The sequence below is a fragment of the Lactiplantibacillus daowaiensis genome, from assembly GCF_005405085.1.
GTDB lineage: Bacteria > Bacillota > Bacilli > Lactobacillales > Lactobacillaceae > Lactiplantibacillus > Lactiplantibacillus daowaiensis.
The window spans coordinates 1-57,671 of sequence record NZ_BJDJ01000005.1; the positions used below are offsets into that span (position 1 = coordinate 1).

The following is a 57,671-nucleotide window of genomic DNA, read 5'->3' on the forward strand; positions in this document are numbered from 1 at the left end:
AAACAAATGGGACGAGAAACCAAAATTCGGTTTCTCGTCCCATTTACTTGTACAGAGGCTAGTTATGTCACAGCCTCTATTTATAATCAACTAGAAAGGAAATTGATATGACAAAACAAGCAGTATGGTTGTGGTATCCGGGTGACTTTGAAATTCATCAGGGCATGTTACAAAATTTCAAACGTGAAGAACGTGGGATGGGGTGGCCTGCCTATTGGTATATTGATGATTGTCACCGTAATGTGAAATTTAGTCGGCAATATACGTTAACTGCAACGACTAGTTTTACGGTTTATGCACAGGGAACGGGATATGTTGATGTCAATGGCACGAAACACCAACTTGGGCATCCCATTATTTGCGATGCTGGGACCACGACAATCACGATTTTTGTTGGTAATCCAACTGCGTTACCGGCGATTTATATCGAAGGCGCAGTCATTCAATCTGATCAAGGTTGGCAAGCTAGCAATTTCATTACCACATTACCTGCTGGACATGATGTCTTATTCACGGATAAATCGCAAAATCCGAATGTTATTGTCTATCATCGCCAACCGGTCATTGCTAAAAATGTAACTGCTGTTGATGATGGCGTGCTATTTGATTTTGGGCGCGCAGTTAATGGTTCAGTAATTGTGAACTTGAATCGAACGGCGCCGATTACGCTATGCTATGGTGAATCCGAAACAGAAGCCAGAGATGTTGCCATGTGTTATTACAAGCAGAACGATGTCACTGGCACAACTAAAGTTCGCAAACGGGCTTTTCGTTATATCTTTGTTCCAGCAGCCCAAGTTGGTGAAGTTGAATTAACGGCCATGCATGAATATATTCCGAAAAAGAATACTTCAATGTTTAAGTCTAATAACCAATTAATCAATCAAATCTGGAATGTGTCTACTGAAACGTTGAATTTATGTAGTGACTTGTTCTTTATTGATGGGATTAAACGGGACCGATGGATTTGGGCTGGCGATGCTTATCAAGCTAACTTTATGAATGAATATTCTTTCTTTGATGAAGATATTGATAAACGCACGCTCTTAGCACTGCGGGGTCAAGATGATATTAAGCAACATATTGACACGATTGTTGATTACTCGATGCTATGGGTTATCGGTGTGTTAAATCATTATCAAATGACTGGTGATAAAGAGTTCTTAAAAACTATCTATCCGAAACTGGAAAGTATGGTGCAATACTTTGTCGCCCAGACAAATGAAAAGGGATTCATTTATGGCCGCGAGAATGATTGGATCTTTGTTGATTGGTCAGAAATTGATAAAACCGGCACGGTTGCAGCAGAACAAATCTTACTATTAGAGGTCTACAAGACTATTTTAGCTTGTGGGCAAGTACTGGGAGAGTCAGTTACCGAATATCAGACTAAATATGACCAATTATTAGCTAATATCATGACATATTTCTGGGATGACGAAAAAGGGGCCTTCATTGATAGTTATGAATCTGGTAAACGCCATGTCACGCGCCATGCAAACATCTTTGCGATTTTGTTTGATGTGGTCGATGCGCAAAAACAACAGTCAATTTTAAAGCATGTTTTGCTCAACGACGAAATTACGCAATTAACAACACCTTATTTTAAGTTCTTTGAACAAGATGCGTTGTGTAAACTTGGTCAACAACAGCGGGTTTATCAAGTCTTATTGGATTACTGGGGTGGCATGCTTGATCGTGGTGCTGTGACATTCTGGGAAGAATTTGATCCTAAGCAACATGGCAAAGAGATGTATGCCATGTACGGTGATCCATATGGAAAGAGTTTATGCCATGCTTGGGGTGCGAGCCCGATTTACTTGTTAGGTCGTCATTTCTTGGGATTACGAGCAACACAACCTGGTTATGCGGCATTTGAGATTGAACCGCATTTGGCAGCCTTCGATCAGTTACATGCCGTATTGCCAGTGAAAAATGGTACAGTGACATTTGATAAAGCCGACGGTCAGTTGGAAATTACAGCGTCACGTGATGGTGGTACAGTTATTGTTGATGGCCAGCGACAAGTTTTAGGTGCTGGTAAGACAGTGACAGTTAAAGCTTAATAATCCAAAATAAACTAGTCCAACAGCTATAAAAGCGATTGGACTAGTTTTGTTTAATGGACATATAAGTTTGTTGACATAGATCCTACTCAGGTCGGTGCAATTTGTACTAGTTAAATTTAAAAGTCTAGTAAACTTTTTACTAACAAAGCTAAGGACTCTGCTATAATAAAAATGAAAACGGTTTACTAACCATGGAGGTGCATTTAATTTGGAAACTAAAAAATCAAGTTTTGGCCAATTAGATGGTCAAGCAATTACGAAATATACGCTGATTAATGACCAAAAGACGCGGATCTCGGTTCTCAGTTATGGTGGGACCTGGCAAGAATTTGTCGTCAATGAAGATGGTGTTGAACGCCCATTGATTTGGAGTTTAGATAGCATTGAAGCCTATCAACGCGTCGGTTTTTGTTTGTGTCAATCAATCGGTCGAGTCGCTGGCCGAATCGGCGGCGCTAAGTTCGCCATTGACGGTCAAACTTACAACGTGGATATGAATGAACAAACCCATTCATTACACGGTGGTAATCATGGGTTTAACACGTTGAATTTTGACGGTGAATTCGTCACGGGCAATGACCAAGCTAGCGTCGTGTTAACGAAGCATATTCAAGCAACTGATGATAACTATCCGGGTAATTTGGACGTTCAAATTAAGTTCACCTTGGACAATGCCAATCGTGTTTCGATTGCGTTCACTGGTGATACGGATGCGGCGACTTTATTTAATCCAACTAACCATGTTTACTGGAATGTGGCCGATGATCGGACGAACCTTGCCCATCAATGGCTACAAATCCACAGTGATCAACGTCTTGAATTCGACGGTGAAAAAGTCCCAACTGGCAAGCGTCTAGCAGTTAAAGATACAGCCTACGATTTCAATTACCCACAACCGGTTCAAGATGCCTTGAATCAGTTGAAGATGGAAAATGACGGGATCGAATTTGATGATGCCTATGAAGTGACACCTAGTGAAACGGCGCCGATTGCCGTGGTCGGTGACCTAGAAGGCAATCGTCACGTGAAGATTTATTCAGATCGGAATAGTCTGATTATTTACACTGCCAATCCTTTCGATGCTGACAAGCAAGCAGCTCATCACTATAATGCCTTAGCAACGGAAGCACAAATGTTGCCAGATGCCATCAACCACGACGGTTTTGGCGATATTGTCTTACGTCCTGGTCAACCAGTGACGCATACCATTAGCTACCAATATAATCGATTAACCAAATAAGTCTTAAAAAGAACGGGCCGCATCGAAAGATGCGGCCCGTTCTGTACCTAATAATTAATTCTATAATAACATAATATTAGTATGATTGTTACAGCAGTACCTGAGAAATTTACCCGGCGGCAGCGTTGCTAAAGCAAGAAAACAGGTCTATACCAGTTATAACTTTTACTAAAATTAATTTATTTAAATTTAGTGGTTACTAAAATCGCGCGACAAAATTTAAAATCACCTTTGGAAACGCCTACATTGCAAGGATTCACCCTGCATGTGTGTCAGCCTGAGTAACGGGAAAAAGTGGGGTAGACAGCACCTTGTTACTAAAACCGTTAAACAAATTTTACTAAAAATCGTTGACATCCGATTTGGAAACGATTACATTAAAGACTGTAATTTACAACAAGGAAGATGTGAGGCGATACTATGACTGATCCAGTACAAGAAAGTAAGTCGCGCAAGATCACATCACGCTTAGCTTATTCATTTGGGGCTTTTGGGCATGATGCGTTTTATGCGACACTGTCAACTTATTTTATTATGTTTGTAACTTCGCACTTATTCGATAAGAGTAGTGGGGCGCAAGGGTCTAAGATGATTGCGTACATTACTTTGATCATTGCGGCGTTACGTTTCGTTGAACTTGCAATTGACCCATTGATTGGGAATGCCATTGATAACACCAATTCACGGTGGGGCCATTTCAAACCATGGATCGTTGCTGGTGGGATTGTGGCATCAGTGGTTTTAGCACTATTATTCACGAGTATGGGTGGCTTGAATGCCTCAAACCCAGTCTTATATTTAGTTATTTTTGCTATTTTATACATTACCATGGATATCTTCTATTCCTTTAAAGATGTGGGCTTCTGGTCAATGATTCCGGCAATTTCATTTGATTCTGCCGAACGTGAAAAGACCGCGACTTACGCCCGAGTTGGTTCTAACATTGGGGCTAACTTGGTTGGGGTGGTCGTCATGCCGATCGTCTTATACTTCTCCGTTAATGCGAACAGTGGTCAAGGCGATAACCGCGGTTGGTTTGCCTTTGGGTTAATCATTGCGATTGTTTCCTTAATTTCAGCACTGGCCGTTGGGCTCGGGACCAAAGAAAATGATTCTGAATTACGTCAAAACACTGAAAAAACAACGTTCAAAGATGTCTTCAAAGTGTTGGGCCGTAACGACCAATTAATGTGGTTATCCTTAACTTACGGGATTTACACCGCTGGGATTGCGATTACCAACTCACTTGAACTTTACTACTTCACTTACATTTTAGGTAAAGCGTCTGAATATACATTCTTAGCAACTTTGAACGCGATTATCGGGATCTTTTCCGTCTTAGCATTCCCACCATTAGCCAAGAAGTTCAGTCGCCGCAAAGTCTTCTTCTTAGCTATTACGGTCATGATCATTGCGTTAGTGATGTTTACGTTCTCTGGTCAATCACTACCAATGGTCTTAACTTCAGCCGTCTTATTCTACATTCCACAACCATTGATTTTCTTGGTTGTGTTAATGGTCTTGAGTGATTCAGTTGAATATGGGCAATTGAAGTTTGGTCACCGGGATGAATCCTTGACCTTGTCCGTTCGGCCATTGCTCGATAAATTAGGTGGTGCGATTTCTAATGGGATCGTTGGTTTAACTGCCGTTTGGGCTGGGATGACTGCCGGTGCAACTGCTGGCGATGTCACGGCGCATGGTCAAATGATCTTCAAATTAATGATGTTCGGGGTGCCAGCCGCGATGATCTTAATTGGGACGTTTATCTTCTTTAAGAAGGTCACGTTGGATGAAAAGATGCATGCTGAAATCGTTGATGAACTTGAAAAGACTTGGCACGAACACTTGGATACTGACGAATCGATGGCTGAAGTTGAAGCAAATGTAAACGCCACCACGACGACTTATCAAATGCCAGTTAGTGGACAATTATTACCACTAAAAGATGTGGCTGATAAGAACTTCGCTGATGGCACGATGGGCCAAGGATTTGCCATTAAACCAAGCGATGGCGGGGTATATGCACCTTTTGATGGGGTCGTTGAAGCAACCTTCCCAACCCGACATGCGATTGGACTACGGTCGGATAACGGTATTTTAACGTTGATTCACGTTGGGATTGGTACCGTTAACTTACGTGGGACTGGGTTTGTGCAATACGTCGAAAAAGGTGACCATGTCACGCAAGGACAAGAATTGATCGAATTCTGGGCGCCAGCGATTGAAAAAGCTGGTTTAGATGATACCGTCATGGTTGTTGTTACCAACTATCAAGATTTACCAGAGTTTAACTACTTGAAGGCTGATGGCACCGTAGCACACGGTGATGATGTCTTACAATTGGGCAATGCCCCACAAAAAGCTTAAGTTCTTTGAAAAGGAGCGTCACTAATAGTTGAGACTATTAGGCGCTCTTTTTTTGTTAACGACAATTAAGGAGGATCTTAAATGACCACTAATGACTTAATCACAGTTGACGAGTCGAACCTGACTTTTCACCTGCATAACCAGACGACTTCTTACGTATTAGGTGTTGAAACGGGGGCCATCTTGACGCATTTGTACTTTGGGTCGCGGATTAAGCAATATCACGGCGAACGGCGTTATCCACGGATTGACCGGGGGTTTTCAGGTAATTTACCCGAATCGCTAGATCGCACGTATTCTAAAGATGATTTGCCACAGGAATATAGTGGTAATAACACGGGTGATTATCGGCAACCAGCCGCGATTATTCGTGCGGAAAATGGCGCTCGAACAACGGATTTTCGGTATCAAAGCTATCGCATCATGGCTGGCAAACCGGATTTAGTCGGCCTACCACAAACTTATGTTGAAATGGCTGATGAAGCGCAGACGTTACTCGTGACCTTAGTTGATGCCACCCTTGCGGTGCAACTGGAATTGGCGTATACGATCTATCGGGATCGGCCCGTGGTCACCCGTAGCGCTAAGTTTATCAATCAAGGGTCACAGCCAGTCACACTGGAAAAAGCGGCATCGATGTCACTAGACTTGCCGAGTCAGCCCTTAGATGCGATTTCGTTACCCGGGAGTTATGCGCGTGAACGCCAAGTCACGCGGCAAGCCTTACAGCGGGGCGTGACGCAGTTTGAAAGTCGGCGCGGGGCTAGTTCCCACCAGATGAATCCATTCGTGGCCTTAGCTGATCCAATGACGACCGAGATGCACGGGGCTGTCATGGGTGCGTTGCTACTCTATTCCGGTAACCATCAGATTAGTTTGGAGCGTGATCAGATCGAACAGACCCGCTTAACGATTGGCATTAACGCCTATAACTTTACTTGGCAATTAGCCCCCAAAGCGCAATTCCAAACGCCAGAAGTCGCCTTGGTTTATACGACGACGGGGTTAAATGGTATGTCACAAACCTATCACCAACTCTTACGGGAGCGGGTCGCTCGCAGTCGGTATAAACAGGCGGATCGCCCCATTTTGATCAACAACTGGGAAGCGACTTATTTCGACTTCGATGCAACTAAGATTCAAGCCATCTTGGATGCCGCCGCGCCGTTAGGCATTGAAATGTTTGTGTTAGATGATGGTTGGTTCGGACATCGTAACGATGATAATAGTTCACTTGGTGATTGGACGGTGAACACGCACAAACTCCCGGCTGGTTTAGCCGATATCGCCAAGCGGACTCATGCAAAGGGGCTGCGCTTTGGGTTGTGGTTTGAACCGGAAAATATTTCGGAAGATTCCGAGTTGTTTCAGCAACATCCAGAGTGGGTCTTAGGTGTGCCTAATCGCGGCCGGACGTTGTCTCGCAATGAATATGTCCTCGACTTCAGTCAGCCCGCCGTCGTGGATAACTTGTATCAACAGATGACCGCCGTTTTGGATACAGTTCCGATCGATTATATTAAGTGGGATATGAACCGGAATTTAACCGAAGTGTATTCAAATGCCACCCCAGCGGAACGTCAAGGTGAAGTTAGTCATCGCTATATCTTAGGGGTGTATGACTTAATAGAACGGTTAACGACGCGGTATCCGCAGATCTTATTTGAAGGGTGTTCTGGTGGGGGTGGCCGCTTTGATGCGGGGGTGATGTATTATATGCCCCAGAGTTGGCCATCTGACAACAACGATCCGATTGAACGGTTGAAGATCCAATATGGGACGTCATTGGTCTATCCGATTTCAGCCATTACCGCCCATGTGGGGACGAGTCCCGATGAATTGTTAGGTCGTCAGACGAGTATGGCGATGCGCGGGGCCGTTGCCATGAGCGGTACGCTTGGTTACGAACTTGATGCATCCAAACTAAGTGTGGCCGATCGCCAAGCGGTGTCTGAACAGATCGCGTTTTACAAGCAGCATCGACAACTGATTCAATATGGCACCTTTTACCGGTTGGAAAGCCCGTTTGCGGGCAATACGGTCGCGTGGGTATTTGTCAGTCCCGATCAAACCGAGGTATTGTTGTTCACGTTTGTTATTTTAGGGCAAGTGCAACCTGCGCCGCATATAACGAAATTAGCTGGTCTAAATCCAGCCAAGACGTATCGTGATGAAACGACGCAACAGGTGTATGGTGGCGATGAACTGATGCAAGTTGGGGTGTATGACACGCCGATTCAAACCCAAGACTTCACGGCAAAAATTCGATATTTTAAAGCTGAATGATTTCAAGCAAAAAACGCCGCCAACAGTTTGTTGGCGGCGTTTTTAAGTTCGAGTATTATTTTGGCAACTCAATCGTAAAGTTCAAATCGATATCGTCACTAGCTGGAATGTGGTAGCGGTTTTCGACATCTGTCCCCCAACTATCGATCCCACCAACGCCCCGAACGGCCCCGAAAATTCCAAGGACTGTCCGGCGTGGTAATGGTAATTCTTCAATGTGGGTGGCACTCTCTAATTCGTCAGCCGTATAGGGTAAGCAACTAAAGGCAAAGGGCTGTTTGGCTTGATTAAACGTCAAAGCCATGGGTTGCGCCACTTGGTCGGCATTGTTTTGCGTCGTATTCCGATTAATGGTGACTTGCTTGGTCTGCATATGCATCCCGCATTCTTGGGGGACCAAGTAAGGCGTGACCGGTAAGCCATCCACGTGATACGTACCGGTCACCCCGCCGGCCATCCGGTCAGGGTATGTTTCGCCCGATAAACCAGTATAGTCAAAGCCAGTTGCGGTCGTTGGCATGATGAAGCGCACCCCGAAAGCTGGTAAATCAGGCAAAGCCGCATTACCGGTATAGTGGGCGTTAATTGCGATACGACCGTCAGCGGTCACTGTGTAAGTCAGGGTGACTGGGGTGCTAGGGATCGTGTTAGTCGCAAGCGTAAAGGTTAGGGCAACTTCATCAGCGAATTCATGATTACTGTAGTGATTATTGACCGGTGCAATCGGTAATTCGGTGAGTGGTTGACCATCTACAGCTACACTGACTTGTTGACAGGTCGTAAAGTGATCCGCCGCATACCATTGGGCGGATTTGACAGAAAAGCCACTGCCGTGGTCGTTGTCAGTTGTTGCCCGCCAAAATGTTGGCATCGGGGCGCGGTAGAGCCATTCACGGTCGTTGACCACGAGTGATTCTAGGCCGCCACGTTCGTAGCTGAAAATATAATGAAAGTTTTGACCGCCGAGCCCTAATGTCCCGTCGCCAAAAATCACGTGTAATTGTTGTTTAGTGTAAGCCATAATAATATTTCACCTCTTGTATTGCGGGTTTGGGCGTCCGGTCGGCAAAGAGCAACCCATCACCAGAAAACTCATTATCAGAATGACGGTCGTCAAAGTCACCGCCATAGCGCAAAACGTCTTGGTCAGTAACGGCATCATGCACGAATAAAGCTTGGTCAATGAAGTCCCAAATAAAGCCACCTTGATACATTGGATAGGTATCAATCAAATCGTTATATGATTGCATGCCACCAAGGGAGTTCCCCATGTCATGCATGTATTCACAATCAATAAATGGTTTGGCTGGGTTGTCGTCGAGATGAGCGGCAATTTGGTCAGGCTTTTCATACATCCGACTTTCAACATCTGAGATCCGATCTTTCAGTGCGGGGGTATGCACCACGCCTTCGTAATGCACGAGACGCGAGTCGTCATGTGCCTTGTAAAAGGCTTGCATCTGCGCGATATCTTCACCGGCGTAAGATTCGTTACCGAGTGACCAGAAAATAATGGCTGGGTGATTTTTGAACCATTCATAGTTGGAACGGGCCCGGTCAATCACAGCGGCTAACCAATGGGGATTGTCGCCAGGGACGTTATAAGATGGTTCAACCGCGCCAAGCTTTTGCCAAGAACCGTGTGATTCCAAGTTGTTTTCAGCCATTAAGTAGATGCCGGCTTGATCACACAAGGTATACCAAGGTAATTGATCGGGGTAATGACAAGTCCGGTCAGCATTGATGTTGTTATCAAGCATCGTTTGGATATCGGCTTGCATATCAGCCATGGTAATGACCCGCCCAGTCTTGGCATTCCATTCATGGCGGTTGACACCATTGATGACTAAGCGTTTGTTATTGACGTAAATAACTTTGTCAGCGCGGAGTTCGACTTTCCGGAACCCGAATTGATAAGGGACGACTTCTAATAGGTGCTCGTCAGCATCATAAACCCCAAGCGTGAGTTGATATAACGTTGGTTGTTGAGGTGACCATAGCGCAACTTGGTCAAATGCGAAGGCATCAAACGTGACTTTAGCGGCGCCGGGTTGCGTTTGCGTTGCTAAGACTTGGCCGGTAGCGTCTTTGATCGTTAATTTTAAGGTCGCATTAGTTACAGCGGCGCCACTTAACTTAGTGGTGACGGCTAATTGGCCGCCTTTAAAGTCATCATTGACCGTTGGTTTTAAATCGAGGTCATCGAGATGAGCGGCGGGCAAAGCGAGTAAGTTGACATCGCGGAAGATCCCAGAAAAGCGGAACATATCTTGGTCTTCGATAAATGACGCAGTACACCGTTTATAGACCCGAACGGCCAAACGATTTTGACCAGCTTGTAAATAAGGTGTTAAGTCAAATTCAGATGGGGTAAAACTATCTTCAGCGTAGCCAACAAAGTGACCGTTTAGCCAAACATAGAGCGCTTCTTCAACGCCTTGGAATTGAATGATGGTCCGCTTGTTTTCAAAGGCTTTGGGTAAGGTGAAGTCTTTTAAGTAGGAGCCGACGGTATTATCAGGGGCCTCGCTAAAGTCATCAGCAATGAGTTGATCAGCATTTAAGGTATATGCTGGGCGTCGATAAAGTTTGCCTTCCCAAGGATATAACGTATTGATGTATTGAATCTGGCCATAACCAGCGAGTTCAATATGCCCAGGGACTTGAATCGTGTCAAAGTCACTGGCATCAAAAGTTGGTTGGTAAAAAGCTAAAGGACGATCTGCCGGGGTCTTGGCGAACTTAAATTGCCAAGTCCCATTTAAAGATTGCACGAGACTACTGTGTTGTGCTTGTAACTCAGTAGTCGTTTGATAGAAATGATGGTCACTATGAGCCGGAAGTTGGTTCACACGGAATACTTCTGGGTCATCTAACCAGTCTAAGGTTGCTTGCATTAAAAGACGGCTCCTTTCAAAATTAACTAAAAATAAAACGTTTTCATAATGATAATAAAACAAAATTGACACTTTGTATATGATATTTAGTTAAAGTTTAACTAAACTGGGTGATTGATAAATTTAATTTGACACTGCTAATTGGCCTAATCCTGGAATGGGTTGGCGACAAATCAACGTTCTTAGTTAACCGCTATCATTTCGATGATAAAACGATTTTGAAAGCGGTTGACAAACTGAATTAAAAGGCTTATATTCTAGTTAATAAAATTTTAGTAAAACAACCAATGGAGGGTCCAATTATGAAAACCAGCGACTTAAAACAAGAATTCAAAACCATCTTTGATAGTGAACCAGAACGGGTCTTCTTCTCACCTGGCCGAATCAATTTAATCGGTGAACATACTGACTATAATGGTGGTCACGTGTTCCCATGTGCCATTACGATTGGGACTTATGGCGTTTATAAAGCGCGGGAAGATAAAACCGTGCGGATGTATTCAGCGAACATTCCTGATCAAGGTGTGGTGACCTTCGATGTTGATGATTTAACTTACAGTAAAGCCGCTGGTTGGACTAACTACCCTAAAGGGATGATGGACGAACTGGTTAAAGCTGGTTATAGCTTTGATCATGGGTTTGATTTATATGTTCATGGCAATATGCCAGATGGCGCCGGGCTATCCTCATCAGCGTCAATCGAACTTTTAACGGGGATCGTTTTGAAGACGGGCTTTAACTTAGACATTAGCCAATTAGATTTAGTAAAAATTGGGCAAAAATGTGAAAACAACTATGTTGGTGTGAATTCCGGTATCATGGATCAATTCGCAGTTGGCATGGGTAAAAAAGACCAGGCGATTTTGCTCGATACCAATACGATGGACTATGCTTACGCGCCAGTTAAGTTAGGCGATTACGTCATCGTGATCATGAACACGAACAAGCGGCGTGAATTGGCGGATTCAAAATATAACGAACGCCGTTCAGAATGTGAAGAAGCGCTGCGTCGTTTACAAACGAAGCTTGATATTAAGTCATTGGGTGACTTAACTGAAAATCAATTCGACGAAGCGGCTTATCTCATCAATGACGAAACCTTGATCAAGCGGGCGCGTCATGCCGTCTTTGAAAACCAACGGGCAATTCGGGCCACTAAGGCGTTAGCTAAAGATGACTTAACGACCTTTGGGACGTTAGTAACGGCTTCACACGTGTCATTACACTTTGACTATGAAGTTACGGGTAAAGAATTAGATACGTTGGCTGAAACGGCTTGGCAACAACCTGGCGTTTTAGGTGCTCGGATGACTGGTGCCGGTTTTGGTGGCTGTGGGATTGCTTTAGTCAAAGCGGATCAAGTCGACGCTTTCAAGGAAAATGTCGGTAAAGTTTATCGCGATAAGATTGGTTATGACGCCGATTTCTATATCGCTGAAATCGCGGATGGTCCTAAAGAATTATAGGCCTGTGACAGCTGGAACGCGTTTCGACGCGGCACATAAAAAGTAAACAATTGGTATAAACAGGAGGAATTGACATGGCAGTTTTAGTTTTAGGTGGGGCGGGCTATATTGGCTCACACGCAGTTGATCGGTTAATTGCAAAAGGGTACGACGTTGCCGTCGTTGACAATTTGGTGACTGGTCATCGGGCTGCGGTAAATGATCAAGCACGGTTTTATGAAGGTGATGTCCGTGATAGCGACTTTTTGAATCAAGTCTTTGATCAAGAAGATATCGAAGGGGTTATTCATTTCGCGGCCTTTTCAATCGTGCCAGAATCGATGAAAAATCCATTGAAGTACTTTGATAACAACACGGCCGGCATGGTCAAGTTGCTCGAAGTCATGGCCAAACATGATGTGAAACGGATCGTCTTCTCATCAACCGCGGCGACTTACGGTGAACCTAAGCAAATCCCAATCAAAGAAACTGATCCACAAGTGCCAACGAATCCTTACGGTGAAAGTAAACTCGCCATGGAAAAAATCATGCACTGGTCAGATATTGCGTACGGTATCAAGTTTATTGCCTTACGCTACTTCAATGTCGCAGGTGCCAAACCTGATGGCAGTATCGGTGAAGATCATCATCCTGAAACTCACTTGGTCCCAATTATTCTCCAAGTTGCGGCGGGTGAACGTGAACAATTACAAATTTTTGGGGACGATTATCCAACCCCCGATGGCACCAACGTTCGGGACTATGTCCATGTTGTCGACTTAGCGGATGCTCATATCTTGGCTTTGGAATACTTGAAGCAAGGTCATGACAGTGAAGCCTTCAACTTAGGGTCTTCAACTGGATTCTCTAACAAGCAAATGTTGGATGCAGCCCGCGAAGTTACCGGGCAACCGATTCCAGCGGTCATGGCACCACGGCGTGCCGGTGACCCAAGTACCTTAGTTGCGGCTAGTGATAAAGCCCGCAACGTCTTAGGATGGGACCCGCAATATGACGATGTCAAAGAAATCATCAAGACGGCATGGAACTGGAAACAGAGTCATCCCGCTGGCTATGATGATCGAGGAGGCCAAGCCTAATGACAAGTGTTGATCAATTTGTAAAGGCCGTCATCGCTTCGGCGTCACCCTATACTGAACTTGACCAAATCTATATCCATAATCGGATTTTAGGTTTAATCGGCGATGATGCCCCCGTGGCGTCAGTTGATGATCAACTCACAAGTTTAAATGACGCTTTAGTTCAAACGGCGATTCAAAATGGCAAGATTGAAGATACGCCATCGGCCAAAGAAATCTTAGCCGATCAATTGATGGATTTAGTGACACCACTACCATCAACCTTGAATCAAACATTTTGGAACAAGTATCAAACGAGTCCGGAAACTGCAACGGATTACTTCTATCAATTAAGCAAAGCTAACGACTACATCAAGACGCGGGCGATTGCGAAAAATGTGGTTTTCCCTGCTAAGACTGATTTTGGCGATTTAGAAATCACCATTAATTTATCGAAGCCCGAAAAGGATCCTAAAGCGATCGCAGCGGCTCGTAATCAACCCCAAGATGGCTATCCATTATGCCAACTCTGTATGCAAAATGAAGGCTACTTAGGTCGCTTAGGTTATCCCGCCCGGAGTAATCATCGGATTATTCGCTTAACGCTAGGTGGCGACACTTGGGGCTTCCAATATTCGCCATATGCTTATTTTAATGAACACTCGATTTTCTTAGATCAAGTGCATCGGCCAATGGTCATTAACCGGCAAACTTTCAGTAACTTATTGGAAATCGTCAAGCAATTTCCACATTACTTTGTCGGCAGTAACGCGGATTTGCCGATCGTCGGTGGGTCAATGTTGTCACATGAACATTATCAAGGTGGCCGGCATGTCTTCCCAATGATGAAGGCACCGATTGCGCGTAAACTTGATTTGGGTATCGCTAATGTTGAGGCAGGAATCGTTAAATGGCCAATGTCAACGATTCGGTTGACTAGCGATGACCAAGTGGCATTGCTTGATGCAGCCACTAAGATTCACAATGTGTGGATGAATTACTCAGATGAACAAGTCGATGTTCGGGCTTATACCGATAATGTCCGGCATCATACGACGACGCCGATTGCACGCAAAGTGGGCGACCAATATGTGTTAGATTTGGTCTTGCGTGACAATCAAACGTCAACGACTTATCCCGATGGCATCTTCCATCCACATCAAGATGTCCAACATATTAAGAAAGAAAATATTGGTTTGATCGAAGTGATGGGCCGGGCCATCTTACCAGCACGACTCAAGACCGAACTGCAAGAGGTTGCAAATTATCTCTTAGGCCGTCATAATCAGATGGTGGCGATGCATCAACCTTGGGCTGATGCGCTAAAGGCACAGTATGACATCACGCCAGACAATGTGCATGACATTGTGGATCGTGAAGTCGGCAACGTCTTTGCACGGGTCTTAGCGGATGCCGGTGTCTTCAAGTGGGATGCCGAAGGTGAAGCGGCGTTTGACCGCTTTGTCACGGCCGTTAAAGCTGATTAAATCGCATTAGTAATCCCAGCTTTTGTCAAAGCTGGGATTAATGCGTACAATAAGAATAATAAAAGGAGTAGCAGGTTTTGGCGATTAGGCTGAAACGTGCGCTAGCCGGCAGCGGGCTGCGCTTGCTACGCTAAGTCAATTACGCGGAAAAAACACCGCGTTATCGCCTTAGCTAGGCATGCTCACCGGCTGACCGCCGGCTAGACCACTCTAAAATAGGGGGCCAAGCAATGGCGACAACATTAAAAGATATTGCAAAAGAGGTCGGTGTTTCGCTGGCGACGGTCTCACGGGTTTTAAACTACGACCAATCGTTATCAGTTGGCGATGAAACCCGCCAACGGATTTTTACCGTCGCTGATAATTTGCAATATTCTAAGAACAAACGCCATACTAACGCGCCGGTCGCAAAGAAAAAACTGGCGATCGTCCAATGGTATTCAGAATCAAAAGAACAAGATGACTTGTATTATATGTCGATTCGGATGGGAATTGAGCGTCAAGGACAAGCCCGTCAATTTGAAGTGACGCGCATCTTTCAAAATGATACCGGTCAACTCGATGCCGATGTCGACGCGGTGATTGCGGTCGGCAAATTCAGTCCGCAACAAGTTCAAGCGATGGCGGCCTTGACCGATAAGCTGGTATTCGTTGATGATGATCAGTTCGCAGCGGGTTTTGACAGTGTCTTGACCGACTTTAAGTTGGCGACTGAAAATGTCGTCGACTATTTCTGGCACCAAGGCATTCAAGAAATCGGCATGATTCATGGTCAAGAAACCACGACCGATCAAGCTGAAACGGTGCTCGACCAACGCTATCTGAGCTTTAAATTGGCGATGGAAAAGCGCCATGCCTATAATCCAAAGTTTGTCTTTCAAGGGGATTATACGAGTCAGTCTGGCTTTGTCATGATGAAGCAAGCCATCGATACGTTAGGTAAAGACTTACCACGGGCTTTCTTTGTCGCCAATGATCCAATGGCAGCGGGGGCCTTAAAAGCCTTGCAGTCGGCTAAGATTCAAGTGCCAGAACAAGTTAAGCTATTTAGTTTTAACAACACGTCGTTAGCGACCTTCGTGTATCCGGAACTTAGTTCGGTGAACGTCGAAACTGAATTAATGGGTGAGACGGCGGTCGATATGATCGTTAATCGGCTACAAACTGGACGTCAAGCGCCACAACGCGTGGAACTCGGCACCCGGCTAATTGCCCGTGATAGTACCAAATAACAGTGATGTCAAAACGGTTGTCATGATTAACCATAATCATGACAACCGTTTTTTTATGCAGTCAGAATAAAAGATATTTAAGTTGAATGAAAGATAGTTTTGGAATAGCAAAGGTGTTAAACTAAATAAAACTAACGGTTTAAAACTGGGGTACGTGACGGTAATAATTTCGGGGATTGATGATTAAAATCTGTAATTATGCACACTAGAAAGAATGGAAGACAGCTAATGAAAGTAGTGATTGTGGGCAGTACGCATGCCGGCACCGCCGCCGCCAAGCAAATCTTAACTCGGCATCCGGAAACGGCGGTAACGGTCTATGAACGACACGACAATATTTCGTTTGTGTCGAGTGGGATTTATTTATATTTAACGGGGAAAATTGATCGTCTTGAAGATATGTTTTATGCGTCACCCGAGGATTTAGTTAAATTAGGGGCCACGGTGCGTACGCAACATAATGTCTTACGAATCGATACCGCGCACAAGCAACTACAAGTCGCGGATATGCAAACAGGACGAGTCTTTGAAGATACGTATGATAAGTTGATCATGACGACCGGCTCATCGGTGGCGGTGCCCCCAATCATCGGCATCGATCAGGCTAATGTCTTGTTATGCAAAAATTATCAACAAGCGCAAGAAATCTATGCGACGGCTAAAGATCACCACCATATTGCCATTATTGGTGCGGGCTATATGGGGACTGAATTAGCCGAGAGTTACGCTGAAACAGACCATGAAGTGTCGTTGTTTCAATCGCATGGTCATATTTTAAACAACTATATCGGTGATGAGTTGTCTGATCGTGCCGTCCAATTATTACGCGATCAAGGCGTGCATGTGCATTTGAATCAACGGGTTACTGGATTTCGCAGTGATGATGATGGTCAGGTCGTGATTGAAGGGTCGCGCGGGGAGTACCGGGCGGACTTAGCGATCGTTTGTACCGGATTTGTGCCCAATACGGAATTATTGCGCGGCCAAGTCGAGATGGACAAGCATGGGGCCATTATCATTAATGACTATGTGCAAACGTCGAATCCGGATATTTACGCGGCTGGTGATTCCTGTGTCGTGAACTTTAATCCGACAGGCAAGCCGGCATATACGCCGCTTGCAACGAATGCATTGCGGCAAGGCGCCTTAGCTGGCATCAACGTCTTTGGCGATATTCAGCCCTATGTCGGGACCCAAGCGACGTCTGCGATGCAGTTATTTGATTATACGCTGGCAACGTCGGGGTTAACGTATGCCGCGGCCAAGCGTGATGATTTACCGATTCGACATGTGATCTATGATGGTCCTTGGCGGCCAAAATACATGCCAAACCCGACAGAACTGATTATTGACTTGGTCTATGATTATCAGACGCGGCAAGTCTTAGGGGCGCAATTTTGGAGTCAACATGATGTGTCGCAGTCAGCGAATACGATTTCAGTCATGATTCAAAATGGCAATACGATCGATGATTTAGCGTTTGTCGATATGTTATTTCAACCGAATTTTGATGAACCGTTCAACTATCTGAATTTAGTTGGGCAACAAGCCGTGGAACAAGAACGGCAGCTTGGTAACGATCAACCCCGAATTACGGCCATGGGTAATTGGCAATCAAAAAAATAAGTCACTTAACGATCAGCAAAATTTGTTGGTCGTTTTTTGATAAGTTTAAGCTGAATCAGCATAACTTATAAATTAAACAAAAATAGATTTAACTAGTGAAACTTAATTTAATTTGGGACTACTGATGATTGATAATAACGGGAGACTTTTCATCTTGATTAGTTTAAAAAGCATGCCGCGGTGGCGATGATTGCGGTTAAGGTACGATTAGCTTAAACTTAAACCAACCAAACTAACGGGTACTTAAGCCGGTTTGGGGTGGAGGGGTAAATGATGAAACGTAAACAGTGGTTATTAATGGTTGTCGCGCTAGTGGCCGTGGGCACTTTAGCTGGTTGTGGGTCTGGCAGTAGTGTTACCAGTGGCAGTGGTCATACGAAAGCTACCGCGCAAACTACCAGTAGCAGTACCAGCAGTGAGTCTAAGTTGACTAAGGATGAGGCCATTTTAAAGACAGCCCAACAGTTAAATGTGGATGGTAAATATAAACAGTCCAATAAAAAACTGAGTGCGATCGATTTGGCTGACTTGAGTAAAAAAGGGTTTGAAAGTTTAAAAACCGAATTTTTTGCGTTGCAAAAGAGTAATGACAAGTTTTTACTTAAGCAAAGTAAAAGTAATCGCCATCAAGCGGCCACGACCAAGAGTGGGGTGGCAACGACTAAGACGACAACGCCCGCAACTAACCATAGCTTTGACAGTTATAGTAAGTTTGTTGGGGACTACACCTTTTATAACTATGACAGTGACCGGCTGCAGTCAGATCTCACGATTGCATCTGACGGCACGGTGACGCAAAACAACAATGACGGGACGGCCTTTTATGGCACGGCGACGATCAAAGCCTCCAGTGCGACCGGTATTTTATCGTATGACGTCACCACTGACACGAATAAAACGAAATCAATTAGTGCTAATGTGGAAGTCGATGTCGTCTGGGACAGCGATAATGAACACGAAACTTATTATGGTTACACGTCGTATGACGGTGACAGTGTTTTGACTGATGGGAAAACGTATCAAGGCGACTTGGTCAATGAAGTTTGGATCAAATAATGACTGGCACGTGGCAAAAGGCCACGTGCTTTTTTGACTTGAGGAGGGGGACACATGCGACGAGACCAAAGGTTAGTGCTGCTGGGAAGTGGGTTACTAGTGGTGGGTTTATTAGCGAGTTGTCAGGCAGCTCAGTCGTCTGGGCCGAAACACCAAACGACCAAGACGGTCACGGTGAAAAAGGTGTCGTCATCAGTGACCACGCCAACTAGGCCCCAATTGCCATTTAAGCAGCTCGTTGCTAAAACGCTGGGACCAATCAAAGGGCAATCAGCAGTGGCGATTCAAACCACGACTGGGCAAACATATTACTGGCATAACCGTCAACAAAAAGCTGCGAGCGTAATCAAACTATTTATTTTAGCGACGGTGTATCAGCAAGTCGTTGATAAAACGTTGCGCTTAGATACCACGTATACGTTAAAAGCGCGTGATAAAGTTGGTGGGACGGGAAACTTACAAGCCCAAGCAGTTGGGACGCCAGTGACTTATCGAGCGTTAGTCAAAGCGATGATGACGGTGAGCGATAATACGGCCACTAACATTCTGATTCGCGCCGTTGGGGGCCGAACGGTAGTCAATCGAGAAATCGCGCGACTTGGCGCGACCAAGACGCGGTTGAATCGGTTGATGATGGATCAAACGGCACTAGCAGCTGGGCGCGACAATGTCACGTCAGTGGGTGACTTAAGTCGAGTTCTGATGCGGCTTTGGCATCATCGCTTGATTTCACCAGCGGCTGATACGGCAATGCTGAACTTAATGGCGGCTAATACGAATCATCAAAAATTACCGCGCTTAGTCAGTTCACAGCTGAAAGTTTATAATAAAACCGGTGAATTTGACACGTATGGCGTGGAAAATGATGCGGCGATTTTGGCCAAGGGGCGGCGGGCCATCGTTGTGGTGGCCTTATCACAAGGGGGGACCTTGGCCCAACAACTGCCGGCGATGAATCAACTTGGCCATCAAGTGACAACCACTTACTTCCATAAAGAATAAAAAATGCGACGCGACTAGCCCACAACTGAATTCAGAGTGGTGTTGCGTCGCATTTTGCATTAGACTGAGAACATCATCTAACACGGAGGTCGTCGTAATGGCTTATATCACGAAAAAGAAAATTGCCCAAGCTTTTCAACAAGTCGTCTTAGCCAAGGGCTTTGAGCGGACTTCAGTGACGGCGGTGATGGATACTGCTCACTTACGGCGGCAGACATTTTACGATTATTTTCAAGATAAATATGAATTATTAGCTTGGTTTATCGATGATACGATGACCGAAACTGTTGAGCATAACTTGAACTATCTCAAGTGGCCCGAAATCATTAAACTCGTTTGTTATGAATTAGATGCTAATCGGCAATTTTATGCGGAATGTATCAATACGCAACACGAAATCGATGTGACCGCGTTGATTGCTAATCACTTGGCCTACTTGGTCACACATTTAACGCCAGCCTGCGCTGATGTGCAAGCGGCGGATGCCTTGATCTGGTTATTATGTCTAGGAATTGCGCAGTCATTAGTCCACAATATTACGACCAATCATCCGGAAGACTATGAACAGTTAGCTGGTGCAGCTTTAACGGCGATTCAAATGACCTTGCAGATGCTAACTAATTAGGCCAAGCCGGTGTTTGAACTGGTAAATTCAGGGCGGTTAACCAATCCGGATCAGCTAGCTGCAGCATGGTTAGCGATAAGCCATGCATCCCGTTAGAGGTCAAAAAGGTCCCGGCTTTGTGAAAGTCTAACTGGAGTTGATTCAGCTGTAGGAGTTCATGGACATCATGGTTAAAGACCATTAGTTCTAAGGGTGGCGTGCCACCTAAGGAATTCACTAAGACCGCGTAATGATCGTTAGGTTGCCAATTGAAGTTGAGCTTTAACTTACTGATCAATTCTTGGGCCAAGCGTTCGGAAGATTGAAAGGGTTCTTTACGATAGCCGGGTTCACCGTGGATGCCGATGCCATAATAGATGTCACCGGGTTGCAGGGTAAATGACGCTTGGGCTTGACCAGGGAGTAAGGCCCCACTAGCCGCGACGCCAATTGTCTTGACCGCGGCCGTGACCTGCTTGGCCAAGGTCGTTAACATCGGGATCGTGGCGCCATTGAGGGCCGCAGCGCCTAAAATTTTGTGTACTAACACCGTCCCGGCGACCCCGCGACGGCGTTTTTTTAAGGACGCATTGTCAACTGAAATGTCGTCAGCGACTAACGCCATGCCTACTTCCCAACCAGCCGCCTGCAAAGTTGCTTGAGCTTGACCAAAGGCAGCCACGTCGGCAGGAAAGTTTTTGACAATAAAAAAGACCCGCTTTTTTTTGGTGACCGCTTGGGCGACTTTGACGATTTGGGCCGCTGTCGGGGGGGTGAAAATTGGGCCCATCACCGCGGCGGTCAGCATGCCGCGGCCAACATAGCCCCAATGAGCCGGCGCATGGCCGCTACCACCGCCAGCAATTAAAGGCACTTGGTCGTCTTTAAACCGTTGGTCGTAACAGCCATAGGTTTCAGGGACCCAAGTTAATTCGGGGTGGGCCCACTGAATCCCTTGGACCGCTTGGGCTAACGCTTGGTCGGGTTCATTGATAATTTGCATGTGGCTCACCAACTTTCAGTTATTTGCTCTCATTATACCGCACTTGGTTTATTGCCGGTGGTGGTCCAAACGGACAATTTTTGCATTTTGTCCGTCGATTTTGTAAGCGGATTCAGCTACAATTAACTTGTAAATTCAGAAAGGATTGTGATTAAGCATGAAAAAGATTATCAATGATCCAAAAGATGTCGTTCCTGAAATGGTCGATGGCCTTGTACGGGCCTATCCACAATATTTAAAGCAATTACCTGATACCGAAGCCATGGTGCGCAGCGATACGGCTTCGATGGCTGGCAAAGTCGGCATCGTCAGTGGTGGTGGTAGTGGTCATGAACCGACCCATGCCGGTTTTGTGGGCAAAGGCATGTTGAGTGCCGCCGTTGCTGGGCAAGTCTTCACGTCACCAACGCCTGATCAAATCTACGCCGCAATTAAGGCAGTCGATCAAGGTAAAGGGGTCTTTTTAGTCATCAAGAACTATTCTGGTGATGTGATGAACTTTGATATGGCGAAAGATATGGCTGAAATGGATGATATCGACGTTAAATCTGTCGTCGTCGATGATGACATCGCGGTCGAAGATAGTCTTTATACGCAAGGTCGTCGGGGCGTTGCTGGTACGTTATTCATGCATAAAGTGCTGGGCGCCGCTGCTGATCAAGGCGCTAGTCTGGACGAATTAGATCAATTGGCCCAAGCGGTGTTACCACATATCAACACGATTGCGGTCGCCTTGTCAGCCGCAACCGTTCCAGAAGTGGGTAAGCCTGGTTTTGAACTCGCCGATGACGAGATTGAATACGGGGTTGGGATTCATAGTGAACCCGGCTATCGGCGCGAAAAAATCAAGCCATCAAAGGACTTAGTCGCGGAATTATTAGGCAAGCTCGATGATAGTTTGCAACTTGATCAAAGTCATCAATATGCGGTCTTAGTCAACGGGATGGGTGCGACCCCCTTGATGGAACAATATGTCTTCAGCCATGATTTACTCGATGCTTTAGCTGAAAAGGGCATTAAACCAGCCTTTATGAAAGTCGGTAGTTATATGACGTCGATTGAAATGGCTGGAATCTCCTTAACGATTTTTGACTTAACTGATGCGAAATGGCTCGATTATTTGAACTATCCAGTTGAAACGATTGCTTGGTAGAAAGGACGATGCAAATGTTAACGGCACAAAATACCATTACTTGGCTCGACAAATTTGGCGATGCGATTGAAAAAAATAAAGCTTATTTAAGTGATTTAGACACCCCGATCGGTGATGGCGATCACGGTAATAATATGGCGCGGGGATTGACGGCAGTTAAAGCGGCCTTGGCCGATAAAGATGATGCTGATTTGACCACGGTTTTTAAAACCATTGCGATGGCTTTGATCAGTAAAGTCGGCGGTGCTTCTGGCCCCTTGTATGGGACCGCCTTTCTAGAAATGGCTAAAGCCAGCAAGGCCGGGACGACTGACTTGCCAACGTTATTAGCGGCTGCCTTAGCTGGGATTGAAAAGCGTGGTGGCGCCGAAGCTGGCGATAAGACGATGATTGATGTCTGGACTCCCGTTTTAGCCGCTGTTCAAGCGGGCAATTTAACGCAAGCGGTTATCGATGATGCGGTTGAAAGTACCAAACCAATGATCGCTAAAAAAGGCCGGGCATCTTACTTAGGTGAACGGTCCGTGGGTCATTTAGATCCAGGTGCGGTTTCAAGTGGCTATCTCTTTACCGCCTTACTAGAAGTGGAGGCTAACTAATGAGTTTAGGCATTGTGATTGTTTCCCATGTCCCTGAAATTGCGGCCGGCGTAACGACTTTGATCAAGCAAGTAGCCGCCGATGTATCGATTACCTTTGCGGGTGGAACCGATGATAACCAAGTTGGGACGAGTATGGCAAAAATCAGTACGGCGTTTGATGACAATGCGGCTGATGAATTACTGGCTTTTTACGATTTAGGTAGCGCCAAAATGAACTTGGAAATGGCGATTGAAATGAGTGACAAGTCGGTGCATTTATATGACACGGCCTTAGTTGAAAGTGCGTATACGGCCGCGTCATTATTACAAGCAGGGGTGGATTTGACCGCGGTCGAAGCCCAACTTGCACCGTTGAAAATTAAGTAAGGATAGGTGAGCGGGATGCATGGATTTTTAGGTGAATTTCTTGGCACGATGGTGCTGATTGTATTTGGGGTCGGCAGTGGTGCTGGCGTTAACTTGAAGAAAACGTATGCGCATGCGCAAAATTGGACGTTTATCTCCTTAGCCTGGGGCTTAGCGGTCACGTTTGGGGTCTATGTGGCCGGTCAATTTGGGTCACAAGGTCATTTGAATCCGGCGGTCACGATTGGGTTTGCGCTATTCGGCTTTTTCCCTTGGGCTCAAGTGATGCCTTATTTATTGGGCCAATTCTTAGGCGCTTTTGTTGGGGCAGTTGTGGTCATGATTCAATATTACCCACACTTTAAAGCGGCTAAGAGTCCCGCTGATGGCAACAGTGTTGGTATTTTTGCAACGGGCCCAGCGATTCCCAATCCGTTATTTAACTTCTTAAGCGAAACGATTGCGACGTTCTTCTTTATCTTCCCATTATTGAATCTTGGCAACTTTACGCAAGGTTTGAAACCATTGATCGTTGGGTTATTGATTGTCGTCGTTGGGCTGACGCTTGGTGGGACGACAGGCTTTGCCATCAATCCGGCCCGGGACTGGGCGCCACGATTTGCTTACACGATTTTACCAGTACCTAACAAGTCGAGTGCCAATTGGTCTTATGCTTGGGTCCCAATGTGTGGGCCACTCTTAGGTGGGATTTTAGCTGCTGGACTGCAAGCTTTGATTGCTTAGTTAAGTTTGGGAACTTGGCTGGGTTGTCGCTTCCAGTTAGTCATAGTTCCATCTGCCATGGGGGACAGTCCAAGCCTGTGGCCCGGTCTTGAACTTCGTTTTCAAGCCTAAAGTTCAAGTCTTGAAAGACGCCCGTGGTGTAAGCGCGAAAAACCATCGCACTAACACCACCTACATGGCAGATTCCATTATGACTAACCTCCAGCTAAGTTAACTGAAAATTTGATAGCATACTAAAAAAGACCATAGCTTGCTATGGCCTTTTTTAGTATAAGCATTAAGAGAATAGGACAACCATGCATGTGTTGCCGCACGCGCTTAATTGAGAACACTAGTCGATTGATTGGATGAGTTGTGCTTTGATACCGGCTACTAGTGGCGCATTAAGAAACTGCACATTTAAGCTGGAGGTTGGACGCCATGGAATTAGCTGTGTTAGTGGCGTTTGCACGATGTACTTTTCGTGCTTATGCCACGGACGTTTTTAAGACTTGGGCTTTAGGCTTAAAAACGAAGCTCAAGACGTTTCTCAGGCTTGGGCTGGTCCACACCGCTAATGGAATGACGGCCGACCGGAAGCGGCAATTTTAGTTACGTTGGCTGACCGGATTAACGGTGTGATTCTTGGCGCGTTGTTGTAATAAGTAATGCAAGGTCCCAAAGACAGCGCCGACTAGTGCGGGGACAAGCCAATCCATCCCGCTGGCAGCTAAAGGCATAAAGCTTTGAACGTGTGCCATGGCTCGCCCAAGGGCACTTTGACTAACGACCGTTGGAAAGGCTGCGACCATGTCAAAGACGGCTGGTACGACAGTAAAGACTACGACCCAACGATAAACCACGGCGGCTTGATGGAACAATGGTGATAAGATCGATAAGAAGATCAAAGCCATGGCTAAGGGATATAGGAACATCAAAACGGGTGTTGACCAGGCAATGATTTGGTTGAGGCCGATGTTGGCAGTTAGAAATGACGCCAAACAAGTGAGTCGTAACCAAGCCTTGTAACTTAAAAAGCTAAAATGTTTGTGGAAGTCTTGGGCAAAAGCTGCGACTAACCCGATGGCGGTCGTCAAACAAGTGGTGATGATCAACACTGCTAAGACGGCTTGGCCAAACGTCCCCATGTAGTGGTTAACGATTTGGTTAAAAGCAACGCCACCATTGTCAGATAGCTTGAAAGCACCTAGTGATTGCGCACCTAGTAAGATTAAAAGCACATAGATGAGGCCTTCAAAACTCATTGAAAATAACCCGGCGCGAGCGGTGACCCAAGCGGCCTTGTTAGGATCAGTTTGACCCATGAATTTGACGGCGGTAACGATCGTGACCCCTAACGCTAAGCCGGCTAAGGCATCCATCGTGTTGTAGCCTTGTAAAAAGCCATTGGTGAACCCAGCTGTTTGGTAAGCGGCGGTCGCGTTAGTACTGCCAGCGTGGGCCAAAGGACTACTGAAGGCGACAAAGAAAATCACGACTAGTAAGCCCAAAAACAAGGGGTTCAGTAATTTACCAACGCGACTCATGATTTTATGTTGTTCGAGTGACAAGTAATAAGCGAGACCAAAGAAAGCCGCTGAGAATAGGAGTAACCCGAGCGTTTGATATTTAGCTGAGAAGAAGGGGGCTAAGCCAACGGTAAATGAAACGGTTGCTGTCCGAGGCGTTCCGAAGAATGGGCCAATCGTAAAGTGGATCAAAACCATAAAGACGATCGCAAACGTCGTGCCCAAAGGTTTACCAATATCATAGACACCTTTAGATTTGGTGACACAAACGGCTAAGACCGATAATAGTGGCAGTACGACCGCGGTAACTAAAAAGCCCACGGCCGCCATGCCCCAGTGACTACCAGCCAATTGGCCAAGATGCAATGGGAAAATCAAATTGCCGGCCCCAAAGAAGAGCGCAAAGATCATTGAGCTTAAAGTGACATAATCACGTTTGGTTAAGTGTCGTTTTTGAACTTTATTTAGCATGAAATTAACCTCCAAATTTTGCGGTTAAACAAAAAAACGTCCTTGCACACTGAACTTAAATTCAGTAAACAAGGACGTTTAAAACGCGTTACCACCTTAGCTTCGTCACCCCATTGCTGTGATGACCTCACAGGTACGGCTAGTGACCGGTCACTAGCGATACCCTGGCTCGATAATGGGAGCACCCAACTGCCGCTAAGTCTTAGACTATCGCCGCAGCCGCTCGAAACTGATTTTCGGTTAAAGATTCGGGATGCCCTTTCACCACACTGGCACTCGCTTGACCCGGAATCGTTAACTTACTGTGTTTCTCGACGCGTTTGTTAACCGTTTTTTAATGTGTTTATAATTTAACGCCGAGCGTTGAATTTGTCAACGGCTTTTTTGAAAAAAAGAAAATCATTAGTGCGAAGTGGACCGGAAAGTTAGATAATGGACTTATTCAATCTTTGAGAAAAGCAGGTGACAAGATGACCACGCAGCCAACTGAACCGACAGCGCCGACTTGGCAGGCGAATCAAAACCGCCATACTCGTTTTCGGACGATCGTCGGGGTCTTACGTAAATACAATGTTTTAAGTAATCTCGCCCGGCAAAAGCACCCGCAACAAGTTCGGCTGGCCTTTGAAGAATTAGGGCCGACTTTTATTAAAATCGGGCAAATTTTATCATCGCGAACGGACATCGTTAAACCAAGCTTTGCGAATGAATTTAAAAAATTACAAGATAACGTTAAAAGTGATCCGTTTGATATCGTGCAGCAGACGATTGAAACCCAAACGGGTCAGCCGCTGACGGCAATGTTTGCCAGTTTTGATGAGCAGCCGTTTGCCTCGGCTTCAATGGGGCAGACCCATCATGCTGTTTTACTGAATGGTCAAAAAGTGGTCGTTAAAGTGCAGCATCCGGGTATCGATGCGGAAGTGGCGCTGGATATTTCGTTATTTGAACGTGCCTTACCGTTGTTACGTTATATTCCAGAGTCTTCGGTCATTGACTTGCGTGAGATGGTGGCTGAAATCAAACGGTCGTTATTCAATGAATTAGATACAAGTATTGAAGTCAAAAATGGCGCGCGTTTTTATCGGTTGAATAATCATGATGATATTATCCGTGTGCCACGGGTCTATGATAATTACAGTACCCAAAAAGTACTGGTCAATCAGTATATGGCTGGGACGAGTATCCAACATTTTATGGCGACTTTGAATGCGGCCGATGAAGTCGATGATCATCAATATGATGATGAGCGGCGCTACTTGGCGCAAACGTTGGTGGCGAACTTTTTGAAGCAAGTTTTTGAAGATGGGTTCTTTCATGCCGACCCTCATCCAGGGAATATCTTGTTACGTGAATTACGGCCACAAGACATGGGCTATCATGAAACTGGGCCGCGCAAAGCCGGCCATTTGACCAAACCAACGTTGCCGCCATATCGCTTGATCTATTTAGATTTTGGGATGATGGGGTCGATCAGTCCAGCACTAATGGATGGGATTGCTAACGTGGTCATTGCGGTGACGACTGAAAATACCCGTCAAGTTGGTAAAGCGATTTTGGCGATTTCAAATCGCACGGGTGAAGTGGATGAAGAAGCCTTTTTTAGCGCGTTAGCCCCGTTTTTAAGTCAGTATTACAACTCTGGTTTGGGGGATATCGACTTTCAGGGGTTGCTGTTTGAAATGGTTAAGGTTTGTCGGACGAATAATATTCAAGTGAATCCGGCTGTAACGATGCTGGGTAAGGCGTTTGGGACGATCGAAGGGATTGTTGAGACCTTGGATCCGAGCTTATCGATGATGGATGTCGCTCGGCCGTTTGCGCGTAAATACATGCGTGAACATTTTAATTTTCGCAGTGAATTAGAGGATGGGGCGTTGGCAACGTTGCAAAGTTTACGCGATGCGCCGAAGTTGCCCTCACGATTATTATCAGCCTTAGATACTTTTGAGAATGGTCAAACCCGGGTCAATATCGTGTTCTCACATCGTAAGTTGTTTATCGATCGCATTGATTCGATGGTCAATAAGATCGTGCTCGCCGTGATTTTGGCGGCCTTGATCGTCGGGTCGTCGCTACTGGTGCAAAGCCATCCCGATAATAACTGGATCACTAATATTGGTATCTTTGGTTACGTGACTGCCGTGGTCGTGATTATCGGTTTGGCGGTCGGAACGCTCCATGCGTGGTTTCGGCATTGGCGCCATAAATGAATAACAATTCTGACTGGCGCTTGGATACCTTTGTCCAAGCGCTTTTTGGTTGTTCAGGCCAATCAAAAAACGCCAGCAAATTGCTGACGTTTTGAGCTTAATATTCGCTGCCTAAGAAACGGGCACAATAAGCGGCAAGAATGGCACCGACTTCGGGGGCTAAGATATAGACCCAGAGGTGTGAAATGGCGGTCCCACCGGCAAAGATGGCTGGTCCGATTGACCGGGCGGGGTTTAATGATCCACCGGTTAAGTTCAAGGTAACGATGATCAAGAAGGCCAATGTGATCCCGATGACTAAACCGGCGAAGTCTGAATTGCCATGTTCGTCGCTAGTGACATTTAAGATGACCATCAAGAAGAGGAAGGTTGCCAATGCTTCAACGAAGAAGGCCATCCCACTATTGATTTTGGTAAAGTCAGTTTGGCCTAATGAGTTAGTTGCTAAACCTAAGGCACTCACAAAACTCCGAATGGCGGCAGAAGCCACGATGGCACCTAATATTTGACCAACAATGTAGCCCAAAGCATCTCGAGCTGGCATACGGCGGTTGATCAACATAGCCGTGGTAACGGCCGGGTTGAAGTGCCCACCTGAGATGCCACCAAACGCGTACGCTGAAACGGTAATGGCGAGCCCAAAGGCTAACCCAATTGTTAAGACGTCACCTTTACCGATGACGACTGCGCCAGTCCCGAGAAAGACTAGCATGAACGTGCCGAGAAACTCGGCAAAATATTTGCGCATGAAATCCACGCTCCCTTAAATAATTAGAATTGCTACTACAAACTTATTTTACGATAGTTTGCGGCTAGTGGGGTATGAAATGCTCACGATATTAATGATTTAGATAAGTTAAATACAATTGTTTAGATATTATTGAAAACGATTACGATGGTGATGAGTGAGAATTTAGCGTCGTAAAACGTTGGTCAATCATTTGTAGTGATAATTTTATTGTTAAGTTAAATAAGATCAACGCTTGGGTTTTAAAGTAAGTAACTTTACAAAAGCGGCGTGGAAAGGTTGTTGGTTAGCGGACTATTTTTAAAACGAACGATTAGGCCCTAAATGCGGGCGTCGTGCTTTATAATATAAACAAAGTGATTTAAGGGGGAGCGAGCATGCGTTTTTTACATACCGCCGATTGGCATTTAGGTAAAAAGCTACACGGCTTTGATTTACAAGCAGAACAACAGACGGCTTATGAGCAGATTTTACAATTAGCGTTGACTGAAAAAGTTGATGCGGTGGTAATTGCCGGTGACTTATATGATCGGGCGATTCCAAATGAAACAGCTGTTAAGCAATTGAATGCGATGCTGATCGATTTAAATTTGAAACATCAGTTACCATTGTTAGCGATTAGTGGTAACCATGATAGTGCGGCGCGGTTGCGGACCGGGAGTGACTGGTTTAAGGCCACGGATTTTTATTTGCACACAACGGTGAGTCAGGCGTTAACACCAGTGACACTAGGCGATACGCAATTCTTCTTATTACCGTACTTTGAACCATTTGAAGCACGGCAGTATTTTCAAGATGAGACGATCAAGACCGTTCAACAAGCGATGGTCAAGTTGGTCGCAGCGATGCAAGCCCAATTCGACCCAACTAAAAAGCACGTCTTAGTAGCGCACTTCTTTGCGGCTGGTAGTACTCATGTTGACTCGGAAACCCAAGTGACCGTGGGGGGCTTAAATGCCATTCCGGTTGACTTATTAGCGCCATTTGATTATGTCGCTTTGGGACATTTACATGGTAAAGATGCCTTGCATGCTGACCGCGTGCGTTATAGTGGGTCACCGGTTAAGTTCTCGATTTCAGAAGCACAACAAACCAAAGGTGTTTGGATCGTCGATACGGATCCGTTTGCAGCGACTTTTAAACCATTGACACCATTGCGGGATGTACGGGTCATTAAAGGGGCCTTTGCAGACTTGACGCAACCGGCCTTTTATCAACAGCAAGCGCAAGATGATTATTTATCCGTTCAGCTAACTGACCAACAAGTAATCCCCAACGTGATGGCCGCCTTACGGGAAATTTATCCACATATCATTGATTTAGAACGGGTCAATGGGCCGGTTGTGACCGATAATCTGGTTACGAAAGTCGATCCTAATTTAGATCCGATGTTGCTGATGCAGGCATTCTTTGAACAAACGACGGATCAAGCATTAACGAAGCAACAAACCCACTGGGCACAAGCCGCCTTGACTGCGGCCAATAAGGAGGCTTAGCATGCGACCATTAAGTTTAACGTTAGATTACTTTGGCCCATATCGGCATCAAACCATTGATTTTACCAAGTTCAATGATTTTCCAGTCTTCTTAATTAGTGGGAAGACTGGGGCTGGGAAGACCACGATTTTTGATGCGATGTGTTTTGCTCTATTCGGAGGGACTTCTGGTGGTGACCGGGATGTACGGCAGATGCGTTCCGACTTTGCTACCGATGATGAAACTACTCAAGTGACGTTTGAATTTGAACATCAAGGTAAGGTATATCAACTCGTTCGGGAACCTGAACAAGTTATTGCTAAGAAACGCGGCGAAGGGACCCATAAACAAATTGCCAAAGTGACGTTAACCGTTTTTGACGATGCCGGTACGGAAGTCGACCAAATGGTCAAGGTCAACGCCGTCCAAGCCTACATTCGTGACTTGTTACAGTTGACGCGCGAACAATTCTCACAAATCGTGTTATTACCCCAAGGCCAATTTCGCCAATTTTTAATGGCCAATAGTGATGATAAAGAAAAAGTCTTACGCGATATTTTTGGGACGAGTTTATACAGTCGGTGGGCCCAACAACTAAAGCAACAATTAAAGCAACAACAAGCTGCCAATCAGGTCGCTACGCAAACCTTAAAGACGTATCAACAGCAACTGACGTGGCCGGCAGATATAACCGCTGAAGTCGCTGATTTAGCGCCCCAAGCAGCAGTAGATCGCCAATTAACCATCCAAGCGACGCAAACAGCGCAACAGACCGAATTGGCGGCAACGTTAACCGCCGCTAAAGCGGCCTTGAAACAAGCCCAGGCCAATGAACAAGTGGGCCAAACATTACATGATAATCATCTGGCTTTACAACGGTTACAAGCTGACCAACAAACCTTAATTGACCAGCAAGCGACAATTACGGCCAAGCGCGCTCAAATCAAGGTCTTAGATTGGGGCCAAACCTTGGCGACACCAATGAGCCAGCTCAAAGCAGCCCAACAACAAGTGGCGGCTCAAACTGCCGTGCAAGCTGAATTAAGGCAGCAACAGACGGACTTAGCACTTGCTGAAACGGCCGCCCAAGCTGATGTTCAAGCAATTGCGGCCCAGGCGCCAGCGGCTAAAAAGCGGCAGGCACTGATCGTGTCCTTGACAGCTAAAAAAGACATCTACCAGCACGTCGATACGACTAAGGCGGCCTTAGCAACGGCCCAGCAGGCGTTGAAGCAAGCCGAAGATAACGCACAACAGTTGACGCAAAAAGTCACTCAGCTAACGACTAAACAGGCGACTTTAACGACTCAAGGGGCAGCACTACCAGAGCTATTAAAGCAACAAACGGCTTTAACGACCCAACGGCGTGACTTGGAAGATTTGGTCAGAAGTACCAGTGCGGTTGAAGATCAACAACGAGTGATTGACCAACAAAAACAAGCTTTAGTTGCTCAACAAGCAACGGTAGCGGCTAGAACTCAAGCAGCTAGTGCGGCCGAAGCCACGTATCAGCAGTTAGATAGTGACTGGGCTAGTGCCCAAATCGCGGTCTTGAGTCAGCGCCTCAAGCCAGGCACGCCTTGTCCGGTATGTGGGGCAACCACGCATCCAAAGCCTGCGGCGACCACGACGACGACTGTTACTGAGGCGGCTGTAAAAGCCGCGCGCTTGGCCAGCACTAAAGCGGCCACAACATTAGCTGAAGCGAAGAGTCAATTGACCAACTTGCAGGCGCAATTAACGGCTGCCCAAACGCAACTAGCTGATTTAGTGGTGGCCTTGAAGCAGGCTGCTGAAGCTAAATTACCAATGACTTATACGACTTTGGCGCAATTGCGTGCCGATATGGCCATTACGCAAACACAGCTATTATCCGCACAAATGACGAATCAACGGGCGCAGACGAAAGCCCAGACTGCCCAGGATGAGTTGAAACGGCTGATGCTCGAATTAACGGCGGCTACCAATCAACAAGCGACCCAAGCAACCGTCGTCACGACGACAAAGCAAACCGTCGTCAAATTACAGACGCAATTGGCGGACCAGCAACAGCAATTGTCTGCAGATTTTAAAACCTTAAGCGAGTTAGAAACTTATTTATCAACCTTGACCACAGCTCAAAATGAGTATGAACAAGCCCAAGCGGCGGCTCAAGCCAAATTACAACAAGTGCATGAACAACAATCAGCCGTGACTGCTAAACAGCATACGACTGCTGATTACTTAGCGGCGGCCCAAGCCACAGTTACTGAACAGACGGCGGTCTTAACGACAGCGATGACTGAGGCGTGGGGGGCACCAGACTTCGACCGGTTGACGCAGCTGTTAGCGACCTTGTCACAACTAGCCGATTTACGTACAGCGGTCCAAACGTATGATCAACAGTGGTCACAATTGACTGGTCAACTGGCCACACTTAAACAAGCGATTGCGGATCGGCCAGTGCCTGATTTAGCACAATTAACGGCTAAAACGCAGGCGGCGGTAGCACATGCTGACCAAGTTGAGGCACAATATTATGAGCTTAGTCAGACCTTGCAAGCAAATCAGCAACTTGTACGCCAAATGCAAGCGACCCTGACTAAGGTGCATGATCAACAAGCTGATTTAGCGGCGATGGCCCAACTATCAGCGGTAGCCAATGGGACGGGGCAACAAAAGTTGAGCTTAGAACGGTTTGTCTTGCAAACGTATTTGCAAAAAGTTTTAGTGGTCGGTAATACGCGATTGCAACAATTAACCGGTGGTCGCTATCAATTCCAATTAGATGCCGCGGTTGGGACATATCGGAATGGGACCGGTCTAGAAATCAATGTTTACGATGATAATGCTGGTAAGGTTCGCAGTGTGCATACGCTATCTGGTGGGGAAAGTTTCATTGCCGCCTTATCGTTGGCGTTGGCCTTGGCGGAAGTGATTCAGACGCAAGCTGGTGGGATTAAAATCGACGCGCTATTTATTGATGAAGGGTTTGGCTCGCTAGATGAAGATGCCTTAGCCATGGCAATGGAAGCTTTACAAACAGTTGAGGGCCAGTCACGAATGATTGGTATCATTAGTCATGTGAGTGAGCTGGAAGAACAATTGCCAGCCCAACTGCAAGTGATTCCTGATGGTAATGGTGAGAGTCATATTAAGTATCAACTGAGTTTTGACTAAGCTTAATGGCAGGTCAACCACCCCCTCATGGCTAAAATTGCGCTATACTGGTTAGCAAGTTAGTTAGACGGAGGTGTCAGCGTGAAACAATACGCGATTTTTGATTTGGACAACACGTTGCTTGATTTTACTCGTGGTGAAACCGAGGGCGTGACGCAATTACTACATCAATATGGTGCACAAGATGTGACGCAAGGCTTACACATCTATCAACAAATTAATCATCAGGTCTGGCAAGCCATTGAACAAGGGGCCGAACGTGAGCCCCTCTTGAATAGCCGTTTTGCCAAGACGTTCCAGCAATTAGGCATCCAAGTGGCCGGTCCGGTGGTTGAACAACAGTATCGCCATCATTTGGATACGAACTATTACACCTTGCCAGGCGCGACGCAATTGTTGGCGCAATTAAAACAAGCGCAGGTGACGTTGATTGCTGGCACGAATGGTATTAAGGCGACCCAGTTGCGTCGCTTAGCTGGATCAGGCTTAGCACCGTATTTTGATCAAGTCTTTATTTCAGAAGATGTTGGAGTGGCGAAACCGGATGCCCGCTTTTTTGCCCCCATATTTAAACGAAATCCAGCTTTAACGGCGACAAATGCGCTAATGATTGGCGATGGCCTACAATCTGATATTTTAGGTGCCCAGCAGGCGGCTTTACCTAGTGTGTGGTTTAATCCGCAGCACCTTAGTCATGCCGCTGCGATTCAACCAACCTACGAAGCTGATTCATATGCTGCCATCGCTAAACTGATTTTAGCGTAAATGATAAACGACTTAGTCCTGACTAGGTCGTTTATTTTATTTGGCGTTACAATAGAACAAAACTGTTTCACGTGAAACAAAATGAAAGGGGAAAACACAAAGTGGCCTTATCTTATCAAGCTTTATTAACCGCGGTACCGGTCGTCTTAAAGGCGGGTAATGTTCCCAATATTGTTGGCGAAGCGGGTATCGGTAAATCGGCACTAGTGGCTGAGGTGGCGCACCGCTTGCAAGCAAAGTTATTCACCACAGTCGTGAGTTTGTCAGAAAAAGGGGACTTAGCCATTCCAGTCCCACCGTTAACGAGCGACTCCTTTATTCAAACGAAAGCCTATGGACAGTTAGCTGATGTGCAATATGGCTATGCGCATACGTTAATTGCCATTATTAGCTACGCCGAAGCGCATCCGCAACAACCGATTATTTGGTTTTTAGATGAGTTCAATCGCGGCACCCAAGCGGTTCAAAGCGAATTGATGAACCTCGTTTTACAACGGACCATCAATACGTTAACTTTGCCAGATCAAGTCCAGCTGGTGTTAGCAGAAAACCCAGATGCCAGTATGACTGGGTTTGCCGCCAGTGACTATGGGGTTGTTGCTGGGGATGCGGCGATTAAAGATCGGACCGTTCGGCTAGTCATGCGTACCGATGCGGGCGATTGGCTCCACTGGGCCGCACAAGTCCCAGCCGGAAAAACTGAGCCCAATATTCACCCGCTCGTGCAACAGTTTATTGGTGCTGATGCAACGCGGCTTAATCAAGCCGATGCGCAGGGTGACTTGGTCGCAACACCGCGTGCTTGGCACCGGGTCTCGCAAAACTTAACTGTCTTGCTGACACTTTCAGCGGCCGAACAAGCTGCCGTCGCGTTAGACATCTTCCAAGGTGATGTTGGTGAGACGTTGGGGTTAGCGTTTTATCAATTCTTAGAACAACAAGCGATTCAACTAACGCCAGCGGATCTTTACACGAGTCAACCAGTTGGTGCAGTGGTACCGGCGCCAGTATTAAAACAATTTCAGGCGATGAGTGAAGCGCAAAAGAGTACGTTGTTGGCAAGTTGTCTGCAAATGACGAACCAGTATCCATTAACAGATGATCAACTGGCTGGCCGCTTTTTACAGTTATTGCAGTTACTTAGTCCCGATGGTCAATTTGCATTGGTACAACAGATCGGGCAACACCGTGATTTGCTAAAACAGCTGTATACCGCTAATATTGCGCAGACGAGTCCATATGTGACGGCCCTTTACCAATATCTACAACAAGTTGCGAGTTGGTCAAATCAATAGGAGGTCTTGACCATGATAAATAACGCAGCGGCCTACGCCACTTGGCGTCAGCAAGTATTGACCATGCCTGAAAACCCGCCGACCGCAGCGGCAGCTGTGATGATCCAACGGGCCATCATCGAACTACTAGCAACAGATCAATTTTATGGCGAAGTGTTGACCCGCTTACCACGACAAACTGAGCCACAATTGACCGCGCCGTTTGCTCTGATCTGGCAAGCCAATCGCTTATGCTTACAATTTGCCGCGCAGCCGTTAGCACAGACGTTTACCCGTTTTGACGAATTGCAAGCTGGCCTTAAACATGTGGCGTTACATGTCATTTGGCAACACCCGCTCCGTTATCGCCAACAGGTCCAATCGCAGCCACAGTTAGTGCAATTAGCAACTGATTTGGCAGTGAACCAGTATGTGAGTGGATTGCCTAAAGGTAGCCCCCAACTAGCCACGATTCAACCGACCGTCGCCGTGCCGTTACCAATCAAAGCTGACTCACAAGTGTATTTACGTCTGCTGCAGTCGGCAGCTGAAACTAGTCATACGACTGGTGACACAACAGCATCAGCGGATAAGACGCGCCAGCAAGCTAATCCCCAACCAGCAGCTGGAGCTGGCACTGCCCAGACGATGATCGATAGTCCACATAGTTGGCAAGCAACGACTGGTCAATTGACGAATCCAAACTTAGCGCAAGCCCGCTTGCAGCAGTTGACCCAAACGGCATGGCAACAAACGACACTAGCGAATCGCGGCCTCGTTGCTGGACAAATCGTCACGCAATTACAAGTGACGCGGCAACCAGCGGCGTTAGATTGGCGGCGGTTACTGGCAACTGGCATCGGTCAAATGCCAGTGGGAAAGCGACCATCACGTGCCCGGTTTAATCGGCGCCAACCGACGCGCATGGAGTTGCCTGGCCAAATTAGTGATCCGCAGCTGCAAGTGCGCGTTTATGTGGATCATTCGGGTTCGATTAGTGATACCACCTTACAATACTTATTGAGTCAAGTGGCGACGTTGACCCAAGCGATTGCCGCAACGATTACGGTCAGTACGTTTGATGCCGTGGTTCAACCCGGCCAAGTCTATCAGGCCAATTTACCGCAACAGATTCGGTTTACACGTGTTGGCGGTGGTGGGACGGTGTATCAAAGTATTTTTGATGACTTAAAACGGTGCCATGCGACTAATCGGACGACCTTAGCCTTGATTTTAACCGATGGTCAGGGAGAACGAACGGTAGTTTCGCACGGGTTCACGAACGTTATTTGGCTATTAGCGACCGCCCATGACCGGTTATCGGTACAACCGGTTATTGGCCGAGTCGTGACATTTAAACCGGGGGAGGATCATGATGACGATACCTTTAAAGCCAACTGATATGCAGTCGTTATTAACACACGACCACCGTTATCAACGCGCCGTTGCCGTGTTGCATGATGACTGGTTGACGATCATGGCGGATGAAACGCGAGCAGATCGGCAACGTATTCAACCTGATGATCTTTACTTTGCCCAAGCACTACTGGCGAGTGGGGCGGTGACCAGTCAAGCTGACTTTACGAGTTATGCCGGTGTCCAAGCGTTGCGACAGCGACTTGGTAATCAACTGAGTCCAGCGGCGCAACAAGCTTTAATCAAGCCGTATCTATAAAAAAGCAGTGCCTTGAAGTCGATTGATTTCAAGGCACTGCTTTTTTATTAGATTGCCAAAAACTTGGCCCAAGTTTGTTGGCATTGGGTGATATCGGGGTGACTCCCTTGTCGTAGCCGGGTTTGTAACCCAATCCGAGCTTCCAATAAGCTTTGTGCTAATCCCATACTAGATTGTGTGGCCACAATTGTTTGATTGGCCTGACCCTTTAAAATGACCGAGGCCATTAAAGTTAAATAGTCATCATAGAAACGGTCAGTGATTTGTTTAACGTCGGTATCGGTCGTCGCAAATTCGGCGACGGCGTTATCAATCAAATCGCCAGCAGGCTGATCAGTTGTGGTGAGCCCTTGCGTCAATAACATCATTAAAATGGTCAACGGGCTTTCACCAGCTTGTTCGAGTGCCTGCATGGCTTGGGTTGTCGCAGCTAACATAAGCTGATGATAGTGTTGTAACGATTTGATATAAATCGTATGTTTATCACCGAGAGCGTTGTAAAGGCTTTGCTTTTTGACGCCGCTCGTCGCGACAATCTCATCCATTGACGTGTGATAGTAGCCATTTTGCCAGAATAGTCGCATGATCTGGTCGATGACTTGGGTATTATCAAATGTTTTCTTGGCGGGCATGCTAGGTTCCTACTTTCGTGTGTAATCGTTAAAATCAGTATAGCATAAGCGCTTGTCACTGAAATTACAGGATTGTTGCCGAGTTATTAATTTCTTTATTTTAATAGGAAGTTTTAATCTAAACCAGTCGATTTAAAAGGCAGAAGATATTATTATTGCAATATTTATAAGACTAGAACCAATTTGAAAATAAATATAAATCTACCAATGGCGGCGGTGAATCCGTTATCATGGCGAAATGTGCTGTTTAAAATAGTTATAGCTATGAAAGATAATAGCTAATAATTAATCACATTGAAATCTCATTATAATATAATGTTAAGAGTTTTATTGATTAAATGGGTCAACAAAATACCATGAAATGATTTTTTTGATAACTAACAAACCTTGATATTAAACTGATTACAGCAGTTTTTATAAATTGTTTTATGATTTTATGAATATGAGGAATTGCCAATAAAGGTGTTAAAAAGGCATTTTGAACTGTTAGTTAAGCCACTTCATCAATTGACAATGTTTACGATTACATGCTATATTTTCGTTGCTGATAGGGACCATTTGGTCGTGCACTATCGGTCGTCAACAGTCAGTTTTATAAATCAATTAATTGTAGAGCGACGCGAAAGGGGTGGTTAGATGATGCGTTGGGTATTAGGACTAATCGGACTCAGTTGGGGTTGGTTACCATTAAAGAGCAGTGCCGATGTTCAACAAAGTACTTATCATGTCACTGTCGCCACCTCTAGTCGTGCCACGCAAGGCGATGCCATTAATCAAGGACCGCTTTCGGGGGTGCTTCCGCAGATGAATGAATCACAGCAGTGGGTGCTGTGCGGAATCACGTTACTAATCATTGGGTTATTAGGACTACTGATCAAACTCTGGTGGAATAACCATCAACAAATAAAGGAGCAATCGTGATGAAGAAATATGTAGGAACTGTTATTGCTAGTCTCTCACTATTAACTGCACTACCCTTAGCTGCCAATGCTGATGATACTAATACAGAAAAGCAAACGACCGCTAAGATTGAATTAACTCAGGATGAAACAAATAAGGATATTACATTAGATAATGCCCCAACGTTTGATTTTGATAGCAACGTTAATTTAAATACAAGTCATACTTACAAAGCACAAACGGTTACTGATAAGGTCCATGTCACTAACCCTGGTAACTCTGAAGGGTGGAGCGTTAGTGTAACGGGTTCTGACTTTAATGGGACTGGTGATACGAGTGGCGCTTTAAAAGGTGCTAAGTTGTCCTTAAACAGTGGGACCGTAACACCGGATGATGAAGCCAATGCGTCAACGTTGCCAAGCACAAACAATGTGGATGTTAATACTAGTGCCCAATTAGTCTTAACGGCCGGGACTGGTGAAGGGGTCGGGTTATACAGCTTGAATTATGATGCTGATAACGTTGAACTTTATATTCCAGCGGGTAACGTGGCCGGGACGTATACGTCGAATTTAACGTGGACGTTAGGTAATGCGCCAACTGGGACCACTGCTAAGAAGTAAATTCTAAGCATGAGCTTCGCCAGCAGAACTGAGGTGGAACCATGAGCAAACTAGGTCAACTGGTGCGGTGGTTATGTGGCTTCAGTTGCTTGTTGGTTAGTATCAAGATGGCGCCGTTAGTGGCACAAACTGCAACACAACAAACACAGGCACAAATTGAATTGTTGCCAAGTGATGGTGAAGTGGTTAACCCCGTTGATCCCAATGATCCGTCAAAACCCTATCCTGGGGATGATGTTGATCCTGGTAATACCGGGACCCAGTCGCGAGGTGACTTGACGATTGACTTCATTAGTAACTTGAAATTTGAAGCGACTAATATCGTCAATGGCCCAGTGACAGTTACGGCTAAGAATAAGTTAGCGATGGTACAGATCACTGATCGGCGTGCCAGTGCCCATGGGTGGACATTACAAGTGACACCAAGTGTCCCCCGTTCTGGCCAGGACACGCTTGATACGACCATTGAATTAGGGGCTGTTAAAATTAAGCCAGCGAGCACTAATATCAGTCAAGCGCCTCAGCTCGTTAGTAGCCGGTTACAAGCCGGTCAGGTCAATAATGTGTTAGAAGCGAAGTCAAAGGCAGGGATTGGCACTTGGTTACTCGTGTTAAATCAAGGCACGCCAGCGACACAGCTGATGATTCATGATACCAAGTTAACGGCGGGTGATTATCAAGGAACCTTAACTTGGCAGCTGACTGATGCGCCCAGTTAATTATGCTCGAGGTAGGTTTAGCCTACCTCGGCTACATAGGATAAGTTACTTACCATTGAAAAAAGGAAAGGTAAATCAAATGAAAAAATATTTCTGGCAATTAATGTTAATGCTGAGCGTTTTCTGGGGTAGTTTGACGTTGGTCGCACATGCGGAAAACTTAAACTATTCAGTGACGGCAGATCTGCCAAAAAATCAAATCACCAAAAAAGTGTCTTACTTTGATTTAAAGGTGAAGCCGGGACAGCAACAAGATTTAACGATTAGAATTAAGAACAGTGATAGTCAGAAACATGAATACGTCGTGTCAGCCAACCGGGCGATTACCAATGATAATGGGGTCATCGACTATAGTCATGTGAATGCTAAAGCAGATGATTCCTTAGCTTTCAATTTGAATACGGCGGTTTCAAAATCACAAACCGTGACGGTTCCAGCTAAGACAACCAAAAAAGTGACGATCAAATTAGATGTCCCTAAAACCGCTTTTAGGGGGATTGCCCTAGGTGGGATCAATGTGACCCAAGTAGGTAGTACCGCCAAAAAGTCGAGCGGGGTGTCGATTCAAAATCGATATGCTTATGTCATCGGGTTGCAATTACAAGAAGCCAAAACGGTCACGACTAAGCCAGTCATGAAATTAGGCACGGTTAAAGCGAAGCAAATCAACTATCAAAATTACGTGACTGCGCAGTTAAAAAACACTCAACCAGTGATTATGCATGCGTTGAAAGTTAAGAGTTACATTACGGCATCAGGGTCAGATAAAAAAATTGCGTCAACGACTAAAGAACACATGGCCATGGCACCGAATAGCAGTTTCAACTTTGCGATTGGTGATGGTAGCCAAGCTTTAAAAGCCGGTAATTATACGTTGCATTTAACGGCTACGGCCAGTGATGGCAAGTATAAGTGGAACTTCACGCGAAACTTTACGATTAGTGAACAAAAAGCCAATGACTTGAACAAGAGTGCGATCAATCAAGAAAAACAACCAAATTACTTCTGGTGGTTTGTTGGGTTCGGTGTGGTCATTATCTTGCTCTTAGGGCTAATTATCTGGTTACTCTTAAAGAATCGTCGTCAACATCAAGATTAGTTAACGAAGGGAGCAACAAACAATGCGCAAAGGATATCAACTATTATTAGCTGGAATGATACTAGTAGCTGGTTTATGGACCCTTATCCCGCGCGCACTGGCGGCGGATGCAGCGGCAGCGGCGACACCAGTTTCGACGGCGCCGAAAGGGCTGAATCAGCTAGACAAGTTATTTGAGTTACCAACGACATTTTCAAATGAAGTGGCTAACTCGGCTAACATCCAAACGGTCACCAATAGTGACGCGCCCCATACTGAGGCGATTGAAATCAATAATGCCAAGAAGCAACTGGGTGGTGCGTGGTCTAAAGATGCCAACCGCATCGATCTAAATGAAGATACGACCCTAAAAATGTGGTTATATCATGGGACTTCCAGTAATAAAGCCGGTGATGGGTTAGCGTTTGTGATGCAAAATGATCCGAATGGGACCAGTGCTGCGGCCAGTTATACGAAAAAGACGATTGTTGGTGAGACCATGGGGGTCTGGGGTGTCGATAATGATACCAAACAACAAGATACGTCAGTGATCGCTAGTACGGCGATTCAAAACAGTTGGGCCTTAGAGTTTGATACGTATGCGAACACGTCGACATCATTTAGTGATGCGGGGTCTGGGACTTCTTTTGATGCGGGGATTAAAGGGCAACATATTGCGACTGGATATCCTGGTGCGGCTAGTCAATATACGTCAGCTAGTGTGAGCTCGATACTGAGCTTAGGGTTAGTGACGCGATATTATTTCACGCAGTTACATCAAAATGCCACCCCTAATCTAAGCATGACAGATGGTCAATGGCATCATTTGACGATGAAATGGGATGCCAGTGCCAAGACGATGACTTATCTTTATAATGATATTAATCAAGATGGTTCTGAAAATGCGAGTCCGATTACGCATACGCAAGCGATTGATACGAGTAAGTTTAATACCGAAGATGGCAAAGTTCGTTGGGGAATTATGGGTACCAATGGGAGCAATGCCGGTAATAGTTTAGTGGTTTTTGAAAGTATCCCGAACTTATTGACGGCCGAAGCTGATGTCGCTGTTACCGATACGACTAAGAATAAGCCGGTTACTGACGGGGTTAAAGTTAAAGGTAATGACAGTCTGAAATATGACTATACGCTAACGTACAAAGAAGGCCAACAAGACTGGGCGAATGTTGAAGCAGCAATTAAATTGCCACAAAACGTCACGTTTAAGACTGCGGAAATCAGCTATGCTAATGGGACGTCGCAAACATTGACTATTCCAGATGGTAGCCCTACGACGTTGGACTTTGAATTAGAACAGGCACTATCTGCGGACAACCCCACGGCTACGATTACTTTGAAAGGGACCGCTGATGATGTTGAAGTCAATAGCCAAACCACGGCCACTAAAGCGACCTTTACGAGTAATAATTTTGAAACCGACACGACGGCGCCAGATTATACGATTACCGTTGATCAAGGCATTGAGGTGTATTTCTTAAAAGGAACCCAAACCGTTACTAACGGTGATGATGCGAAGATTACGGGGTTAGTGCTCGCAGAAGATTCTGTCCAATTATCCAATAGTAAAATAACGGTTTATCCAACTTTAAACGGCACTAAGCTTGATTCATTTAAAATGAGTGACGATGATGAGTCCGGGCTTTTCTCAATGACGCTTAAAGCGGATCAACTAAAGGTTGGCAAGAATACGTTGACCGTTTATGTGATGGATGAGGATGAAAATGAGTCTGAAGAAGCGACGGCCATCATTACAGTTAAGAGTGGTGAACTGGGCTTTAAATCGGTGGCAACGAATAGTAACTTTGCAACCGTGACCTTAGATGGCCAGGCGCAAACGGCAGATCGCGCTGACGATTGGGATTTAGTCGTTGCCGATGACCGTGGTAAAGGGTCGAGCTGGCAATTACAAGCGAGTGCCACGAAGTTTACCAACGAAGATGGCCGGGAAGTTCGCGGCCAACTTATCTACAAAAAAGATGGTAGTACAACCGCGATTGGGACTGATGGTGTCTTAATCGATAGCCATGAATCAACGAGTGATACCGATGATTATGATGTGACGAAGCAATGGAACACAAGTACTGGGATGTTCTTTGAAACCAATGCTGGTGCGGTCCCAGGTGATTACTCAGGGACGGTGACCTGGACGTTATCGAATGCCCCTAGTTAAAGGCGGCTTAGAAATAATGCCATGCCGATCGTGTCGTCAACTTGAATAGCTGTTTTGAGTGACGGTCTGCAAATAAGATCTCCGCATGATGGAGGTCTTATTTTTTTTGCCAAATAATGTCGTCAACGAGCTGATTATCTTTATTGATTGAAGCTAAAACAGAGTTCAATGGTCACTTTTTGACGTTGAAAAAACCAGCCTACCATTTCGGTAAGCTGGTTCAGAGATTAGTTGATCATGAAGTGGAGACTTATTTAGCTTCTTGCGCAATTGCGGCTTGACCTAGGAGATTTAAGTAATTAAATGGCCGGTCGAACTGTGGTTGGAAGAACATATCGACAAAGCCCAAGTCATCAATCGTATTTTCGTTTTGAATCATGACTGAAATCGTGTTGGCTGATTGTGAGACATCATATTTACTCATGAACTGTGCGCCTAAAATCGCCCGAGTCTCTGGATTATAAACGAGTTGCATTAAGACCGGCGTCGTCGTTGGCATGAATTCTGGCCGATAGTTATCTTCAACCGTCACGGCGGCAGCGGGAATGTTTTCTAATTGGGCGTGTTCCAAGGTCATCCCGGAAGCCACAATCGTCGTATCAAATAACATTAACCCGGATGTTGATTGGGTACCCATGTACTTGCGCGTTGGCTTGAAGATATTCAACCCAACTAATGTTCCTTGGCGAACCGCGTTAGTGGCTAATGGAATATAAGCATCTTTGTGGGTTGGGTTGTAATGGACGGCAACGGAATCGCCGGCACCGTAAATATCTGGGTCGGATGTTTGCATATAGTCATTGGTGATGATCGACCCATTTTTATTCATGTCGACTTTACCTTTGAGGAGACCCGTGTTTGGTCGGAACCCGACACATAAGATGGCCATATCAGCAGTGTAGTCACCTTGGTCAGTTGTAACCGTCACGCCACCATCGGGCGCATCGCTAAAGCCTTGGACCATTTGACTCAAAGCGAGTTTGATGCCGCGCTCAGTAAAGTCTTTTTGAATCCGGTCAGTAAATTCGGTATCTAAGTATTTATTTAAAATGCGTGGCAAGCCATCGATTAAGGTCACTTCTTTACCTTGACGTTGGTAAGCTTCAACGAGTTCAGTCCCGATGTAGCCCCCACCGATGACGATTACACGTTTGGCATCTTTGGCGTCATCCCATAACTTTTGGGCGTGATTCCAGTTTTTGCATAGGTAGACATTAGGATTGTCAATACCGTCGATTGGCGGAATGATTGGCCATGAACCGGTGGTGACGACTAATTTGTCGTAGTGATCGGTACTGGTCGTGCCGCTAACTAAGTCTTTAACGGTCACTAAGTGTTGATCAGTGTCAATATCGGTGACGTCATGCTGCATCTTAACGGTTGCACCGAGTTTTGCTAACGCATCTGGACTGGAATAAAAGAGTCCTTGTGGATCTTTGATTTCGCCGCCTAAATAGAGGGCGATCCCGCAAGAGAGGAACGAGACATTATCATTACGTTCGTAAATGGTAACCTCGGTACTAGGGTCAGTTGCTAGGATTTGATTAACTGCTGCGGTGCCGGCATGAGTACAGCCAATGACGATAACTTTCATATTGAACACTCCTTAGTTAATGTTTATTATTTCACAAATTAGTTTGTATCAAATGGTTTTGATGACAATTACATTGTACTAGATTGAAAAGAAAACGCAACCAAAAAGTAGTAAAAAGTTAACCCTGTTGATTAATCGGCCGATAATTAAGACTGCCATAACGGGATTAGTCGCTGACAACGGTGACAGATAGCTCGAAAATAGGGGGGAACAAACAAGGCCAGTGTATGTGCATTTTAGTGCAATAAAAAAGCCTCACAAGCAACTGCTAGTGAGACAAATAAAGTATTAGTTTAATGTGACGTTCAATGGCTGTGTGGCATCCGGTTGATAGCCCAGTTTGGTCAAGATGGGCGTACTAAGTTGGTCCGTTGGTGTTAACGGTACCGTTAATGTAGCGACACCTAATTCGTTGGTCGCAAAGGCCGTTAACCGGGTATAGATTTCAGTTAGTGCCGCGGTGGTCGCTTGCGCGGTGATTAAGTGCACCGTTAGTCTGGGGGTGGCAGTGGTTAAAGCCGTCAAACTGGCGCTACCGATGAATTGGTCCGTTTGACGATCAGTGATGCCCCAGACTAGTTTTTGGTCATGGAAAATATCGCGCATGGTTTGGTTGATCATATCAGCGGTCATTAACATGGTTTCGGCAGGGTTAGCTTGTTGCTGCAGTAACCAGACGTCTTTGACGCGACTTTTAGTGAGCCAATCAAAGGTGTAGTGGGGCGTTAAAATGGGATGGTACTTTTCAAATTTGGTCATACCAACATCCTTTCTTATCAATAAAAAACGCCGGGAGCGTATCCCGACGTTTTCAGTCAGCTTGATTTACCAGATTTTAACCCGTTGTTCAGGCGCAAGATACATCGGATCAGTTGGCTGGATATCAAAGGTCGTGTAGAAATCATCAAGGTTCTTAGGTTGGACGTTGGCCCGTAATTTGGCGGGAGCGTGAACGTCAATTGACAGCAATAGTTGCATGTATTGTTGCGTGGCTTTCATCCGCCAAATCATGGCCCAGTTCGTGAAGAAAGCATGTAGATCAACGTCCGGTTCACCTTTGGCAGCTTCTTCGGCACAACTTAGCCCACCGGCATCAGCAATGTTTTCTGAGACCGTTAAGGTACCGTTGACTTTGGCACCGGCGAAATCTAAGCCATCGAATTCAGTGATCATGGCCTTGGCTAAGTCTTTGAAATGCGCTGAATCGGCTTCGGTCCACCAGTTGTGTAAGTTCCCAAATTCGTCAAACAAGGCCCCGTTATTATCAAAGGCATGTGAGATTTCATGGGCAATCACGGCGCCAATGCCACCATAGTTAGCGCTAGAGGATTGATCTAGACTGTAAAATGGAGCCTGTAAGATGGCTGCTGGGAAGACGATGATGTTCATGAATGGGTGATAATAAGCATTGACTGTATCAGCGCTCATTTCCCAACGGGTCCGATCAGTTGGTTGGCCCCACTTGGCGAACATATCTTGGCGTGCGACCCGCCCGAAGTGTAAGACGTTGCTCAAGACACTGCCGCCTTCAGCGGCTGTATGGGTCTTGAATTTCGTGTAGACCGGTTCAAGTTTATCGGGATAACCGACTTGAATACCCAAGTTGTTTAATTTAGTGATGGCTTTAGCGCGTGTATCCGCACTCAGCCAAGTATTGCTTTGCAGGCGATTTTTATAAACACCGATCATCTTTTCGACCATATGATGGACGTCTGCTTTCGCCGCTTCACCAAAGTATTTGTGGCCGTAATAGAGACCAACGACTTGGTCAAACGTCCCGGCAGCTAAATAGTAGGCACTCTTAGCCTGATTGCGTGGTTCTTTTTGCCCAGATAGTGTCCGTGAATAAGTCGTCCCTAACGTCCGTAGATCGTCACTTAAGTAACCGCTAAGGCGTTGGACTAATTTGGCTTTCATCCAATTCTTCATTAAGTTGAAATTATCCGGATTGACCACATCGTTAAAATGATCGAAGTACGCTGGTTCCGGCAGAATCACGGTGTCAGGGTTACCATCGATCACGGCATACGTAATCGCCGCTAAGTCCAAGTAACGACTGTTATTGGTGAAATCCTTAAAGGCGCGTGGATTATACATCTTGCTATAATCAGCGGCTTCTTCAGCACTCTTGACCCATGGTACGATCAAGCGGTCAAAGGCTAAGGTGTCAGTCACGATTTGTTTGGCATCATCAGCGTCGTAGCCGACTTTTTGTAATAAAGCCGTCATCATTTGCGCATAGACAGCGAGTAGCTTAGGGCCTTGTTGGTTACCTTCGTCGTAATAAGTTTTGTCGGGTAAAATCGTGCCCGGTGCTTGGGCAAAGAGGGCGTTGACTTTTGTATTTTTCATATCTGCATCGACATCTAAGCTGAATGGTAATGGCAAGCCATCGTAAATCCAATCCGGCATACGGTGTTGTAAGTCGGCTAAGTCACTTAAACTGTCGATTTGTTTTAGACATGGTTGGAGTGGTTGGGCGCCATCCAAATTCCGTTTTGAGAAATCAGTTGTTAGTTGATAAAATTTAATGAATTCAGCTAACTGCGGATCATCCGGTGCCACATCACCCGCTGCCATGGCATCAAAATCATGCATTAATGTCTTTTCAATCGCATCAACGAGGTCCATAAATCCCCCGGTTGATGCATGATCGTCGGGGATTTCAGCGGTCTTGAGCCAGTCACCGTTGACGGCGTCGTAGAGATCTTGCTTTACTGCTGTTTGACTGATTGTTGCCATTAAATCCACTCCTCAATAAATTTTCTAATTCAATCCTAATTATACCTTAGATGGTCGTGAGTTGCGCTAATCTTGTCGGTCAAAAATCGCTTGTAACTTAGCTTTAACGGAATGTTAACCTATCTCGACCCAACGGTTTTGATGCGGGGCGTCACTAGCGGAAAAGGGGTGTTGTCACAATTGTCATGAAGCCCCCACGCTTTCCTGTAATATTTATTTACAATATGAATGATTGACTAACCAAAAGTTGACCGCACCAGCAAAAACTCGTAATGTAAACGCCAAGATATGTGTGACTGGGGACGTGGGGAATGTCAGATATGACCAGCCACTGCATTATCTTATATAACAAAATGGCCGCCCACTGATCGTTGCTAACGTGCAACGTTTGGTGGGCGGTCTTTTTAGGCATCCGTTAATAATAATTGATCGGCATCATTGATTTGAATCAGCTTGCCGGGCTTTTGGGTAATTAAACCTAGTTTTTCAAAGCGACTCAACTTGCGACTGATCGTTTCGGGGGTGGTGCCTAAAAACGTGGCGAGGTCTTTTTTCTTCAAGGGTAGTTTAAACGTTGCAGTGTTAAGTGAAGCAGCTGTTTCGGTCAAATAGTTGGCCAGGCGAGCCTCGACTGATTCGGTGGCAGTGCTGGTCGTTTGTTTTTCCAATTGCGCCAGGCGCTTACCGAAGACATTTAAAACATTGATGCTAATACTAGGGTAAGTTTGCATCAGCTGTTGAAAGTCTTGGCGGCGAATGCTGCAAATGTCGGTCGGCACTAAAGCTTCGCCGTACGAGGTCCGTTGGCGGTTTTCAAATAAGGCAGCTTCACCGTCGATATCGCCGGTTTGTAATAAGTAGAGTAATTGTTCACGACCATTGGCTGCCAGTTGATAGACTTTGACTTGACCGTTAGCCACGATCATCAGGCTATCTAGGTCATCTGACGCATTAAATAAAGTTTCACCAGCTTGGAAATGACGATGTTGTACGATTGACTCGATCGTATCAAGTTGATCATCCGCTAGTGCTTGAAAAATGGGAACGAGTTGAACACAATCGTGGGTTGCATGCATGGTAATAACCTCCCTTATATTTCACCATAACTATAACAGATATTCAGGTGTGCTTGCGCGTTTGCTTTCATGATTAAAGATACACCGAAAAATGCCAACGTTTCTTGACGACGGTCAAGTTTTAATCAATAAAATGCTTGTAAGCTATAGTCATCAACTTAATTGCAACTGGCAAGGCTAACTTGATAAAAATGGTCAGCTTGACCGGCATCAAGTTTTTTAAATGCGATTGCCAGTATGCTAGTACTAAGCAAACAAATCTGGAGGGATTCATTATGAGTAAAGCAATCTTACAACTAGGCACCTTAACTTGCCCATCTTGCATGACTAAAATCGAAAAAGCTGTCGCTAACCAAAATGGCGTTGAAACGGTCAAAGTCTTATTCAACGCTAGCAAGGTCAAAGCGGACTTTGATGCGGCTGTCACCAGTGCTGATCAGTTATCTGAAGTCGTGACTGGTCTCGGTTATGAAGTTGAAAGTGTTAAGGTCAAATAAGGAGGAAGTAACTATGAGCGAAGTAACGATTGACGCGCGATATGCGGCGGAATTAAAACAGCGTGATATCGATCATCATGTACCAACGGCTGGCGCGATGACGAACCATATTTTATCGAACTTGATGGTCGAATACGTCAAGCTGAACCAAACCAAGTGGTATGTGAAAGGCCCCCAATACTTTGATTTACAACGTGTCTATGAACGGTTATTAGCACAAAATACCAAGCATTTTAGTGAATTGGCGGCAGTCTTACTAGATGAAGATCAAAAGCCATCCTCAACGACCGCTGAATTAGTCAAATATGCGATGCTAGCTGAAGATGGCGCGTTTAAGTATCAAGATGCCACTACCATGATCACTGCGACAATCAAGGACTTTGATACCGAAAACTTATTCGTTGATCGGGCCATCAAACTCGCTGAAAAAGAAACCCGGCCAGCTTTAGCGGCCTGGTTAGTGGCTTATCGTGGTAGCAATAACCGCAATATGCGACAACTGCAAGCTTACTTAGGGCAAACCGCTCGCGTGGGCTTAGATGAAGACGATGAGGATGACGATTAAGTTAGCGTGCCAAGGACGCCTCGATGCCAGTCGTTACTGGTGTTGAGACGCTTTTTGTGGTGTGGCAAATTTGATAAAGCTGAATTTTAGACTGGTTTCAGTGATTTCCTTTGGATTGCTGCAACGTTTGGGACCGATGACCATGGTCACTAGGGCCCATTAGCAATTCCAGGTGAGTTGCGCTATACTAACGCTAACTTATGACGGGAGGCAGGTTGCATGTCAGTTGGTGATATCGTCGTTTGGACGTTTGTTTTTATTTTGTTTACAGCGTTTGTGACCATCGTTACCACAGCGGTCTTGATGCGACAAGCAAAGAAACGGCCCCAAGAGCCACAACAGCCGGCAGATGACGATTGGGATAAAGATGACTGGTCCAAAGACGACTGGAAAAAGGGTGGCTGGGATAAATAGCGACCACACAAAAAGCGCTGATGAACGCCATGTTCATCAGCGCTTTTTGACTATTTCGTTTTTAACAAGAGATCTAACGAATGTGACAAATTCTCGATATCGTCAGTCGCCATGTTATCGACACAATTGCTGATATTTCGCGCAATGACCAGTTTCATCGCTTTATCAACACTGGATTTGACTGCGGCGAGCTGGACTAAGACGTCTTCACAGGGCCGGTCTTCTGCCATCATGCGTAAGACACCGTCTAATTGTCCGGCAGAGCGTTTGAGTCGGGTCGTGATTTGTTTACTCGTGACATAGCTGTCAGCTGCTTCACTCATCGCTATCCCTCCAATTAGTCGAGCGCTTTTTTCAGTTCGGTTTCAAAGTTGCCTTTAGGCCGGGCACCAACCATATGACTGACCACTTGACCGTCACGTTTGATTAAAAAGGTCGGGATCCCTTGGACTTGGAATTGACTGGCAACTTCTTGGTCATTGTCGACATTCAGTGACACAAAGTTAACCTTATCTTTGTAAGCAGGGTCTTCAGATAGTGACTTCAAAATTGGGTCCATCATGCGACATGGTGGACACCAGTCAGCACGAAAGTCGATAACGGCCACGCCAGTGTCGGTTTCCACAGCAAAATCTTGATCATGAATTTCTTTAATCATGGGTAAAGCCTCCGTTTTGTTTTAACCAGTTGGTTTCTTTAATAGTTTAAATATACCCCCATAGGTATATAAAAGCAATTATTTTGTTTGCACAAAAATAACCTACCTAAAGGCAGGTTATATGTTGTTAAGCAGTTGTGGTCGTCGTGGTTGGCACTGAGGTCGGCTGCGTGTGGTCAAACTTGGTTTGGAAGTTGATTAAGCGCATGGCATTGAAGATCACGACTAGGATGCTGGCTTCATGGACAAACATCCCACTGGCCATATAAATATAGCCAAAGACCAACCCAATGAGTAAGAATGCGACCGTCGCAATCGCAATAAAGATATTTTCACGGGTATTTAAGACGGTCTTTTTAGCTAAGCCGTGCGCATGAACGAGGGCTGGAAAGCTGGATTGCATCAAGACGACATCGGAAGTATCAATGGCGACATCGGTCCCACTGCCCATTGCAATCCCAATATCAGCATTGGCAATCGATGGGCTATCATTGATACCATCACCGATGAACGCTACGGTATTGCCAGCCGCTTTGAGTTGATTAACATAAGTGACTTTTTCTTCTGGCAAGAGGTTGGCATGCACTTCATCGATGGCGAGTTCACGAGCAACGGCAGCGGCTGTCAATTCGTTATCACCAGTCAACATGACGAGATGTTTAATACCTTGCGTCTTTAAAGCGGCTAAGGAGGCTTTGACTTGCGGCCGAATCGTATCTGCAATCCCAAAGATTAGGTGAACTTGCTCATCGACGGCCATGATGACGGTGGATTGGCCAGCTTGTTGCATGGTATTTAAATCGTGAGTTTGTTTAGTGGTCAGGCTAATATGGTGTGCCGTTAACATCTTTTGGTTGCCAATCACAACTTGTTGGTCATTAACAGCGGCACAGATGCCTTGGCCTTTAACCGTTTCAGTATCGGTCAAAGTAGGTGTGACCACTGCCCCAGCTTGTTTGTTGGCATAAGCGATAATCGCTTTGCCGAGGGGATGGTCAGAAGTGCCTTCGATAGTGGCAGCTAGGTTAAGTGCAGTTTCAAGTTGAGTGGTGTAAGCTTTGAAACTCGTAACTGCGGTATTGCCTTGGGTTAATGTCCCAGTCTTATCAAGGACTAATGTATCAACTTTGGCAAAGGTGTCGATGACCTCGCCACCTTTGATTAAAATGCCACGTTTAGCCCCATTCCCAATGCCGGCCACGTTTGAGACGGGGGCGCCGATGACTAAGGCCCCTGGGCAACCCAGGACTAACACGGTAATCGCTAAACGGAAATCACGGGATACGACAAACACGAGGGCGGCTAAGATCAAGACGGCGGGGGTATAATACTGGGCAAAGCGATCGATGAACTTTTCAGCCTTGGATTTTGTATCTTGGGCTTCTTCAACGAGTTCGATAATTTTGGCAAAAGTCGTGTCATCACCGACTTGGGTCGCCTTAATTTTTAAATAACCATTTTCAACGATCGTGCCAGAGAAAACTTGGTCGGTTGTCGTTTTGCTGATTTGCCGTGATTCTCCCGTAATCGACGCTTCATTGAGATAACCACTGCCGGCAACGACGACGCCATCAACGGGCACTTGACCACCCGTTTTGACAAGGACGACATCACCTTCATCGACATCATCGACAGCAACTTTGCTTGTCCCATCAGTGGTGACTAGCGTTGCCGTAGTCGGTGATAGGTCTGTTAAGCCTTTGATCGCGTTGCGGGTCTTTTGTAAGGTCTTACTTTCAAGGTACGAGCCAAATAAGAAGAGAAAGGTCACGATCGCCGATTCGTTAAATTCACCAATAATGAAGGCGCCAATCACGGCGATACTGACCAATAATTCGATGCTAAAGACTTTGTTGATTAAGGCGCTCCAAGCGCGAATGGCAATCGGAATGACCGCGATCACGGATGCGACGGCTAAAATGACTTGGTAGCCTAAGGTATAATGAAACAAGTATTGACTGAGATAACCGAGCACGATTAAAATCCCAGTGGCCAACGTGATTTGGTTGGTATGTTTAGTTAAAAATTGTTGGATTTTCATTTTAACGACTCCTTAGTTGAATTGATGACTCTAGTATAAGGAGCTGGACTTGATGGGAACTTGATGGTCATCAAGTTTATCGGGTTTAAGTCGATTTTAATGAAGAATGATGGAGGATTTGCAGATGGATTATCAATTAACGCCGGCCAATAATCCGATTATGCCAGCGTATTTTCAAGGCCGTTGGACGGTCAAGACCATTCGAGAAACGCCGGTCATGTATACCACGAACCTAGGCGCTGAATTTTGGTTTCAAGTTAAAGGGGCTAGTTATGTGACGATTGCGTTGATGAACTTAACGCCAATTAGTAGTTGGATTGCGATCCAAATTGATGGGCTGCCTTACCAGCGGCTCGCCGTAGCGACATTACCATATCGCTTAACGTTAGATGGACAACCACATCTGATTCGCGTGGTGATGAGTGGCAATACCGACGAGGATCAAGTTTGGACGCAACCGGTCGGCTTTGCGGTCCAACCATTGCAGACTGACGGCCAGTTGACGGCGGTTAAACCAGGCCGGCATAGTTTGACGTTTATCGGCGATTCGATTACGGCCGGCTGTTGGGTCGCTGGTCATCAGCCAGCCGAAGATTATCGTGGTGAGGCAAATTATGCGGCTATCGCGAGTGATCTACTAAACGCCCGTAATGTCCGGATCGGCTATAGTGCGATTGGTTTAACCAAGCCCGGCACAGGTGGCGTGCCAACGTTACCGGAAGTATTGACGGCCATCGATAGTCAAACGGCCTGGCAACCAATACCGACCGATGTGGTGGTGATCAATGTTGGGACTAATGATGGTTTAGCCGGTGCAGATGGGTTTACCGCCGCATTTAAACTGTTTTTAAATCAAGTCCAGCGATTATATCCAAATAGTCGCATCGCCGTGTTGGTCCCATTTAACCAACGTTTTGACCGGGTCATTCGCACTGTCGTCCCTGAATTTGTGCAGTTAGATTTGATTGAAACCGCTGATTGGCAACCAACGACGACTGACCAAGTTCACCTAGATGTCGCGGGGTCGCAAAGTGCTGGTCAACAATTAGCCGTGGCGCTAAAAACGTTATATCCGGAAGTCTTTAAAGCGTAACTTAAAAATCGCCGCAGCTGATAGCTCAGTCTGCGACGATTTTTTAGCGCTCTCGATTTAAAGCTTGTTGTAGCAAGGTTTGATAGGCCGTTAGAACGGTAACTGGAATTTCGATATGGCGAATATAGCCAGCGCCAGCCGGACCATAGCCTTGGGGGGTATCCCAAAGGCGCTGTAGTTCACCTAACAGTAATTCGGTAAAGTAGGCAGGCTCCCAGGCTGCTTGATAGATCGTGTGGGGTCCAAATACGAGTGGGTCCAGTTGTGTCAGCTGAAAGTGTAGCGGTAAGACACGACTAAAGTGTGTTCGATCACCCCAGACCTGTTCAAACGTCAACTGCGTGCGGCGGGCCAATAGTGGGTCTTGCACGAGTAACACGTTTTGCCACTGTTCAGGCGCTAAGGCCAGGGCGTTTTTAGCGTTAGCACCAGTGTTCGTCGATGTTTTATCTTGACGAATCTCGCCTTGATAGCCAGCGGCACGCATTAATTGGGCCATTTGTTCAGCTTCACTTAAGTCATTTTGGACGTGTAAGTTTTGGCGCAGATATTTGGTCGCGTGCCCGATACCACCGGCGATGATGACTGTCGGCAATTGATGCGTGATGGCTAAACGCGCTGCAAGTTGGGCGGTTAAAGGCAAGCTATTACCGCATAAGACTAACCCGTCGATCTTAGTTAAAGGTGTCGCTGGTGCCGTCAGCCAGGCTAAACATTGATTCAGAGCCGCTAAATTAGTCATGGTCGGCCTCCGTCAGGGGTTTGGTCCCAAAGTGGGCCGCCGCGGCGCCAAAGTTAAATCGTTGATAGTGGACACCGGTAAAACCAGCAGTTTGAAATAAAGCAACCAGTTGCCGATAACTCACAAAGTGCCGGGTGGTTTCTTGTAAGTAAGAATATTCTTGATATTGGTGCGCAAATAACCGGCCAAACCACGGGACGACTTTAGTGAAATACCATTGCCAAACCGGCCGAATCAAAGGCTGATCCGGTTGTGAGGTTTCAAGGCAGACAAGTTGGCCGCCGGGTTTTAAGACGCGATAGATTTCGGCTAAGGCTTGTGGCTTATCAGGCAAGTTGCGTAGCCCAAACCCAATTGTCACCAAATCAAAGCTAGCCGTCTTAAACGGCAAGTGCATCGCATTACCACGGCGTAACCAAACTTGGTCGCTGACGTTGGCGTCGTTCACTTTTTGTTGCGCAAGTCGCAGCATCGGGGCGGAAAAGTCTAAACCGATGACCGCGTCAGGGGCGGTTAGTTTTTGGGCAATGGCAATCGTCCAATCGCCAGTCCCACAACAAAGGTCTAAGGCACGATCGGTTGGTTGTAAGTGAATTTGTGCCATCGTTTGGCGCCGCCAATGACGATGCGTGCCTAAACTAATAATAGTGTTCATCCGGTCATAGTTCGGCGCAATCGTGTCGAATAAGCCCTGGACGTTATGTAAGTATCGATTTGCCATCTTACGTCCTCCTCAAAAGCAGTTAAGTCTACTATAAGCAATAATGGTACCCTTTTCAATCGTCAGGACGAGCCGTTATTAAAGTGGCGCGTGATAATAAAAAAACAGCTAGTGCAATTGCACTAACTGTTGTGACTGATGGACCCTACCGGATTTGAACCGACGACCTCCTACATGCGAAGCAGGCGCTCTCCCAACTGAGCTAAGGGCCCAAGTACTATTTTAGTATACAACAAAATGATATTTTAGCAAGCGGTTGCGAAAGGCTCAGTGGCGACTGGACCGATGATTTTGATTACCCTTGATTTTGTGGACCCGGCGTTTAAAGGTCGTTTTATCATTGCTTACAAATTTAAAGTGTTGCATCTTACCGTTAAAGACTTGACCAGTCATTTTTAATTTCAACCAATCTTGCATGACCGTAATCATACTAGCGATTTGATCGACCCGTAGCTGGTTATGCTGTTGTTTCGCTAACGGCAATAGGTTTGTTTGCAACTGGGTCACCAGTTTTTGATGATAAGCCATTAGCTCAGGGGTTAATGGGGCATCTGTGTAAGAATTAAATAACTTTTGAATGGTTTGTAGGGCATCTTTGATGTCAGTTGGTTGATAATAGCGCTCGTCAGAATTTGTCAATTGAAGCATCCTCCTAAATCTAATTTAGTATAACAAATTAATTGGTAAAATAAAGCGTCTTGAATAGCCAAAGTGCCAGGCACCCGTTAAAATAATGGTAATCTCAAAGGGGGGCTTATGATGACAACCATATCAGCTAACACACAACAAGCGACACAGATTTTAGATCAAGCGTACGCTCAATTCAAAGCGGATCGGTTGGCACGATCTAAAGCAGCACTGTTTGACGATGCCAAAGAAATTTTTAGTGTGACCGAGATGGTCGCTGGTACGCGCCAATATTTATTTGATGATGCGATTGCACTACGGGTCATTGAGTTACAACAAACCGTCATTCCAGAAATGATGACGCACGCCAATCAGAGTGAATTCTTGAAATTGAACTTTACTGGCAATGATATTCGCTGGTTATTAGGACTACCACGCATTCATCGCCACCGGCATGCCCATCAAGCCGAATAAGACTGACAAATCTGGAACGTTGGTTTCAGATTTTTTTGTGGTCATAAGCTGGTTGCGTAACGGAATGAGTTATACTGTTAATTTTTTGTAACCTGTGCAACATAATGTTATTTAACTGGTACCCCGATGTAACACAAACTGAGTAGTATAGAAGGTGGCTTGAAGGACATATGCGTGACTCTCTTGTTTTGGAGTGAATCATCATTAAAGTAAAATCAGTTATGTTAGGGACAGCCGCTTTAGCCGGCTTATTAGTGGCCGGCCAAGGGGTGGCCAATGCCGATACGTTTACGATCCAAGCGGGGGATACCGTTTGGGGTTATTCACAAAAGTACCATGTCTCAATCAAAAAAATTGTTGCCGAAAATAAACTCAGTGATGCCAATTTAATTATTGCGGGTCATGAGATTACAATTCCAACTAGTGATACTAGTTCGACGACAACTACATCAAAGACAACGAAAACAACCACTAAAGCTGCGACGACTACTGGCACGACCAGTGCGGCCGCGACGAGCGCGACTAGTGCGAGCCAAAATAGCAGCAGTACTCAGGCTAGCAGCACTGCGGCCACTAGTTCAACCAGTGCGACGAGTCAAAGCACCACAAGCACAGCTAGTCAAAGCAGTGTTAGTGCGGCCAGTGCCAGCTCAACGGCGACATCAGCTAGTTCAACGAGTGCTGCTTCGAGCAGCGTGACCAGTGCCGCGAGCCAAAGCACAACTAGCGCGGCCAGCCAAAGTAGTAGTAGTGCGG

General features: G+C 45.8%; 51 protein-coding genes, 1 tRNA gene and 1 other annotated feature (1 of these 53 running past the window's edge). Of the genes, 35 read left to right on the forward strand and 17 right to left on the reverse strand.

Translation table 11 applies throughout. The features are described 5' to 3' along the window. The first annotated feature begins 107 nt into the window (after positions 1-107). The 4 genes from FFM75_RS04375 (at position 108) to FFM75_RS04390 (ending at position 7,965) form a co-directional block, all read left to right on the forward strand. Positions 108-2,066, forward strand: a complete 1,959-nt coding sequence (locus FFM75_RS04375; protein ID WP_223876606.1) for an alpha-L-rhamnosidase-related protein — start codon at positions 108-110, stop codon at positions 2,064-2,066. Positions 2,067-2,277: 211 nt separating this feature from the next. Then, the gene (locus FFM75_RS04380) at positions 2,278-3,309 is read left to right on the forward strand and encodes an aldose epimerase family protein (RefSeq protein ID WP_137627980.1); all 1,032 of its coding nucleotides are present in this window, start codon (positions 2,278-2,280) and stop codon (positions 3,307-3,309) included. Between the two features lie 420 nt (positions 3,310-3,729). Further along, positions 3,730-5,679, forward strand: coding sequence for a sugar MFS transporter (locus FFM75_RS04385; RefSeq protein ID WP_137627981.1), 1,950 nt, complete (start codon positions 3,730-3,732; stop codon positions 5,677-5,679). Between the two features lie 81 nt (positions 5,680-5,760). Next, entirely contained in the window at positions 5,761-7,965 is a 2,205-nt protein-coding gene (locus tag FFM75_RS04390; RefSeq protein WP_137627982.1) for an alpha-galactosidase, read from the forward strand. Positions 7,966-8,020: 55 nt separating this feature from the next. On the opposite strand, the gene FFM75_RS04395 is transcribed toward FFM75_RS04390, so the two are convergent. Then, positions 8,021-8,986, reverse strand: a complete 966-nt coding sequence (locus FFM75_RS04395) for a beta-galactosidase small subunit (protein WP_137627983.1) — start codon at positions 8,984-8,986, stop codon at positions 8,021-8,023. Beyond that, entirely contained in the window at positions 8,973-10,862 is a 1,890-nt protein-coding gene (locus tag FFM75_RS04400; protein ID WP_137627984.1) for a glycoside hydrolase family 2 TIM barrel-domain containing protein, read from the reverse strand. The genes FFM75_RS04395 and FFM75_RS04400 overlap by 14 nt, the downstream gene beginning before the upstream one ends. A 302-nt stretch (positions 10,863-11,164) precedes the next feature. Between FFM75_RS04400 and FFM75_RS04405 the strand changes: the two genes are divergently transcribed. From FFM75_RS04405 to dhaS, 8 genes are all read left to right on the forward strand, one after another. After that, complete coding sequence (locus FFM75_RS04405; protein ID WP_137627985.1) at positions 11,165-12,328, forward strand: galactokinase; 1,164 nt, start codon at positions 11,165-11,167, stop codon at positions 12,326-12,328. Between the two features lie 74 nt (positions 12,329-12,402). Then, positions 12,403-13,407 carry a UDP-glucose 4-epimerase GalE gene (gene galE, locus FFM75_RS04410; protein WP_137627986.1) on the forward strand — a complete coding sequence of 335 codons (1,005 nt, stop codon included), beginning with the start codon at positions 12,403-12,405 and terminating at the stop codon, positions 13,405-13,407. Continuing rightward, on the forward strand, positions 13,407-14,873 hold the full coding sequence (locus FFM75_RS04415; RefSeq protein WP_137627987.1) for a UDP-glucose--hexose-1-phosphate uridylyltransferase: 1,467 nt from the start codon (positions 13,407-13,409) through the stop codon (positions 14,871-14,873). The genes galE and FFM75_RS04415 overlap by 1 nt, the downstream gene beginning before the upstream one ends. Positions 14,874-15,103: 230 nt before the next feature. Continuing rightward, complete coding sequence (locus tag FFM75_RS04420) at positions 15,104-16,105, forward strand: LacI family DNA-binding transcriptional regulator (protein ID WP_137627988.1); 1,002 nt, start codon at positions 15,104-15,106, stop codon at positions 16,103-16,105. A 228-nt stretch (positions 16,106-16,333) separates the two neighbouring features. Next, positions 16,334-17,731 (forward strand): FAD-dependent oxidoreductase, encoded by a 1,398-nt coding sequence (locus tag FFM75_RS04425; protein ID WP_137627989.1) that lies wholly within the window; start codon positions 16,334-16,336, stop codon positions 17,729-17,731. Between the two features lie 273 nt (positions 17,732-18,004). Then, positions 18,005-18,787 carry a hypothetical protein gene (locus FFM75_RS04430; protein ID WP_137627990.1) on the forward strand — a complete coding sequence of 261 codons (783 nt, stop codon included), beginning with the start codon at positions 18,005-18,007 and terminating at the stop codon, positions 18,785-18,787. Positions 18,788-18,841: 54 nt separating this feature from the next. Then, the gene (locus FFM75_RS04435; RefSeq protein WP_137627991.1) at positions 18,842-19,789 is read left to right on the forward strand and encodes a serine hydrolase; all 948 of its coding nucleotides are present in this window, start codon (positions 18,842-18,844) and stop codon (positions 19,787-19,789) included. A gap of 97 nt (positions 19,790-19,886) precedes the next feature. Next, positions 19,887-20,414 carry a dihydroxyacetone kinase transcriptional activator DhaS gene (gene dhaS / locus FFM75_RS04440; protein WP_137627992.1) on the forward strand — a complete coding sequence of 176 codons (528 nt, stop codon included), beginning with the start codon at positions 19,887-19,889 and terminating at the stop codon, positions 20,412-20,414. Here the strand turns inward: dhaS and dhaQ are convergent. Beyond that, positions 20,407-21,396: a DhaKLM operon coactivator DhaQ gene (gene dhaQ, locus FFM75_RS04445; protein ID WP_137627993.1), complete on the reverse strand. Its 990-nt coding sequence runs from the start codon at positions 21,394-21,396 to the stop codon at positions 20,407-20,409. The two genes, dhaS and dhaQ, sit on opposite strands and share 8 nt — an antisense overlap. 157 nt (positions 21,397-21,553) lie before the next feature. Here dhaQ and dhaK point away from each other — a divergent pair, with 157 nt between their 5' ends. The 5 genes from dhaK to FFM75_RS13915 all read left to right on the forward strand — a co-directional run bounded on the left by dhaK (position 21,554) and on the right by FFM75_RS13915 (position 24,830). Next, the gene (dhaK, locus tag FFM75_RS04450; protein WP_137627994.1) at positions 21,554-22,549 is read left to right on the forward strand and encodes a dihydroxyacetone kinase subunit DhaK; all 996 of its coding nucleotides are present in this window, start codon (positions 21,554-21,556) and stop codon (positions 22,547-22,549) included. Positions 22,550-22,563: 14 nt separating this feature from the next. Continuing rightward, positions 22,564-23,148 (forward strand): dihydroxyacetone kinase subunit DhaL, encoded by a 585-nt coding sequence (gene dhaL / locus FFM75_RS04455; RefSeq protein ID WP_137627995.1) that lies wholly within the window; start codon positions 22,564-22,566, stop codon positions 23,146-23,148. Further along, positions 23,148-23,516, forward strand: coding sequence for a dihydroxyacetone kinase phosphoryl donor subunit DhaM (dhaM, locus tag FFM75_RS04460; protein ID WP_137627996.1), 369 nt, complete (start codon positions 23,148-23,150; stop codon positions 23,514-23,516). Before dhaL ends, dhaM begins: the two co-directional genes overlap by 1 nt. Positions 23,517-23,531: 15 nt before the next feature. Then, positions 23,532-24,239: an MIP/aquaporin family protein gene (locus FFM75_RS04465; protein WP_137627997.1), complete on the forward strand. Its 708-nt coding sequence runs from the start codon at positions 23,532-23,534 to the stop codon at positions 24,237-24,239. Positions 24,240-24,659: 420 nt separating this feature from the next. Further along, a complete protein-coding gene (locus FFM75_RS13915) occupies positions 24,660-24,830 on the forward strand; it encodes a hypothetical protein (RefSeq protein ID WP_171001417.1) in 171 nt (56 codons plus the stop codon). On the opposite strand, the gene brnQ is transcribed toward FFM75_RS13915, so the two are convergent. Further along, complete coding sequence (gene brnQ / locus FFM75_RS04470) at positions 24,827-26,218, reverse strand: branched-chain amino acid transport system II carrier protein (protein WP_137627998.1); 1,392 nt, start codon at positions 26,216-26,218, stop codon at positions 24,827-24,829. The two genes, FFM75_RS13915 and brnQ, sit on opposite strands and share 4 nt — an antisense overlap. A 67-nt stretch (positions 26,219-26,285) precedes the next feature. Further along, positions 26,286-26,542: a binding site (T-box leader), on the reverse strand. Between the two features lie 146 nt (positions 26,543-26,688). Here brnQ and FFM75_RS04475 point away from each other — a divergent pair. Further along, on the forward strand, positions 26,689-28,431 hold the full coding sequence (locus tag FFM75_RS04475; protein ID WP_137627999.1) for an ABC1 kinase family protein: 1,743 nt from the start codon (positions 26,689-26,691) through the stop codon (positions 28,429-28,431). A gap of 97 nt (positions 28,432-28,528) precedes the next feature. Here the strand turns inward: FFM75_RS04475 and FFM75_RS04480 are convergent, their stop codons facing one another. Next, positions 28,529-29,179: an MIP/aquaporin family protein gene (locus tag FFM75_RS04480; protein ID WP_137628000.1), complete on the reverse strand. Its 651-nt coding sequence runs from the start codon at positions 29,177-29,179 to the stop codon at positions 28,529-28,531. A gap of 377 nt (positions 29,180-29,556) precedes the next feature. Here FFM75_RS04480 and FFM75_RS04485 point away from each other — a divergent pair, with 377 nt between their 5' ends. The 6 genes from FFM75_RS04485 (at position 29,557) to FFM75_RS04510 (ending at position 37,528) form a co-directional block, all read left to right on the forward strand. After that, positions 29,557-30,675: an exonuclease SbcCD subunit D gene (locus tag FFM75_RS04485; RefSeq protein WP_137628001.1), complete on the forward strand. Its 1,119-nt coding sequence runs from the start codon at positions 29,557-29,559 to the stop codon at positions 30,673-30,675. Between the two features lies 1 nt (position 30,676). Continuing rightward, entirely contained in the window at positions 30,677-33,814 is a 3,138-nt protein-coding gene (locus FFM75_RS04490) for an AAA family ATPase (protein ID WP_137628002.1), read from the forward strand. 81 nt (positions 33,815-33,895) lie between these two features. After that, positions 33,896-34,579, forward strand: a complete 684-nt coding sequence (locus tag FFM75_RS04495) for a YjjG family noncanonical pyrimidine nucleotidase (protein WP_137628003.1) — start codon at positions 33,896-33,898, stop codon at positions 34,577-34,579. 101 nt (positions 34,580-34,680) lie between these two features. Beyond that, positions 34,681-35,874: an AAA family ATPase gene (locus FFM75_RS04500; protein ID WP_137628004.1), complete on the forward strand. Its 1,194-nt coding sequence runs from the start codon at positions 34,681-34,683 to the stop codon at positions 35,872-35,874. 12 nt (positions 35,875-35,886) lie between these two features. Beyond that, positions 35,887-37,254 (forward strand): vWA domain-containing protein, encoded by a 1,368-nt coding sequence (locus FFM75_RS04505; RefSeq protein WP_137628005.1) that lies wholly within the window; start codon positions 35,887-35,889, stop codon positions 37,252-37,254. Beyond that, on the forward strand, positions 37,229-37,528 hold the full coding sequence (locus FFM75_RS04510) for a hypothetical protein (RefSeq protein WP_137628006.1): 300 nt from the start codon (positions 37,229-37,231) through the stop codon (positions 37,526-37,528). The genes FFM75_RS04505 and FFM75_RS04510 overlap by 26 nt, the downstream gene beginning before the upstream one ends. Positions 37,529-37,575: 47 nt before the next feature. Here the strand turns inward: FFM75_RS04510 and FFM75_RS04515 are convergent, their stop codons facing one another. Further along, on the reverse strand, positions 37,576-38,160 hold the full coding sequence (locus FFM75_RS04515) for a TetR/AcrR family transcriptional regulator (RefSeq protein ID WP_137628007.1): 585 nt from the start codon (positions 38,158-38,160) through the stop codon (positions 37,576-37,578). Between the two features lie 636 nt (positions 38,161-38,796). On the opposite strand from FFM75_RS04515, the gene FFM75_RS04520 reads away from it, so the two are divergent. The 5 genes from FFM75_RS04520 (at position 38,797) to FFM75_RS04540 (ending at position 43,671) form a co-directional block, all read left to right on the forward strand. After that, entirely contained in the window at positions 38,797-39,081 is a 285-nt protein-coding gene (locus tag FFM75_RS04520; RefSeq protein ID WP_223876607.1) for a cell surface protein, read from the forward strand. Then, complete coding sequence (locus tag FFM75_RS04525) at positions 39,081-39,683, forward strand: WxL domain-containing protein (protein WP_137628008.1); 603 nt, start codon at positions 39,081-39,083, stop codon at positions 39,681-39,683. The genes FFM75_RS04520 and FFM75_RS04525 overlap by 1 nt, the downstream gene beginning before the upstream one ends. A gap of 41 nt (positions 39,684-39,724) precedes the next feature. After that, complete coding sequence (locus FFM75_RS04530) at positions 39,725-40,402, forward strand: WxL domain-containing protein (protein WP_137628009.1); 678 nt, start codon at positions 39,725-39,727, stop codon at positions 40,400-40,402. Between the two features lie 79 nt (positions 40,403-40,481). Next, entirely contained in the window at positions 40,482-41,501 is a 1,020-nt protein-coding gene (locus FFM75_RS04535; protein ID WP_137628010.1) for a WxLIP family cell surface protein, read from the forward strand. A gap of 22 nt (positions 41,502-41,523) precedes the next feature. Then, the gene (locus tag FFM75_RS04540; protein WP_137628011.1) at positions 41,524-43,671 is read left to right on the forward strand and encodes a lectin-like domain-containing protein; all 2,148 of its coding nucleotides are present in this window, start codon (positions 41,524-41,526) and stop codon (positions 43,669-43,671) included. A 250-nt stretch (positions 43,672-43,921) separates the two neighbouring features. On the opposite strand, the gene FFM75_RS04545 is transcribed toward FFM75_RS04540, so the two are convergent. The 4 genes from FFM75_RS04545 to FFM75_RS04560 form a co-directional block, all read right to left on the reverse strand. Next, entirely contained in the window at positions 43,922-45,265 is a 1,344-nt protein-coding gene (locus FFM75_RS04545; protein WP_137628012.1) for an FAD-dependent oxidoreductase, read from the reverse strand. Positions 45,266-45,553: 288 nt separating this feature from the next. Then, complete coding sequence (locus FFM75_RS04550; RefSeq protein WP_137628013.1) at positions 45,554-46,024, reverse strand: GNAT family N-acetyltransferase; 471 nt, start codon at positions 46,022-46,024, stop codon at positions 45,554-45,556. A gap of 66 nt (positions 46,025-46,090) precedes the next feature. Further along, the gene (locus FFM75_RS04555; protein WP_137628014.1) at positions 46,091-48,007 is read right to left on the reverse strand and encodes a M13 family metallopeptidase; all 1,917 of its coding nucleotides are present in this window, start codon (positions 48,005-48,007) and stop codon (positions 46,091-46,093) included. A gap of 404 nt (positions 48,008-48,411) precedes the next feature. After that, the gene (locus FFM75_RS04560; protein ID WP_137628015.1) at positions 48,412-49,083 is read right to left on the reverse strand and encodes a Crp/Fnr family transcriptional regulator; all 672 of its coding nucleotides are present in this window, start codon (positions 49,081-49,083) and stop codon (positions 48,412-48,414) included. A gap of 275 nt (positions 49,084-49,358) precedes the next feature. Here FFM75_RS04560 and FFM75_RS04565 point away from each other — a divergent pair, with 275 nt between their 5' ends. From FFM75_RS04565 to FFM75_RS04575, 3 genes are all read left to right on the forward strand, one after another. Next, positions 49,359-49,580 (forward strand): heavy-metal-associated domain-containing protein, encoded by a 222-nt coding sequence (locus tag FFM75_RS04565; protein ID WP_171001418.1) that lies wholly within the window; start codon positions 49,359-49,361, stop codon positions 49,578-49,580. A gap of 13 nt (positions 49,581-49,593) precedes the next feature. Beyond that, positions 49,594-50,145 carry a ferritin-like domain-containing protein gene (locus tag FFM75_RS04570; protein ID WP_137628016.1) on the forward strand — a complete coding sequence of 184 codons (552 nt, stop codon included), beginning with the start codon at positions 49,594-49,596 and terminating at the stop codon, positions 50,143-50,145. Positions 50,146-50,364: 219 nt separating this feature from the next. Then, complete coding sequence (locus tag FFM75_RS04575) at positions 50,365-50,559, forward strand: hypothetical protein (RefSeq protein ID WP_137628017.1); 195 nt, start codon at positions 50,365-50,367, stop codon at positions 50,557-50,559. Between the two features lie 50 nt (positions 50,560-50,609). Here the strand turns inward: FFM75_RS04575 and FFM75_RS04580 are convergent, their stop codons facing one another. The 3 genes from FFM75_RS04580 to FFM75_RS04590 all read right to left on the reverse strand — a co-directional run bounded on the left by FFM75_RS04580 (position 50,610) and on the right by FFM75_RS04590 (position 53,258). Further along, the gene (locus FFM75_RS04580) at positions 50,610-50,882 is read right to left on the reverse strand and encodes a metal-sensitive transcriptional regulator (protein ID WP_137628018.1); all 273 of its coding nucleotides are present in this window, start codon (positions 50,880-50,882) and stop codon (positions 50,610-50,612) included. Positions 50,883-50,896: 14 nt separating this feature from the next. Beyond that, positions 50,897-51,217 carry a thioredoxin family protein gene (locus tag FFM75_RS04585; RefSeq protein WP_137628019.1) on the reverse strand — a complete coding sequence of 107 codons (321 nt, stop codon included), beginning with the start codon at positions 51,215-51,217 and terminating at the stop codon, positions 50,897-50,899. Positions 51,218-51,344: 127 nt separating this feature from the next. After that, positions 51,345-53,258, reverse strand: coding sequence for a heavy metal translocating P-type ATPase (locus tag FFM75_RS04590; RefSeq protein WP_137628020.1), 1,914 nt, complete (start codon positions 53,256-53,258; stop codon positions 51,345-51,347). A gap of 124 nt (positions 53,259-53,382) precedes the next feature. Here FFM75_RS04590 and FFM75_RS04595 point away from each other — a divergent pair, with 124 nt between their 5' ends. After that, positions 53,383-54,351 (forward strand): SGNH/GDSL hydrolase family protein, encoded by a 969-nt coding sequence (locus FFM75_RS04595; RefSeq protein ID WP_137628021.1) that lies wholly within the window; start codon positions 53,383-53,385, stop codon positions 54,349-54,351. A 43-nt stretch (positions 54,352-54,394) separates the two neighbouring features. Here the strand turns inward: FFM75_RS04595 and FFM75_RS04600 are convergent, their stop codons facing one another. The 4 genes from FFM75_RS04600 to FFM75_RS04615 form a co-directional block, all read right to left on the reverse strand. Beyond that, positions 54,395-55,093 (reverse strand): ElyC/SanA/YdcF family protein, encoded by a 699-nt coding sequence (locus tag FFM75_RS04600; protein WP_137628022.1) that lies wholly within the window; start codon positions 55,091-55,093, stop codon positions 54,395-54,397. Then, the gene (gene ubiE, locus FFM75_RS04605; RefSeq protein WP_137628023.1) at positions 55,086-55,814 is read right to left on the reverse strand and encodes a bifunctional demethylmenaquinone methyltransferase/2-methoxy-6-polyprenyl-1,4-benzoquinol methylase UbiE; all 729 of its coding nucleotides are present in this window, start codon (positions 55,812-55,814) and stop codon (positions 55,086-55,088) included. The genes FFM75_RS04600 and ubiE overlap by 8 nt, the downstream gene beginning before the upstream one ends. 139 nt (positions 55,815-55,953) lie before the next feature. Next, a tRNA-Ala gene (locus FFM75_RS04610) sits at positions 55,954-56,026 on the reverse strand. Positions 56,027-56,081: 55 nt separating this feature from the next. Continuing rightward, on the reverse strand, positions 56,082-56,453 hold the full coding sequence (locus tag FFM75_RS04615) for a hypothetical protein (protein WP_137628024.1): 372 nt from the start codon (positions 56,451-56,453) through the stop codon (positions 56,082-56,084). Positions 56,454-56,573: 120 nt separating this feature from the next. Between FFM75_RS04615 and FFM75_RS04620 the strand changes: the two genes are divergently transcribed. Together FFM75_RS04620 and FFM75_RS04625 are read left to right on the forward strand one after the other, a co-directional pair. Continuing rightward, positions 56,574-56,915 carry a hypothetical protein gene (locus FFM75_RS04620; RefSeq protein WP_137628025.1) on the forward strand — a complete coding sequence of 114 codons (342 nt, stop codon included), beginning with the start codon at positions 56,574-56,576 and terminating at the stop codon, positions 56,913-56,915. A gap of 221 nt (positions 56,916-57,136) precedes the next feature. Further along, a protein-coding gene (locus tag FFM75_RS04625) for a C40 family peptidase (RefSeq protein WP_137628026.1) crosses the window boundary here: on the forward strand, positions 57,137-57,671 show its beginning. It continues 623 nt past the right edge of the window; the window shows 535 of its 1,158 coding nt (coding positions 1-535); its start codon is at positions 57,137-57,139; the stop codon falls past the right edge of the window.

Bases quoted from the DNA above. Each gene is read 5' to 3' on its own strand.
- FFM75_RS04435 (WP_137627991.1), top strand. From the start codon at position 18,842: ATGCGACGAGACCAAAGGTTAGTGCTGCTGGGAAGTGGGTTACTAGTG.
- FFM75_RS04570 (WP_137628016.1), top strand. From the start codon at position 49,594: ATGAGCGAAGTAACGATTGACGCGCGATATGCGGCGGAATTAAAACAG.
- FFM75_RS04400 (WP_137627984.1), bottom strand. From the start codon at position 10,862: ATGCAAGCAACCTTAGACTGGTTAGATGACCCAGAAGTATTCCGTGTG.
- FFM75_RS04430 (WP_137627990.1), top strand. From the start codon at position 18,005: ATGAAACGTAAACAGTGGTTATTAATGGTTGTCGCGCTAGTGGCCGTG.
- FFM75_RS04580 (WP_137628018.1), bottom strand. From the start codon at position 50,882: ATGAGTGAAGCAGCTGACAGCTATGTCACGAGTAAACAAATCACGACC.
- FFM75_RS04375 (WP_223876606.1), top strand. From the start codon at position 108: ATGACAAAACAAGCAGTATGGTTGTGGTATCCGGGTGACTTTGAAATT.
- FFM75_RS04555 (WP_137628014.1), bottom strand. From the start codon at position 48,007: ATGGCAACAATCAGTCAAACAGCAGTAAAGCAAGATCTCTACGACGCC.
- FFM75_RS04515 (WP_137628007.1), bottom strand. From the start codon at position 38,160: ATGCCCGCCAAGAAAACATTTGATAATACCCAAGTCATCGACCAGATC.
- FFM75_RS04395 (WP_137627983.1), bottom strand. From the start codon at position 8,986: ATGGCTTACACTAAACAACAATTACACGTGATTTTTGGCGACGGGACA.
- dhaQ (WP_137627993.1), bottom strand. From the start codon at position 21,396: ATGCAAATTATCAATGAACCCGACCAAGCGTTAGCCCAAGCGGTCCAA.
- FFM75_RS04385 (WP_137627981.1), top strand. From the start codon at position 3,730: ATGACTGATCCAGTACAAGAAAGTAAGTCGCGCAAGATCACATCACGC.
- FFM75_RS04415 (WP_137627987.1), top strand. From the start codon at position 13,407: ATGACAAGTGTTGATCAATTTGTAAAGGCCGTCATCGCTTCGGCGTCA.
- FFM75_RS13915 (WP_171001417.1), top strand. From the start codon at position 24,660: ATGGAATTAGCTGTGTTAGTGGCGTTTGCACGATGTACTTTTCGTGCT.
- dhaK (WP_137627994.1), top strand. From the start codon at position 21,554: ATGAAAAAGATTATCAATGATCCAAAAGATGTCGTTCCTGAAATGGTC.
- FFM75_RS04545 (WP_137628012.1), bottom strand. From the start codon at position 45,265: ATGAAAGTTATCGTCATTGGCTGTACTCATGCCGGCACCGCAGCAGTT.
- dhaM (WP_137627996.1), top strand. From the start codon at position 23,148: ATGAGTTTAGGCATTGTGATTGTTTCCCATGTCCCTGAAATTGCGGCC.
- FFM75_RS04520 (WP_223876607.1), top strand. From the start codon at position 38,797: ATGATGCGTTGGGTATTAGGACTAATCGGACTCAGTTGGGGTTGGTTA.
- FFM75_RS04620 (WP_137628025.1), top strand. From the start codon at position 56,574: ATGACAACCATATCAGCTAACACACAACAAGCGACACAGATTTTAGAT.
- FFM75_RS04475 (WP_137627999.1), top strand. From the start codon at position 26,689: ATGACCACGCAGCCAACTGAACCGACAGCGCCGACTTGGCAGGCGAAT.
- dhaL (WP_137627995.1), top strand. From the start codon at position 22,564: ATGTTAACGGCACAAAATACCATTACTTGGCTCGACAAATTTGGCGAT.
- dhaS (WP_137627992.1), top strand. From the start codon at position 19,887: ATGGCTTATATCACGAAAAAGAAAATTGCCCAAGCTTTTCAACAAGTC.
- FFM75_RS04465 (WP_137627997.1), top strand. From the start codon at position 23,532: ATGCATGGATTTTTAGGTGAATTTCTTGGCACGATGGTGCTGATTGTA.
- FFM75_RS04425 (WP_137627989.1), top strand. From the start codon at position 16,334: ATGAAAGTAGTGATTGTGGGCAGTACGCATGCCGGCACCGCCGCCGCC.
- FFM75_RS04485 (WP_137628001.1), top strand. From the start codon at position 29,557: ATGCGTTTTTTACATACCGCCGATTGGCATTTAGGTAAAAAGCTACAC.
- FFM75_RS04405 (WP_137627985.1), top strand. From the start codon at position 11,165: ATGAAAACCAGCGACTTAAAACAAGAATTCAAAACCATCTTTGATAGT.
- FFM75_RS04560 (WP_137628015.1), bottom strand. From the start codon at position 49,083: ATGCATGCAACCCACGATTGTGTTCAACTCGTTCCCATTTTTCAAGCA.
- brnQ (WP_137627998.1), bottom strand. From the start codon at position 26,218: ATGCTAAATAAAGTTCAAAAACGACACTTAACCAAACGTGATTATGTC.
- FFM75_RS04420 (WP_137627988.1), top strand. From the start codon at position 15,104: ATGGCGACAACATTAAAAGATATTGCAAAAGAGGTCGGTGTTTCGCTG.
- FFM75_RS04565 (WP_171001418.1), top strand. From the start codon at position 49,359: ATGAGTAAAGCAATCTTACAACTAGGCACCTTAACTTGCCCATCTTGC.
- FFM75_RS04595 (WP_137628021.1), top strand. From the start codon at position 53,383: ATGGATTATCAATTAACGCCGGCCAATAATCCGATTATGCCAGCGTAT.
- FFM75_RS04480 (WP_137628000.1), bottom strand. From the start codon at position 29,179: ATGCGCAAATATTTTGCCGAGTTTCTCGGCACGTTCATGCTAGTCTTT.
- galE (WP_137627986.1), top strand. From the start codon at position 12,403: ATGGCAGTTTTAGTTTTAGGTGGGGCGGGCTATATTGGCTCACACGCA.
- FFM75_RS04575 (WP_137628017.1), top strand. From the start codon at position 50,365: ATGTCAGTTGGTGATATCGTCGTTTGGACGTTTGTTTTTATTTTGTTT.
- FFM75_RS04525 (WP_137628008.1), top strand. From the start codon at position 39,081: ATGAAGAAATATGTAGGAACTGTTATTGCTAGTCTCTCACTATTAACT.
- FFM75_RS04490 (WP_137628002.1), top strand. From the start codon at position 30,677: ATGCGACCATTAAGTTTAACGTTAGATTACTTTGGCCCATATCGGCAT.
- FFM75_RS04590 (WP_137628020.1), bottom strand. From the start codon at position 53,258: ATGAAAATCCAACAATTTTTAACTAAACATACCAACCAAATCACGTTG.
- FFM75_RS04530 (WP_137628009.1), top strand. From the start codon at position 39,725: ATGAGCAAACTAGGTCAACTGGTGCGGTGGTTATGTGGCTTCAGTTGC.
- FFM75_RS04505 (WP_137628005.1), top strand. From the start codon at position 35,887: ATGATAAATAACGCAGCGGCCTACGCCACTTGGCGTCAGCAAGTATTG.
- FFM75_RS04390 (WP_137627982.1), top strand. From the start codon at position 5,761: ATGACCACTAATGACTTAATCACAGTTGACGAGTCGAACCTGACTTTT.
- FFM75_RS04550 (WP_137628013.1), bottom strand. From the start codon at position 46,024: ATGACCAAATTTGAAAAGTACCATCCCATTTTAACGCCCCACTACACC.
- FFM75_RS04510 (WP_137628006.1), top strand. From the start codon at position 37,229: ATGACGATACCTTTAAAGCCAACTGATATGCAGTCGTTATTAACACAC.
- FFM75_RS04585 (WP_137628019.1), bottom strand. From the start codon at position 51,217: ATGATTAAAGAAATTCATGATCAAGATTTTGCTGTGGAAACCGACACT.
- FFM75_RS04535 (WP_137628010.1), top strand. From the start codon at position 40,482: ATGAAAAAATATTTCTGGCAATTAATGTTAATGCTGAGCGTTTTCTGG.
- ubiE (WP_137628023.1), bottom strand. From the start codon at position 55,814: ATGGCAAATCGATACTTACATAACGTCCAGGGCTTATTCGACACGATT.
- FFM75_RS04540 (WP_137628011.1), top strand. From the start codon at position 41,524: ATGCGCAAAGGATATCAACTATTATTAGCTGGAATGATACTAGTAGCT.
- FFM75_RS04600 (WP_137628022.1), bottom strand. From the start codon at position 55,093: ATGACTAATTTAGCGGCTCTGAATCAATGTTTAGCCTGGCTGACGGCA.